Origin of the sequence: Mycobacterium scrofulaceum (assembly GCF_002086735.1) — a bacterium.
Lineage (GTDB): Bacteria > Actinomycetota > Actinomycetes > Mycobacteriales > Mycobacteriaceae > Mycobacterium > Mycobacterium scrofulaceum.
The window spans coordinates 1-52,487 of sequence record NZ_MVIJ01000041.1 but is presented as its reverse complement, the minus strand read 5'-3'; the positions used below and the strand labels follow the sequence as shown (position 1 = coordinate 52,487).

62 protein-coding genes are annotated in these 52,487 nt (G+C 68.7%); 23 read left to right on the top strand and 39 right to left on the bottom strand.

What is annotated here, in order from left to right; genetic code table 11:
• A partial coding sequence (locus BST44_RS22180; RefSeq protein WP_142274637.1) for a cutinase family protein occupies positions 1 to 180 on the top strand: 180 nt, incomplete at its 5' end.
• Here BST44_RS22180 and truA read toward each other — a convergent pair.
• The 8 genes from truA to infA form a co-directional block, all read right to left on the bottom strand.
• Positions 177 to 1,085 carry a tRNA pseudouridine(38-40) synthase TruA gene (gene truA / locus BST44_RS22175; RefSeq protein WP_142274636.1) on the bottom strand — a complete coding sequence of 303 codons (909 nt, stop codon included), beginning with the start codon at positions 1,083 to 1,085 and terminating at the stop codon, positions 177 to 179. The genes BST44_RS22180 and truA overlap by 4 nt on opposite strands.
• Positions 1,015 to 1,638: a 50S ribosomal protein L17 gene (gene rplQ / locus BST44_RS22170; protein WP_083179233.1), complete on the bottom strand. Its 624-nt coding sequence runs from the start codon at positions 1,636 to 1,638 to the stop codon at positions 1,015 to 1,017. Before rplQ ends, truA begins: the two co-directional genes overlap by 71 nt.
• 77 nt (positions 1,639 to 1,715) lie before the next feature.
• Positions 1,716 to 2,759, bottom strand: coding sequence for a DNA-directed RNA polymerase subunit alpha (locus tag BST44_RS22165; RefSeq protein ID WP_067950710.1), 1,044 nt, complete (start codon positions 2,757 to 2,759; stop codon positions 1,716 to 1,718).
• Between the two features lie 75 nt (positions 2,760 to 2,834).
• Positions 2,835 to 3,440: a 30S ribosomal protein S4 gene (rpsD, locus tag BST44_RS22160; protein ID WP_083179232.1), complete on the bottom strand. Its 606-nt coding sequence runs from the start codon at positions 3,438 to 3,440 to the stop codon at positions 2,835 to 2,837.
• A 10-nt stretch (positions 3,441 to 3,450) separates the two neighbouring features.
• Positions 3,451 to 3,867 carry a 30S ribosomal protein S11 gene (gene rpsK, locus BST44_RS22155; RefSeq protein ID WP_007167901.1) on the bottom strand — a complete coding sequence of 139 codons (417 nt, stop codon included), beginning with the start codon at positions 3,865 to 3,867 and terminating at the stop codon, positions 3,451 to 3,453.
• Positions 3,868 to 3,873: 6 nt separating this feature from the next.
• A complete protein-coding gene (gene rpsM, locus BST44_RS22150; RefSeq protein WP_007167900.1) occupies positions 3,874 to 4,248 on the bottom strand; it encodes a 30S ribosomal protein S13 in 375 nt (124 codons plus the stop codon).
• A gap of 208 nt (positions 4,249 to 4,456) precedes the next feature.
• On the bottom strand, positions 4,457 to 4,570 hold the full coding sequence (rpmJ, locus tag BST44_RS22145; protein ID WP_003879483.1) for a 50S ribosomal protein L36: 114 nt from the start codon (positions 4,568 to 4,570) through the stop codon (positions 4,457 to 4,459).
• A gap of 42 nt (positions 4,571 to 4,612) precedes the next feature.
• Complete coding sequence (gene infA / locus BST44_RS22140; RefSeq protein WP_003418601.1) at positions 4,613 to 4,834, bottom strand: translation initiation factor IF-1; 222 nt, start codon at positions 4,832 to 4,834, stop codon at positions 4,613 to 4,615.
• A 260-nt stretch (positions 4,835 to 5,094) separates the two neighbouring features.
• Here infA and BST44_RS22135 point away from each other — a divergent pair, with 260 nt between their 5' ends.
• From BST44_RS22135 to BST44_RS22090, 10 genes are all read left to right on the top strand, one after another.
• Positions 5,095 to 6,780 carry an NAD(P)/FAD-dependent oxidoreductase gene (locus BST44_RS22135; RefSeq protein ID WP_083179230.1) on the top strand — a complete coding sequence of 562 codons (1,686 nt, stop codon included), beginning with the start codon at positions 5,095 to 5,097 and terminating at the stop codon, positions 6,778 to 6,780.
• Positions 6,777 to 8,252 carry an ATP-binding protein gene (locus BST44_RS22130; protein ID WP_083179229.1) on the top strand — a complete coding sequence of 492 codons (1,476 nt, stop codon included), beginning with the start codon at positions 6,777 to 6,779 and terminating at the stop codon, positions 8,250 to 8,252. The genes BST44_RS22135 and BST44_RS22130 overlap by 4 nt, the downstream gene beginning before the upstream one ends.
• 29 nt (positions 8,253 to 8,281) lie before the next feature.
• Positions 8,282 to 9,124, top strand: coding sequence for an LLM class F420-dependent oxidoreductase (locus tag BST44_RS22125; protein WP_083179228.1), 843 nt, complete (start codon positions 8,282 to 8,284; stop codon positions 9,122 to 9,124).
• 22 nt (positions 9,125 to 9,146) lie between these two features.
• A complete protein-coding gene (locus BST44_RS22120; protein ID WP_083179227.1) occupies positions 9,147 to 10,013 on the top strand; it encodes an LLM class F420-dependent oxidoreductase in 867 nt (288 codons plus the stop codon).
• 26 nt (positions 10,014 to 10,039) lie between these two features.
• Positions 10,040 to 11,035: a dTDP-glucose 4,6-dehydratase gene (rfbB, locus tag BST44_RS22115; protein WP_083179226.1), complete on the top strand. Its 996-nt coding sequence runs from the start codon at positions 10,040 to 10,042 to the stop codon at positions 11,033 to 11,035.
• Position 11,036: 1 nt separating this feature from the next.
• Entirely contained in the window at positions 11,037 to 11,645 is a 609-nt protein-coding gene (gene rfbC / locus BST44_RS22110) for a dTDP-4-dehydrorhamnose 3,5-epimerase (protein ID WP_083179236.1), read from the top strand.
• A gap of 231 nt (positions 11,646 to 11,876) precedes the next feature.
• Entirely contained in the window at positions 11,877 to 13,061 is a 1,185-nt protein-coding gene (locus BST44_RS22105) for an acyltransferase family protein (RefSeq protein WP_083179225.1), read from the top strand.
• 85 nt (positions 13,062 to 13,146) lie between these two features.
• Complete coding sequence (locus BST44_RS22100; protein ID WP_083179224.1) at positions 13,147 to 14,274, top strand: acyltransferase family protein; 1,128 nt, start codon at positions 13,147 to 13,149, stop codon at positions 14,272 to 14,274.
• Between the two features lie 101 nt (positions 14,275 to 14,375).
• The gene (locus tag BST44_RS22095) at positions 14,376 to 15,467 is read left to right on the top strand and encodes an acyltransferase family protein (protein WP_083179223.1); all 1,092 of its coding nucleotides are present in this window, start codon (positions 14,376 to 14,378) and stop codon (positions 15,465 to 15,467) included.
• Complete coding sequence (locus BST44_RS22090; RefSeq protein ID WP_083179222.1) at positions 15,464 to 16,567, top strand: acyltransferase family protein; 1,104 nt, start codon at positions 15,464 to 15,466, stop codon at positions 16,565 to 16,567. Before BST44_RS22095 ends, BST44_RS22090 begins: the two co-directional genes overlap by 4 nt.
• Here the strand turns inward: BST44_RS22090 and BST44_RS22085 are convergent.
• The 6 genes from BST44_RS22085 to BST44_RS22060 are packed head-to-tail and all read right to left on the bottom strand — an operon-like array spanning position 16,524 to position 20,951.
• Complete coding sequence (locus BST44_RS22085) at positions 16,524 to 16,916, bottom strand: hypothetical protein (protein ID WP_083179221.1); 393 nt, start codon at positions 16,914 to 16,916, stop codon at positions 16,524 to 16,526. The two genes, BST44_RS22090 and BST44_RS22085, sit on opposite strands and share 44 nt — an antisense overlap.
• Positions 16,913 to 17,827 carry a metallophosphoesterase family protein gene (locus BST44_RS22080; protein ID WP_083179220.1) on the bottom strand — a complete coding sequence of 305 codons (915 nt, stop codon included), beginning with the start codon at positions 17,825 to 17,827 and terminating at the stop codon, positions 16,913 to 16,915. Before BST44_RS22080 ends, BST44_RS22085 begins: the two co-directional genes overlap by 4 nt.
• Positions 17,824 to 18,210: a cupredoxin domain-containing protein gene (locus BST44_RS22075; protein WP_142274635.1), complete on the bottom strand. Its 387-nt coding sequence runs from the start codon at positions 18,208 to 18,210 to the stop codon at positions 17,824 to 17,826. Before BST44_RS22075 ends, BST44_RS22080 begins: the two co-directional genes overlap by 4 nt.
• Positions 18,211 to 18,240: 30 nt before the next feature.
• Complete coding sequence (locus BST44_RS22070) at positions 18,241 to 18,942, bottom strand: Rieske (2Fe-2S) protein (RefSeq protein ID WP_083179218.1); 702 nt, start codon at positions 18,940 to 18,942, stop codon at positions 18,241 to 18,243.
• Positions 18,939 to 19,490, bottom strand: coding sequence for an RNA polymerase sigma factor (locus tag BST44_RS22065; RefSeq protein ID WP_083179217.1), 552 nt, complete (start codon positions 19,488 to 19,490; stop codon positions 18,939 to 18,941). Before BST44_RS22065 ends, BST44_RS22070 begins: the two co-directional genes overlap by 4 nt.
• Positions 19,491 to 19,535: 45 nt before the next feature.
• A complete protein-coding gene (locus BST44_RS22060; RefSeq protein WP_083179216.1) occupies positions 19,536 to 20,951 on the bottom strand; it encodes an NAD(P)-binding protein in 1,416 nt (471 codons plus the stop codon).
• Between the two features lie 119 nt (positions 20,952 to 21,070).
• Between BST44_RS22060 and BST44_RS22055 the strand changes: the two genes are divergently transcribed.
• From BST44_RS22055 to mmsB, 3 genes are read left to right on the top strand one after another with little or no spacing between them, the layout of a single operon-like run.
• On the top strand, positions 21,071 to 22,591 hold the full coding sequence (locus BST44_RS22055) for a CoA-acylating methylmalonate-semialdehyde dehydrogenase (RefSeq protein WP_083179215.1): 1,521 nt from the start codon (positions 21,071 to 21,073) through the stop codon (positions 22,589 to 22,591).
• Between the two features lie 4 nt (positions 22,592 to 22,595).
• Positions 22,596 to 23,756: an acyl-CoA dehydrogenase family protein gene (locus tag BST44_RS22050; protein ID WP_083179214.1), complete on the top strand. Its 1,161-nt coding sequence runs from the start codon at positions 22,596 to 22,598 to the stop codon at positions 23,754 to 23,756.
• 12 nt (positions 23,757 to 23,768) lie between these two features.
• Entirely contained in the window at positions 23,769 to 24,653 is an 885-nt protein-coding gene (gene mmsB, locus BST44_RS22045) for a 3-hydroxyisobutyrate dehydrogenase (RefSeq protein WP_083179213.1), read from the top strand.
• Between the two features lie 3 nt (positions 24,654 to 24,656).
• Here the strand turns inward: mmsB and BST44_RS22040 are convergent, their stop codons facing one another.
• The 6 genes from BST44_RS22040 to secY all read right to left on the bottom strand — a co-directional run bounded on the left by BST44_RS22040 (position 24,657) and on the right by secY (position 29,314).
• Complete coding sequence (locus tag BST44_RS22040; RefSeq protein ID WP_083179212.1) at positions 24,657 to 25,163, bottom strand: MarR family transcriptional regulator; 507 nt, start codon at positions 25,161 to 25,163, stop codon at positions 24,657 to 24,659.
• A gap of 39 nt (positions 25,164 to 25,202) precedes the next feature.
• The gene (locus BST44_RS22035; protein ID WP_142274639.1) at positions 25,203 to 25,919 is read right to left on the bottom strand and encodes an anti-sigma factor family protein; all 717 of its coding nucleotides are present in this window, start codon (positions 25,917 to 25,919) and stop codon (positions 25,203 to 25,205) included.
• A 38-nt stretch (positions 25,920 to 25,957) separates the two neighbouring features.
• Positions 25,958 to 26,491 (bottom strand): sigma-70 family RNA polymerase sigma factor, encoded by a 534-nt coding sequence (locus BST44_RS22030; RefSeq protein ID WP_083179210.1) that lies wholly within the window; start codon positions 26,489 to 26,491, stop codon positions 25,958 to 25,960.
• A gap of 149 nt (positions 26,492 to 26,640) precedes the next feature.
• Complete coding sequence (gene map, locus BST44_RS22025; protein ID WP_083179209.1) at positions 26,641 to 27,444, bottom strand: type I methionyl aminopeptidase; 804 nt, start codon at positions 27,442 to 27,444, stop codon at positions 26,641 to 26,643.
• A gap of 2 nt (positions 27,445 to 27,446) precedes the next feature.
• Positions 27,447 to 27,992 carry an adenylate kinase gene (locus tag BST44_RS22020; protein WP_083179208.1) on the bottom strand — a complete coding sequence of 182 codons (546 nt, stop codon included), beginning with the start codon at positions 27,990 to 27,992 and terminating at the stop codon, positions 27,447 to 27,449.
• Positions 27,989 to 29,314, bottom strand: coding sequence for a preprotein translocase subunit SecY (gene secY / locus BST44_RS22015; RefSeq protein ID WP_083174664.1), 1,326 nt, complete (start codon positions 29,312 to 29,314; stop codon positions 27,989 to 27,991). The genes BST44_RS22020 and secY overlap by 4 nt, the downstream gene beginning before the upstream one ends.
• Before the next feature lie 243 nt (positions 29,315 to 29,557).
• Between secY and BST44_RS22010 the strand changes: the two genes are divergently transcribed.
• On the top strand, positions 29,558 to 30,463 hold the full coding sequence (locus BST44_RS22010) for a class I SAM-dependent methyltransferase (protein ID WP_083179207.1): 906 nt from the start codon (positions 29,558 to 29,560) through the stop codon (positions 30,461 to 30,463).
• Here BST44_RS22010 and BST44_RS22005 read toward each other — a convergent pair.
• The 4 genes from BST44_RS22005 to BST44_RS21990 all read right to left on the bottom strand — a co-directional run bounded on the left by BST44_RS22005 (position 30,460) and on the right by BST44_RS21990 (position 34,261).
• Positions 30,460 to 30,762, bottom strand: a complete 303-nt coding sequence (locus BST44_RS22005) for a PPE family protein, SVP subgroup (protein WP_142274634.1) — start codon at positions 30,760 to 30,762, stop codon at positions 30,460 to 30,462. The two genes, BST44_RS22010 and BST44_RS22005, sit on opposite strands and share 4 nt — an antisense overlap.
• 10 nt (positions 30,763 to 30,772) lie before the next feature.
• A complete protein-coding gene (locus tag BST44_RS31355; protein ID WP_083179205.1) occupies positions 30,773 to 32,035 on the bottom strand; it encodes a PPE family protein in 1,263 nt (420 codons plus the stop codon).
• A gap of 192 nt (positions 32,036 to 32,227) precedes the next feature.
• Complete coding sequence (locus BST44_RS21995) at positions 32,228 to 32,893, bottom strand: GNAT family N-acetyltransferase (RefSeq protein ID WP_007167867.1); 666 nt, start codon at positions 32,891 to 32,893, stop codon at positions 32,228 to 32,230.
• A gap of 9 nt (positions 32,894 to 32,902) precedes the next feature.
• The gene (locus tag BST44_RS21990; RefSeq protein ID WP_083179235.1) at positions 32,903 to 34,261 is read right to left on the bottom strand and encodes a xylulokinase; all 1,359 of its coding nucleotides are present in this window, start codon (positions 34,259 to 34,261) and stop codon (positions 32,903 to 32,905) included.
• A 30-nt stretch (positions 34,262 to 34,291) separates the two neighbouring features.
• Here BST44_RS21990 and BST44_RS21985 point away from each other — a divergent pair, with 30 nt between their 5' ends.
• The 6 genes from BST44_RS21985 (at position 34,292) to BST44_RS21960 (ending at position 39,863) form a co-directional block, all read left to right on the top strand.
• Entirely contained in the window at positions 34,292 to 35,272 is a 981-nt protein-coding gene (locus BST44_RS21985; RefSeq protein ID WP_083179234.1) for an NAD(P)-dependent oxidoreductase, read from the top strand.
• Positions 35,269 to 35,922 (top strand): L-fuculose-phosphate aldolase, encoded by a 654-nt coding sequence (locus BST44_RS21980; RefSeq protein ID WP_083179204.1) that lies wholly within the window; start codon positions 35,269 to 35,271, stop codon positions 35,920 to 35,922. Before BST44_RS21985 ends, BST44_RS21980 begins: the two co-directional genes overlap by 4 nt.
• Positions 35,922 to 36,839 carry an MBL fold metallo-hydrolase gene (locus BST44_RS21975; protein WP_083179203.1) on the top strand — a complete coding sequence of 306 codons (918 nt, stop codon included), beginning with the start codon at positions 35,922 to 35,924 and terminating at the stop codon, positions 36,837 to 36,839. The genes BST44_RS21980 and BST44_RS21975 overlap by 1 nt, the downstream gene beginning before the upstream one ends.
• 211 nt (positions 36,840 to 37,050) lie before the next feature.
• Positions 37,051 to 38,001 carry a class I SAM-dependent methyltransferase gene (locus BST44_RS21970; RefSeq protein WP_083179202.1) on the top strand — a complete coding sequence of 317 codons (951 nt, stop codon included), beginning with the start codon at positions 37,051 to 37,053 and terminating at the stop codon, positions 37,999 to 38,001.
• Positions 38,002 to 38,011: 10 nt separating this feature from the next.
• Positions 38,012 to 38,926 (top strand): class I SAM-dependent methyltransferase, encoded by a 915-nt coding sequence (locus tag BST44_RS21965; protein ID WP_083179201.1) that lies wholly within the window; start codon positions 38,012 to 38,014, stop codon positions 38,924 to 38,926.
• A 22-nt stretch (positions 38,927 to 38,948) separates the two neighbouring features.
• Positions 38,949 to 39,863, top strand: coding sequence for a class I SAM-dependent methyltransferase (locus BST44_RS21960; RefSeq protein WP_083179200.1), 915 nt, complete (start codon positions 38,949 to 38,951; stop codon positions 39,861 to 39,863).
• Here BST44_RS21960 and sppA read toward each other — a convergent pair whose 3' ends face one another.
• A complete protein-coding gene (sppA, locus tag BST44_RS21955; protein WP_083179199.1) occupies positions 39,864 to 41,636 on the bottom strand; it encodes a signal peptide peptidase SppA in 1,773 nt (590 codons plus the stop codon).
• A 39-nt stretch (positions 41,637 to 41,675) separates the two neighbouring features.
• Between sppA and BST44_RS21950 the strand changes: the two genes are divergently transcribed.
• Positions 41,676 to 42,602: an LLM class flavin-dependent oxidoreductase gene (locus BST44_RS21950; protein WP_083179198.1), complete on the top strand. Its 927-nt coding sequence runs from the start codon at positions 41,676 to 41,678 to the stop codon at positions 42,600 to 42,602.
• On the opposite strand, the gene BST44_RS21945 is transcribed toward BST44_RS21950, so the two are convergent.
• The 3 genes from BST44_RS21945 to BST44_RS21935 are packed head-to-tail and all read right to left on the bottom strand — an operon-like array spanning position 42,599 to position 46,663.
• Entirely contained in the window at positions 42,599 to 44,239 is a 1,641-nt protein-coding gene (locus BST44_RS21945) for a GMC family oxidoreductase (RefSeq protein ID WP_083179197.1), read from the bottom strand. The two genes, BST44_RS21950 and BST44_RS21945, sit on opposite strands and share 4 nt — an antisense overlap.
• Positions 44,236 to 45,168, bottom strand: a complete 933-nt coding sequence (locus BST44_RS21940; protein ID WP_083179196.1) for an alpha/beta hydrolase fold domain-containing protein — start codon at positions 45,166 to 45,168, stop codon at positions 44,236 to 44,238. Before BST44_RS21940 ends, BST44_RS21945 begins: the two co-directional genes overlap by 4 nt.
• A 22-nt stretch (positions 45,169 to 45,190) precedes the next feature.
• The gene (locus tag BST44_RS21935; RefSeq protein ID WP_167380242.1) at positions 45,191 to 46,663 is read right to left on the bottom strand and encodes a flavin-containing monooxygenase; all 1,473 of its coding nucleotides are present in this window, start codon (positions 46,661 to 46,663) and stop codon (positions 45,191 to 45,193) included.
• Between the two features lie 86 nt (positions 46,664 to 46,749).
• On the opposite strand from BST44_RS21935, the gene BST44_RS21930 reads away from it, so the two are divergent.
• Positions 46,750 to 47,349, top strand: coding sequence for a TetR/AcrR family transcriptional regulator (locus tag BST44_RS21930; protein ID WP_158086671.1), 600 nt, complete (start codon positions 46,750 to 46,752; stop codon positions 47,347 to 47,349).
• On the opposite strand, the gene rplO is transcribed toward BST44_RS21930, so the two are convergent.
• The 11 genes from rplO to BST44_RS21875 all read right to left on the bottom strand — a co-directional run bounded on the left by rplO (position 47,346) and on the right by BST44_RS21875 (position 52,309).
• The gene (gene rplO, locus BST44_RS21925; protein ID WP_083179193.1) at positions 47,346 to 47,789 is read right to left on the bottom strand and encodes a 50S ribosomal protein L15; all 444 of its coding nucleotides are present in this window, start codon (positions 47,787 to 47,789) and stop codon (positions 47,346 to 47,348) included. The genes BST44_RS21930 and rplO overlap by 4 nt on opposite strands.
• Positions 47,786 to 47,968, bottom strand: coding sequence for a 50S ribosomal protein L30 (rpmD, locus tag BST44_RS21920; RefSeq protein WP_007167856.1), 183 nt, complete (start codon positions 47,966 to 47,968; stop codon positions 47,786 to 47,788). Before rpmD ends, rplO begins: the two co-directional genes overlap by 4 nt.
• The gene (rpsE, locus tag BST44_RS21915; RefSeq protein ID WP_007167855.1) at positions 47,965 to 48,645 is read right to left on the bottom strand and encodes a 30S ribosomal protein S5; all 681 of its coding nucleotides are present in this window, start codon (positions 48,643 to 48,645) and stop codon (positions 47,965 to 47,967) included. Before rpsE ends, rpmD begins: the two co-directional genes overlap by 4 nt.
• Before the next feature lie 31 nt (positions 48,646 to 48,676).
• On the bottom strand, positions 48,677 to 49,045 hold the full coding sequence (rplR, locus tag BST44_RS21910; RefSeq protein ID WP_083174752.1) for a 50S ribosomal protein L18: 369 nt from the start codon (positions 49,043 to 49,045) through the stop codon (positions 48,677 to 48,679).
• A 41-nt stretch (positions 49,046 to 49,086) separates the two neighbouring features.
• Positions 49,087 to 49,626: a 50S ribosomal protein L6 gene (rplF, locus tag BST44_RS21905; protein ID WP_083179192.1), complete on the bottom strand. Its 540-nt coding sequence runs from the start codon at positions 49,624 to 49,626 to the stop codon at positions 49,087 to 49,089.
• A 10-nt stretch (positions 49,627 to 49,636) separates the two neighbouring features.
• A complete protein-coding gene (gene rpsH / locus BST44_RS21900) occupies positions 49,637 to 50,035 on the bottom strand; it encodes a 30S ribosomal protein S8 (RefSeq protein WP_055401845.1) in 399 nt (132 codons plus the stop codon).
• 85 nt (positions 50,036 to 50,120) lie between these two features.
• A complete protein-coding gene (locus BST44_RS21895) occupies positions 50,121 to 50,306 on the bottom strand; it encodes a type Z 30S ribosomal protein S14 (RefSeq protein ID WP_007167851.1) in 186 nt (61 codons plus the stop codon).
• Between the two features lie 4 nt (positions 50,307 to 50,310).
• Positions 50,311 to 50,883 (bottom strand): 50S ribosomal protein L5, encoded by a 573-nt coding sequence (rplE, locus tag BST44_RS21890; RefSeq protein WP_083179191.1) that lies wholly within the window; start codon positions 50,881 to 50,883, stop codon positions 50,311 to 50,313.
• A 1-nt stretch (position 50,884) separates the two neighbouring features.
• Positions 50,885 to 51,202, bottom strand: a complete 318-nt coding sequence (rplX, locus tag BST44_RS21885; protein ID WP_065441087.1) for a 50S ribosomal protein L24 — start codon at positions 51,200 to 51,202, stop codon at positions 50,885 to 50,887.
• Positions 51,203 to 51,571: a 50S ribosomal protein L14 gene (gene rplN, locus BST44_RS21880; protein ID WP_003403649.1), complete on the bottom strand. Its 369-nt coding sequence runs from the start codon at positions 51,569 to 51,571 to the stop codon at positions 51,203 to 51,205.
• A 201-nt stretch (positions 51,572 to 51,772) separates the two neighbouring features.
• Entirely contained in the window at positions 51,773 to 52,309 is a 537-nt protein-coding gene (locus BST44_RS21875) for a DinB family protein (protein WP_083179190.1), read from the bottom strand.
• Positions 52,310 to 52,487 lie beyond the last annotated feature (178 nt).

The following is a 52,487-nucleotide window of genomic DNA, read 5'->3' as shown; positions in this document are numbered from 1 at the left end:
TTCCCGAACAGGGCGGGCGGGTTGATGAGCGCCCTGACCCCCGAATTCGACGGCAAGACCATCGACCTGTGCAACACCGGCGACCCGATCTGCTCGGGCGGCACCCGCTGGGCGTCGCACCTGGGCTACGTGCCCACCTTGACCAACCAGGCCGCGCGTTTCGTCGCGGCCAAGGTTTAGCGGCTGCGCAGGTCCCGGGTGACCAGGTTGCGCGCCTCCAGCTGGTCATCGGGCGGATAGTCGACGCCCACCAGCGTCAGCCCGTGCGGCGGCGCGGCCGCGAAGTCGCTGGAACGGCTTGTGGCCGTGAGCAATCCACGGCACCAGGACACCGGGCGGCGATGCTCGCCCACGGCGAGCAGCGCCCCGACCAGCGAGCGCACCATCGACCAGCAGAACGCGTCGGCGGTGACGTGCGCGGTGATCAGTTCGCCGTCGCGCGACCACTGAAGGCGCTGCAGGTCGCGGATGGTGGTGGCGTTGGGCCGATGACGGCAGAACCCGGCAAAGTCGTGCAGCCCCACTAGGTCTCGCGACGCGGCGGCCATCGCGTCGACGTCCAGCGGGCGCGGCCAGGCGGTGACGTAGCGGGCCCGCTGCGGCTCCACGCCGTAGGGCGCCGTCGACAGCAGGTAGGTGTAATGACGCCGCAGCGCCGAGAACCGCGCGTCGAAACCCGCCGGGGCGCGGGCGACGCGGAGCACCCGGACATCGGAGGGCAGGAACCGTCCGAGCCGGCGCACCAGCGGGAGGAACTCCGGCTCGCCCACCCGCGGCGCCCGCGGGTAGGCGTTGGGCAGCGCGTCGGGCGGCACGTCGACGTGGGCCACCTGCCCGGTGGCGTGCACGCCCGTGTCGGTGCGGCCGGCGGCGCGCAGCCGCATCGGCGCGCGGAACAGGGTGGTCAGCGCCTCGTCGAGAACGCCGGCGACGGTGCGCTGGCCGGCCTGAGTTGCCCAGCCGGCGAATTCCGTTCCGTCGTAGGCGATGTCCAGCCGCAGACGGACGGCCTCGCTAACTCTCGTCAGCCTCGTCAGCCTCGGCGGCCTTCTCGGCCTCGGCCCGCGCGGCGACGGCCTCGTCATGCTTTTCCTCGGCGGCAGCCTCGGCCTCCGTGACCTCGGTCTCCTCGGCCTCGGGCCCGGTCACGTCGTCGGCCGTCGGGCCGACGGCCTCCTCGGGCTCGACCGCCGCCTGCGGCGCCGCCGCCGCGGCCACCGGCGCGTCAGACTTCTTGGAAGCCTTGACGCGACGCGCCCGGTCGGCCTCGGAGGTCACCGTCTTCTCCCGCACCAGCTCGATGACCGCCATCGGGGCGTTGTCGCCCTTGCGCGGCTCGACCTTGATGATGCGGGTGTACCCGCCGTTGCGGTCGGCGAAGAACGGCCCGATCTCCGCGAACAGGGCGTGCACCACGTCCTTGTCGCGGATCTTCTTCATCACCTCTCGACGGTTGTGCAGCGAGCCCTTTTTCGCATGCGTGATCAGCTTTTCCGCATACGGCCGCAGGGCGCGCGCCTTGGGCTCGGTCGTCTTGATCCGGCCGTGCTCGAACAGCGAGGTGGCCAGGTTGGCCAGCAGGGCCTTCTGGTGCGAAGACGACCCGCCGAGGCGGGGGCCCTTGGTGGGCTTGGGCATTGCACTATCTCCTCATTGGGGGCCGGCCCCCGTATCAGGTAGGGCCGGGACGGAATTCTGTTATCGGTGTCCGGCCGTTACAGCTGTTCGGTTTCCGCGTAGTCCTGGTCGTCGTAGGCGCCCTCGGTGGACCACGTGCCGGTGGCCACGTCGTAGCCCGCGACCTGCGACGGGTCGAAGCTCGGCGGGCTGTCCTTGAGCGACAGGCCCAGCTGGTGCAGCTTGACCTTGACCTCGTCGATGGACTTCTGACCGAAGTTGCGGATGTCGAGCAGGTCGGACTCGGTGCGGCTCACCAGCTCGCCGACGGTGTGCACGCCCTCGCGCTTGAGGCAGTTGTACGACCGCACCGTCAGGTCCAGGTCGTCGATCGGCAGCGCGAACGAGGCGATGTGGTCGGCCTCGGCCGGCGACGGGCCGATCTCGATGCCCTCGGCCTCGACGTTGAGTTCGCGTGCCAGCCCGAACAATTCGACCAGGGTCTTACCGGCCGACGCCAGCGCGTCGCGCGGCGTGATCGAGCTCTTGGTCTCGACGTCCAGGATCAGCTTGTCGAAGTCGGTGCGCTGCTCGACACGGGTCGCGTCGACCTTGTAGGTCACCTTGAGCACCGGCGAATAGATGGAATCCACCGGGATGCGGCCGATTTCGGCGCCGGAGGCCCGGTTCTGCACCGCCGGGACGTAACCGCGGCCCCGCTCGACGACGAGCTCGACCTCGAGCTTGCCCTTGTCGTTCAGCGTCGCGATGTGCATCTCGGGGTTGTGCACCGTGACGCCGGCGGGCGGCACGATGTCACCCGCGGTGACCGCGCCCGGGCCCTGCTTGCGCAGGTACATGGTGACCGGCTCGTCCTCCTCCGAGGAAACCACCAGGCCCTTGAGGTTCAGGATGATCGCGGTGACGTCTTCCTTCACCCCGGCGACGGTGGTGAACTCGTGCAGCACGCCGTCGATGCGGATGCTGGTGACGGCCGCGCCGGGGATCGACGACAGCAGCGTCCGGCGCAGCGAATTGCCCAGGGTGTAACCGAATCCCGGTTCCAGGGGCTCGATGACGAACTGGGAGCGGCTGTCGGTGAGGACTTCCTCCGACAGGGTGGGTCGCTGAGAGATCAGCATGGTGTTTCTTCTTCTCCTTCTCGGCACCCGCTATTTGATGCCGTTAAGACCTGCGCCGACATGGCGCAGGGGCTCTTACTTCGAGTAGAACTCGACGATCAGCTGCTCGGCGAGCGGCACGTCGATCTGTGCCCGCTCCGGCAGCTGGTGGATCAGGATGCGCTGACGCTCCCCCACCACCTGCAGCCAGCTCGGGATCGGCCGGTCGCCCGCCGTCTCCCGCGCGATCTGGAACGGCACGGTGTTCAGCGAGCCGTCCCGCACGTCGATGATGTCGTACTGCGACACCCGGTAGCTGGGCACGTTGACGTGCACGCCGTTGACGCTGAAGTGGCCGTGGCTCACCAGCTGGCGGGCCATCCGGCGGGTGCGGGCGAGCCCGGCGCGGTAGACGACGTTGTCCAGCCGGCTCTCCAGGATGCGCAGCAGTTCCTCACCGGTCTTGCCGGGCTGGCGGGTTGCCTCTTCGTAGTAGCGGCGGAACTGCTTCTCCATGACGCCGTAGGTGAACCGGGCCTTCTGCTTCTCCTGCAGCTGCTGCAGGTATTCGCTTTCCTTGATCCGCGCGCGACCGTGCTGGCCGGGCGGGTAGGGGCGCTTCTCGAAGGCCTGGTCGCCACCGATCAGGTCGGTGCGCAGCCGCCGCGACTTGCGGGTGATGGGTCCGGTGTAACGAGCCATGATTCTTTCCCTAGACCCTTCTGCGCTTGGGCGGACGGCAGCCGTTGTGCGGCTGGGGGGTGACGTCGGAGATCGCGCCGACCTCGAGGCCCGCGGCCTGCAGCGAGCGGATCGCCGTCTCCCGGCCCGAGCCCGGGCCCTTGACGAACACGTCGACCTTCTTCACCCCGTGCTCCTGCGCCTTGCGCGCGGCGTTCTCGGCGGCGAGCTGCGCGGCGAACGGGGTCGACTTGCGCGAGCCCTTGAAGCCGACGTGACCCGAGGACGCCCAGGCGATGACGTTGCCCTGCGGGTCGGTGATGCTCACGATCGTGTTGTTGAACGTGCTCTTGATGTGCGCGGCGCCGTGCGGGATGTTCTTCTTTTCCCGCTTGCGGGTCTTCTGCCCCTTCTTGGGTGCAGAGGCTGCCTTCTTGGCTGGTGGCATGGGCGATTACCTGGCCTTCTTCTTGCCGGCGATGGTGCGCTTCGGTCCCTTGCGGGTGCGCGCATTGGTCTTGGTCCGCTGGCCGCGCACCGGCAGGCCGCGGCGGTGCCGCAGGCCCTGGTAGCAGCCGATCTCGATCTTGCGACGAATGTCGGCCTGCACCTCGCGGCGCAGGTCACCCTCCACCTTGAGGTTCGCTTCGATGTAGTCGCGCAAGTGGGTCAGCTGGTCGTCGGTCAGGTCCCTGGTGCGCAGGTCCTTGTCGATCCCCGTAGCTGCCAGGATCTCGTTCGACCGGGTCCGGCCGACGCCGAAGATGTAGGTCAGCGCGATCTCCATCCGCTTGTCGCGCGGCAGATCGACGCCTACTAGTCGAGCCATAGGTGGCGTTTCCTCTTTTTCTAAGCGGAGGTCTGATCCCAGCCCGTTCCCGCCCTCGAGGCGGGGTCCGGCCTCCGTCCGGACGTGGGTGAGCGGCGTATTCGCTCAGTGGTACTGGGAGGTCTGCATTCAGTTGTGTTGCATGCGCTTGAGCTGATTACACGGCGGCGACCCGCTTCGCCCGGCTGCGCCGGGCTTGCGATCGCCGCTAGCCCTGGCGCTGCTTGTGCCGCGGATCGGAGCAGATCACCATGACCCGCCCATGCCGACGGATCACCCTGCACTTGTCACAGATTGGCTTGACGCTCGGGTTCACCTTCACGGCTGTTCGATCCTGTTCTTTCTCGTGGTCTGTTTCGGGCTGTTACTTGTACCGGTACACGATGCGGCCCCGGGACAGGTCGTAGGGAGAGAGCTCCACCACCACCCGGTCCTCGGGCAGGATGCGGATGTAGTGCTGCCGCATCTTGCCGCTGATGTGGGCGAGCACCTTGTGGCCGTTCTCCAGCTCAATGCGGAACATCGCATTGGGCAGGGGCTCGACCACGCGGCCCTCGACCTCTATGGCACCGTCCTTCTTGGCCATACTTTTCAGCAATCCTCGTCTTTGGTTTCGTATCCTGTGTGCGCCCATATCGGCGCAGCATTCGCCCGACTAGAAACGTGAGCCAAGGGCAGGAAATTCCAAGGAATTCCTAAGACAGGGCACGCAAAAAGTCGGCGCGGATGACGCACCGTTGTCCCACGATACCTGGTCAGGCGCCCGACCCAAAATCGCCGGCAGCGAAATTCACCGGGCCCGCTCGACCTGCCGCGCGGGTCCTGACGAGGGCATACTTAACCCCGATGACGAGCCCCGCGAGCCCCGCAACCCCCGAAGGTCAGCCTCGCAAGCCCGTGCTGCTGACCGTCGACGACGATCCCTCCGTCTCGCGCGCGGTCGCCCGGGATCTGCGCCGCCAGTACGGCGACCGGCACCGGATCGTGCGCGCGGATTCGGGTCCCGACGCGCTGGACACCCTCAAGGAGCTCAAGCTGCGCGGCGAGACGGTCGCGGTGCTCATCGCCGACTACCGGATGCCGCAGATGAGCGGCATCGAATTCCTCGAGCGGGCGATGGACCTCTACCCGGCGGCGCGCCGCGTGCTGCTGACCGCCTACGCCGACACCCACGCCGCCATCGACGCGATCAACGTCGTCGACCTGGACCACTACCTGCTCAAGCCGTGGGATCCGCCGCAGGAGAAGTTCTACCCCGTCATCGACGGGCTGCTGGACGCCTGGCGGGCGGCGCCCGAACACCCGATCCCGCACACCAAGGTGATCGGGCACCGCTGGTCGGAGCGGTCCTGGCAGGTGCGCGACTTCCTGGCCCGCAACGGGCTGCACTACTCGTGGTTCCGCGCCGACGACCCCGACGGGCAGCGGTTGCTCAAGGCCGCCGGCGAGGACGGCCTGCGGCTGCCGGTCGTCGTCACCGAACGCGGCGACACCCTCGTCGAACCCACCGACGCACAGCTGGCCGACACCCTGGGCCTGACCACCACCCCGTCGCAGGAGTTCTACGACCTGATCGTCATCGGCGGCGGACCGGCGGGGCTGGCCGCCGCCGTGTACGGCGCCTCCGAGGGCCTGCGCACGGTGCTCATCGAGCGCACCGCGACGGGTGGGCAGGCCGGCCAGAGCTCGCGGATCGAGAACTACCTGGGCTTTCCCGACGGGGTGTCCGGCGGCCAGCTGGCCGACCGGGCACGGCGGCAGGCCGAGAAGTTCGGTGCCGAACTCATCACCGCCCGCACCGCCACCGCGCTGGAGGTCAACGGCCCCAAGCGGACCGTGCGGTTCGCCGACGGCGGCTCCATCGACGCGCACGCCGTCATCCTGGCCACCGGGGTCGCCTACCGCCAGCTGCCGGCGGAGGGCTGCGGCGAGCTGACCGGCCGCGGCGTCTACTACGGCGCCGCCGTCTCCATCGCCTCGGAGTGCGCCGGTGAGGAGGTCTACGTCGTCGGCGGCGCCAACTCCGCCGGCCAGGCCGCGATGTACCTGTCGCGTGAGGCCAAGTCGGTGACCATCGTGGTGCGGGCCCCGTCGCTGGACGCCTCGATGTCCTACTACCTGATCCAGCAGATCCGGCAGCGGCCCAACATCACCGTGCGCACCTGCACCGAGGTGCGCCGCGCCGTCGGGAACGACCACCTGGAGCGGCTGACCCTGGTCGACAACCAGACCGGCGAGATCGAGGACGTCACCTGCGCCCGGATGTTCATCTTCATCGGCGCGGCGCCGCGCACCGAGTGGCTGGACGGGGTGCTCGCCCGCGACGACCGCGGCTTCGTCCTCACCGGGCCGGACCTGCGCAACGTGTGCGGCTGGACGCTGGACCGCCCGCCCCACCACCTCGAAACCAGCGTGCCGGGCGTGTTCGCCACCGGCGACGTGCGCGCCGAGTCCGCCAAGCGCGTCGCGGCCGCCGTCGGCGAGGGGTCGATGGCCGTCATGCTGGTGCACCGCTACCTCGCCGAATCATGACCGCCAAGGTGCCGTGCCGGCCGGACGAGCTGCGCACCCTGTTCCTGTTCGAGGCGCTCACCGACGAGCAGCTGGCGATGTTGTGCGCCAACGGGCAGATCGAGACCTACGCACCCGGCCCGATCTGCGTCGAGGGCGAGCCGGCGACCTGCCTGTACGTCCTGATCGAGGGTGAGCTGGCGATGTCGAAGCTCTCGGGCGGCCAGGAGATCGAGACCAACCGGACGTCGCAGCGCGGGGTGTATTGCGGCGCCTGGCGCGCGTTCACCGGGCAGCTGCAGCAGCAGAGCTACGACGCGACGGTGTACGTCACCAGGCCGTCACGCTTTTTCGTGCTCGACGCGCCCGCGTTCGCCGACTTCATGAAGGACCAGTTCCCGATGGCCGTCCACCTGCTCGACGGGATGGCGGTCGGCCAGGAGCGCACCCGCCGGATCATCGACAACCGCGAGAAGCTGCTCGCGCTGGGCCAGTTGTCCGCCGGGCTGACACATCAGCTGAACAACCCCGCCGCGGCCACCGTCCGCGCGGCGTCCGAGCTGAGGCAGCGGGTCGCCGGCATGCGCCAGAAACTGGCGATGCTCGCCGACGGCACCGTCCCGCCGGACGCGCTGCGGGCGCTGGTGCGGCTGCAGGAGGAGGTGGCGGCCCAGGTCGCCAAGTCGGCTTCGGCCAGCCTGACCGCGATCGAGACGGCCGATCTGGAAGACGCCGTCGGCGACTGGCTCGAGGACCACGGCATCGACGGCGGGTGGGACATCGCGCCGACCTTCGTCGAGGGGGGCATCGACACCGATTGGCTGGAGCGGATCGCCGCGGCGACCGAGGAGCTCGGCGCGTCGACGTCCCTGGAGAAGGCCATCCGCTGGCTGACCTACACCGTCGAGAGCGAGCTGCTGCTGAACCAGATCTTGGAGGCCAGCAAGCGGATCTCCGCGCTGGTCGCCGACGCCAAGCAGTATTCCCAAATGGACCGCGCGCCTTTCCAGGTGGCCGACGTGCACGAGCTGCTGCACAGCACGCTCACCATGTTCGCCGACCGGCTGGGCAGGGACACCGCCGTCGCGGTGGTCAAGGAATTCGACCGATCGCTTCCCCGAATACCTTGCTACCCAGGCGATCTCAATCAGGTGTGGACCAATATCATCGACAACGCCATCGCGGCGATGCGCGATGAGGGCGGCACGCTGACCATCCGCACCTGCCGGGAAGGCGAGAACATGGTGCGCGTCGAGATCCGTGACACCGGGCCGGGGGTGCCCGAGGAGGTGCGCGAGCGCATCTTCGAACCGTTCTTCACCACGAAGCCGTTCGGCGAGGGCACCGGGCTCGGGCTGGACCTGGCGTTCAACATCGTCGTCAAGAAGCACCGCGGGGACCTGCGGGTCGAATCGGCGCCCGGCGACACCAGGTTCATCGTGCTGCTGCCCCTCGAAAGCCCGCCGGCCGCGGACGTCGACCTTCCGGAATAGCCGCGCCGCCCGCTGGGTTGGGAACAACCATGACCGATGCAGCCAGCAAGCCCAGCCTCGGCCGGTTCGGAGTGTTCGGACGCGGCGTCACACCCGAACAAGCCAAAGACATCGAATCGCTGGGCTACGGGGCCGTGTGGGTGGGCGGTTCGCCGCCGGCCGAGCTGGCCTGGGTGGAACCCATCCTCGAGGCGACGACCAGCCTGCAGCTGGCCACCGGCATCGTCAACATCTGGACGGCGGCGGCCGAGCCGGTGGCGGAGTCGTTCCGCCGGATCGAGGCCGCCTACCCCGGCCGCTTCCTGTTGGGCATCGGCGTCGGCCACCCCGAGGCGCACACCGAATACCGCAAGCCCTACGACGCGCTGGTGGAGTATCTGCAGCGGCTCGACGACTTCGGCGTGCCCGCCAACCGTCGGGTGGTGGCCGCGCTGGGCCCGCGCGTGCTCAAGCTGTCCGCCGAACGCGCCGCCGGGGCGCACCCGTACCTCACCACCCCCGAGCACACCGCGCGGGCCCGCGAGCTGATCGGTCCGTCGGCCTTCCTGGCGCCGGAACACAAGGCGGTGCTGACCACCGACCCCGAGAAGGCCCGCGCGGTGGGCCGCAGGGCGCTCGACATCTATTTCCAGCTCGCCAACTACCGCAACAACTGGAAGCGGCTCGGCTTCTCCGACGAGGAGGTCACCAAGCCGGGTAGCGACCGCCTGGTCGACGCGCTGGTGGCCTACGGCACGCCCGACGCGATCGCGGCTCGGCTGAAGGAGCACCTCGACGCGGGGGCCGACCACGTGCCCGTGCAGGTCCTGACGAAGGATGAAAACCTGGTTCCGGCGCTGGCCGAACTGGCGGGGCCGCTCGGACTGAGCTAGCAGACGTTAGGGAGGGACACGGATGACCGAGCCGGTGGCACTCAAACCGGACCTGGGCCGGTTCGGCGTATGGCTGGGGTCGAGGTCCATCACGCCCGGACTGGCGCGGCGGATCGAATCGCTCGGCTACGGCGCCGTCTGGATCGGCGGATCGCCCGACGCCGACCTGGCCTGGGTGGAGCCCGCCCTGGCCGAGACCTCGTCCCTGCAGCTGGCCACCGGGATCGTCAACATCTGGACCGCGCCGGCCCCGGCCGTCGCCGAGTCCTTCAAGCGCATCGAAAAGGCCTACCCGGGAAGGTTCTTGCTGGGGATCGGCGTCGGGCACCCGGAGCACACCCAGCAATACGCCAAGCCCTACGACGCCCTCGTGGCCTACCTCGACGACCTCGATGCGGCGATGGTGCCGACCAGCCGGCGGGTGCTGGCGGCGCTCGGGCAGCGCGTGCTGCGGCTGGCGGCGCAACGCTCCGCCGGCGCCCACCCCTACCTGACGACGCCGGAGCACACCGCCAAAGCGCGCGAGCTCGTCGGACGCTCGGTGTTCCTCGCCCCCGAACACAAGGTGGTGCTCACCACCGACTCGAACGAGGCCCGCGCGATCGGCCGGCAGACCGTCGATTTCTACCTGGGCCTGAGCAACTACGTGAACAACTGGCTGCGACTGGGCTTCACCGAGGCCGACGTCCGCAAGCCGGGCACCGACCGGCTGATCGACGCGGTGGTCGCGCACGGCACGCCGGAGGCCATCGCGCAACGACTCCGCGAACACTGCGACGCCGGGGCCGATCACGTGGCCATCCAGGTGCTGGGCGCCGGTGACGACGACGCGCTCGTCTCGGTGCTCAGTGAACTGGCCGGACCGCTGGGGCTGACTCGCGCAAGCTGACCGACTCGCTCGGTTAGGGTTTGACCATGCGGCTATTGGTCACCGGCGGCGCTGGTTTCATCGGCGCGAATTTCGTGCACAGCACCGTCCGTGAGCACCCCGAGGATTCCGTGACGGTGCTCGACGCGATGACCTACGCCGGGCGGCGCGAGTCGCTGGCCGGCGTCGAGGACGCCATCCGGCTGGTGGTCGGCGACATCTGCGACGCCGACCTGGTGTCCCGGCTGGTCGCCGAGTCCGACGCGGTGGTGCACTTCGCCGCGGAGAGCCACGTCGACAACGCCCTGGACGACCCGGCGCCGTTCCTGCACACCAACGTGGTCGGGACGTTCACCATCCTGGAAGCGGTGCGGCGCCACGGTGCGCGACTGCACCACATCTCGACCGACGAGGTCTACGGCGACCTGGAGCTCGACGACCCCCACCGGTTCACGGAGTCCACGCCCTACAACCCGTCGAGCCCCTACTCGGCCACCAAGGCCGGCGCCGACATGCTGGTCCGGTCCTGGGTGCGGTCCTATGGCGTGCGCGCGACGATCTCGAACTGTTCCAACAATTACGGGCCATACCAGCACGTCGAGAAGTTCATCCCACGCCAGATCACCAACGTGCTCACCGGGCGACGGCCCAAGCTGTACGGCAGCGGCGCCAACGTCCGCGACTGGATCCACGTCGACGACCACAACAGCGCCGTGCGGCGCATCCTGGAAAAGGGCGAGATCGGCCGCACCTACCTGATCAGCTCGGAAGGCGAGCGCAACAACCTCAGCGTGCTGCGGACGCTGCTGAAGATGATGGGCCGCGAACCCGACGACTTCGACCACGTGACCGACCGCGTCGGCCACGACCTGCGTTATGCCATCGACCCTTCGACGCTCTACGACGAACTCTGTTGGGCGCCAAAGCATACCGACTTCGAGGAGGGCCTCAGCGCCACCATCGACTGGTATCGTGCCAACGAATCATGGTGGCGCCCTTTGAAGGACGCCGCGGAAGCCCGTTACGAAGAGCGTGGTCAGTGAGATGAAGGTACGCGAACTCGCCATCCCCGGCGCCTGGGAGATCACCCCCACCATTCACGGCGACTCCCGGGGCCTGTTCTTCGAATGGCTGACCGATCGTGGCTTCACCGAGTTCGCCGGTCACCGGTTGGATGTCCGGCAAGCGAACTGTTCGGTTTCCTCCGCCGGTGTTTTACGCGGCTTGCACTTCGCGCAGCTGCCGCCGAGCCAGGCCAAATACGTGACCTGTGTGCGCGGCTCGGTGTTCGATGTGGTGGTCGACATCCGCGAGGGTTCGCCGACGTTCGGCCAATGGGACTCGGTGCTGCTCGACGACAAGGACCGCAGGACGATCTACCTGTCCGAAGGCCTGGCGCACGGCTTCCTTGCCCTGCAGGACGATTCGACGGTGATGTATCTGTGCTCGGCCGAATACAACCCGCAGCGTGAGCGCACGATCTGCGCGACCGATCCGGCGATCGGGGTCGACTGGCCACTGGTGAACGGCGCCCCGCCGAGCCTGTCCGACCGCGACGCAGCGGCGCCCGGCTTCGAAGAAGTGCGCGCCGCCGGCCTTTTGCCGAGCTGGCAGGAAACGCAGGCGTTTATCGCTGGAATGCGTAACCGATAAGCGCGTGACCACACAATTTAACGAAATGCGAGGATCGTTATCCCGCAACGCACTTGGCGACTCAGCAGGTGCGAGATTGTATTCATCAGCGGACCCGCTGCTTACGCGGATATGGGCGGTCCGCTTATTTGCCATTGCGCGATACCTCAGATACCGTGAACCAGCCCTTTTCGGTGCTTGGTCACGATACGATGACGCCGATAGGCCCTGTGCGGACTACGGGGGAGGCGGATGAAACTCGGGCAGGTCTTCGATCCGCGAAATAATGCGCTGAATGCCTGGCGGTTGGTGCTGGCCGGCGAGGTGATCTTTTGGCATACCTTCCCGATCAGGGGCCACCTGCCGAACAGCCGGGCCGTTCTCCAGCTTCTGCTTTGCGTAGGCGTGGACGGGTTTTTTGCCATCTCAGGCTTCCTCATCACAGCGAGCTGGCTCAGCAATCCTCGGCTCCGTGAATATCTGGCGGCTCGGGCGCTGCGCATCCTGCCCGGGTTCTACGTCTGCCTGCTGGTGACCGCGTTCGTCATCGCCCCACTCAGCGTGGCGATCCGGGGTGGCTCGTTCACCAAACTCATCACCTCGGGCGCATCGCTGGACTTCGTGTTGAAGAACAGCGCCGTGGCGCTGGTCAAGTTCGATATCGGCGGCACACCCACCGGGATTCCCAGCGCGGGCGTCTGGAACGCTTCTTTGTGGTCGCTGATCTGGGAAGTGATGTGCTACCTCATCGTGGCCTTCATCGGCGTCGTCGGACTCGCCAACCACCGGTGGGTCTCCGTCGTTTTCCTGGTGGCGGCGACGGGCGGCGCGATGACGCTGCCGGGGATCAAATTCCCCGACGTCATGACCCAACACGAGGGCGACGTCCGCACCGCCCTGTTCTTCTTGGCGTGCCGGGCCGCGATCATGTTCGCGGCCGGGGCGTTCCTGTATCAGTGGCGCGATCTGATTCCGGCCCGCTGGTCACTCGTCGCGCTGAGCGCCGTCGTCGTCGTGGCCGCCGGCTTCCTGCCGGACTACCGGGTGGTCGGCGCCCTCCCGCTGGCCTATGCCGTGGTCGTCTCGGGGGCACTGATCCGCAACAAGCACCTCAAACTGCGTACCGATCTGTCCTATGGCATGTACATCTACGCGTACCCGACCCAGCAACTGCTGCTCGTGTGCGGGCTCATCACCCTGAACCCGCTGCTGTTCACCGGGGTCACCGCCGCCGCGACGCTGCCGCTGGCCGCGGCGAGCTGGTTCCTGATCGAAAAGCCGGCGCGGCGGCTCAAACGGCGGTTCAGAAGTAAACTGCCCGCCCCACAAGACCAAGACCAAGACCAAGAAGAGAACCGCGAACAAACGGTGATGGTGCGACCCGCTCGCGAGGTCGCCGAACCCGCGCTCCCCCCGGAGCTACCGGGCACCGCCTAGCCGCAACGGCCAACCGCCCACGCCGCCGGCCGCCGGCCGATACGATGGCGCGGACAGTTCGGTGGGGGACGACGGTCGGAGACGGATGAAGCTGGGACAGGTATTCGATCCGCGCAGTAACGCCCTCAACGCGTTGCGGTTGGCGCTGGCGGCCGAAGTGATGCTGTTCCACTCCTGGCCCATCACCGGTCATCCGCCGCCTGCGGCGATCAACCAGCTCTTCTTCTCGGTGGGGGTCGACGGCTTCTTCGCAATCTCCGGATTCCTGATCACTCGGAGTTGGCTCACCGACCCGCGGGTGCGCGACTACCTCACCGCGCGGGCCCTGCGCATCCTGCCCGGGTTCTACGTCTGCCTGGTGGTGACGGCGTTCGTCTTCGCGCCGCTCAGCCTGCTCATCCAGGGCGGGTCGGCCCTGAAGCTGCTGGGTTCCACCGCGCCGATCCAGTACGTCCTGAAAAACAGCGCAGTGGCCTACCTTCAACCGGACATCGCCGGCACACTGCGGGGCATTCCCGGTGGACCGACCTGGAACGCGTCGCTGTGGTCCCTGGTCTGGGAACTGCTGTGCTACCTCGCCGTAGCGCTCATCGGCGTCGTCGGACTGGCCAACCGCAGGTGGGTTTCTCCCGTGCTGCTGGTGGTGGCCGTCTGCGCGGCATTGGCGTTCCCACCGCTGACGTTCCCCGGTACCTGGACCATCCCCCAGTTGGCGGCGCGGTCGGCCATCATGTTCGCCGCCGGTGCGGTGATGTATCAGTGGCGCGAGGTGATTCCCGCCCGGTGGTCACTCGTCGCGGTGAGCGCGGTCATCGTCTTTGCGGCCGGGTTCCTGCCCGACTACCGCGTTGTCGCGGCGCTTCCCCTTGCGTATGTCGTCATCGTGTCGGGCGCCCTGCTGCACCACAAGCGGCTGCGGTTGCGCACGGACGTGTCCTACGGCGTGTACATCTACGCGTACCCCACCCAGCAGATCCTGGCCGTCTGCGGGCTCGCGTTCTTGCATCCGGTCGTGTTTTTCGGCCTCAGCGCCCTTGCCACGCTGCCGCTGGCCGCCCTCAGCTGGATCGTCATCGAGAAGCCGTCGATGTCCCTGAAGCGCCGGCTCAAGCAGAAGTGGGGCGCACCCGCGCCCGCAGGCCCCGGCGGCGAACAACCCCGCGACCTCGTCGGCGACCGGCCCGCCGCTGAGGCTCCGGGTAGCGCCGCCTAGGCCGCCGGGTCACACGGGTCGAATCGCCGAAACTCGCACACGCGTGGCGGCGTGACATAGGATGCCGCGGACGGCTCCGGGGGCGATGTGGGCGGAGGCCAATGACCCTCGGGCACGTGTTCGATCCGCGGAAGAACGCCCTCAACGCGCTGCGGCTGGCGCTGGCGGCCGAGGTGATGCTATGGCATTGCTGGCCCTCCACCGCCCGCATACCGCCCGCCCCGGTTCTCCAGGTCTTTTTCTCGGCAGGGGTCGACGGCTTCTTCGCGATCTCGGGCTTCCTCATCACCAGGAGTTGGCTGGCCGACCCGCGCGTGCGTGACTACCTCGCCGCTCGCGCCCTGCGCATCTTACCCGGCTACTACGTCTGTTTGCTGGTGACGGCATTCGTCTTCGCGCCGCTCAGCGTGCTGATCCAGGGCGGCTCGGCGTGGCCGCTGCTGCGCTCCACCGCCCCCCTCGGGTACGTCCTGAAAAACGTCGGCGTCGCCTATTTGCAACGGGACGTCGGCGGGACACCACGTGGGATCCCGCACTCCGGCGTCTGGAACGCCTCGATGTGGTCACTCATCTGGGAAGTGCTGTGCTACCTCGCCGTCGCCGGCATCGGGCTGGCCGGTCTGGCCAACCGCCGGTGGCCCCCCGCCGCGATATTAGCCCTGGGGGTGGTGGCGGCCACGCAGCTGCCGCCGCTGACCTTCCCCGGCGTGTGGACCGTGCCGCAACTCGCCACCCGATCGGCCATCACGTTCGCGGCCGGCTCGCTGCTGTATCAATGGCGCGACGTGATTCCGGCCCGCTGGTCGTTGGTCGGGGTTAGCGTGGTCATCGTCTTCGCGGCCGGCCTGCTGCCGGATTACCGGGTCGTCGCGGCCCTTCCGCTGGCGTATGCCGTCATCGTGCCGGGCGCCCTGCTGCAAAACAAGCGGCTGCGGTTGCGAACGGACCTGTCCTACGGCCTGTACATCTACGCGTTCCCCACGCAGCAGATGCTGGCCGTCTGTGGCCTCGCGGGCCTCAATCCATTCGTGTTCTTCGTCCTAAGCGCCGTGGGTACGCTGCCGGTGGCCGCGCTGAGCTGGTTCGTGGTCGAGAAGCCCTCGCTGTCCCTCAAGAGCCGGCTCAAGCAGAAATGGACCGCGACTTCGAATGAATGTGATCGCTCTCCCGCATCGACAGAGGCTAGGACATGAACCTCGAACAGGCTTTCGACACTCGGCAGAATGCGCTCAACGCCTGGCGGCTGATACTGGCGACCACGGTGATCGTCGGTCACTCGTTCATCCTCACGGGTCACCCATGGATTGGCGCGCATTACCTCGCCGACGGCGGGGTCGACGGCTTCTTCGCCGTCTCGGGGTTCCTCATCACCGCGAGCTGGCTTCGCCACCCGCACCTGCGCGACTATTCCGCGGCCCGAGTCCTGCGCATCCTCCCTGGCTACTACGTCTGCCTGGTCGTCACCGCGTTCGTCATCGCGCCGATCGGCGTGGCGATACAGGGCGGCGCGGCGCTCAAGCTCCTGCTCTCCACCGCGCCGGTCGAGTACGTCGCCATGAACAGCGCGGTGGTCCTGCTCAAGGCCGACGTCGGCGGGACGCCCCAAGGGGTCCCCTATCCGGGGAGCTGGGACAGTTCGCTGTGGACGTTGGCTTTCGAGCTGGCGTGTTATGCCGTGGTCGCCGCTATCGGCATGGCCGGGCTTGCCCACCGCCGGTGGGTCTCTCCGGTGATATTGGCGGTGGCGGTCGTCGGCGAGGCGCTATCGCCGCCCGTCGCGCCGGACCAGCCGTGGGCGGGCCAGTTCGCCGCGGTGACCGCGCGCTTCGCCGTCATGTTCGCGGCGGGGGCGTTGCTCTACCAGTGGCGTGACAAGATACCTGCCCGCTGGTGGCTCGTCGCGGTGAGCGCCGCCGTCGTCACGTTGGGCGGCACCCTGCTTCCGCATTACCGGCTGCTGGGTGGGATTCCCCTCGCGTACGCCATCATCGCCTCCGGTGCACTACTGAGGCACAAACGTCTGAGGCTGCGTACTGACCTGTCGTATGGCGTTTACATCTACGCCTTCCCGATCCAGCAGTTGCTGGTGATCTCTTGGCCAGGCCGCCCGAATCCGGTTGTGCACGCGATCGTGGCGACGATCGCCACGCTCCCGGTAGCCGCGCTGAGCTGGTTCCTGGTCGAGAAGCCCGCCATGTCGCTGAAGTCTCGGCTGTTGAGCAAGTGGGCGACCGCCGAGGCGGTCGATCTCATGGTTGATGAGCCGACCGACGAGCTTCCCGAGCCCGCCTGACCGCCCAATCCCCCGCCCACAACAGCACCGTCAGCAGTTCCGCGCCCACACTGATCGCGGGGTAGGGCGCCGGATCCCAGCCCCGCTCGGAAAACCCCAGTAGACCAACGGTTCTCGACGAGGCGAACCCCACCAGCGAGCCGCCCGCGACGGCGGCGCCGGCCCAGCGCAGCCATTCGGGGCCGCCGAAAAGGATCAGCAGGGCAAGGGCGAACGACGCGCTGGCCTGCACAAGGAAAGCAGATCCGATGTCCGGGATGTGCCGGTAGCCATGGACATACAGGTAGGCGTGGGCGGCGCCGGTGACCACCAGCGACGCGGCCATGCCGATGCGGAGCAGAACAGTCATTGCAGCGCGCGCTCTTTCAACGCCAGAGCGGTTTCGCCCGGGGTGTAGCTCACCTCGCGGATGCCGAGCGCGTCGCGGAGCTTGCCGGCGGGCAGGGTGACCGGCTTGGGCGCCGGCCCGTCGCCGGGCCGCGGCAGCGGGTATGCGGTCGTCGTCCCGCTGTAGAACGTCACCTTGCCCTCCGTCTTGGAAAACAATTGGTGCACATGCCCGTTGAGGCAGGTGACCGACGAGAACCGGCGCAGGTAGGACAGCGCCTGGGCGGCGTCGTCGGTGCCCCAGCCCCAGTTGGGGTACATCGCGAAGAGCGGGATGTGGCTGAACACGATGATCGGGGTGTCGCTCGGCAGCCGCGCGACGTCCTTTCGGACGAAGTCGAGCTGGTCGGCGCCCAGGTGCCCGAGCTTGCGCAGGTTCAGCGTGTTGACCAGTGCGATCACGTGCACGCCCGCGATGTCGAAGCTGTACCAGCCGTCACCGACGGAGCCCACGCCGAAGGCGTTCCGGTACTTCTGCCCCGTGTCGTCGACCGAGTCGTGTTCCCCCGGAACGGTGAACACCTGCGGCGTTTTTAGGGCGCCCATCATCTGCTTGACCTGATCGAACTGCCCGGGGGTGGACAGGTGGGTGAGGTCGCCGGTGTGGACGACGAAATCCGGTGTGTAGCCGAGGTTGTTGACCTGCTCGATCGCGTGGCCGAACGTGCCGGTGACGTCCGGGTTGGGCGCCCCGGTGAAGCCGATATGGCTGTCGCTGATCTGCGCGAACCGCAGCGTGGGCCGGGCGTGCGAGCGCTCGGCCGCCGCCGCGACATGCGAAATGACCTCGCCCCCAACGACGGAGAACCCGACCGCCGCCCCGAACCACGCCGTGTGCCGCACCAACTGGCGGCGGCTCATGTTGGGGTTCATCGCGTCACCACCACGGTCCCGTGCATCATCGGGTGGATCGAGCAGACGTAGTCGAACGTCCCGGCGTCGGTGAAGGTGTGGCTGAACGTGGCCCCGGTCCCCATCCCGGGCGAATGGAACGAACCGTCGCTCGCGGCCACGGTGTGCGGTTCCTCGTCGCGGTTGGTCCAGGTGACGGTGGTGCCGACCGCGACCATCAGCGTGGCGGGCGCGAAGGCGAAGCCGTCGATGTTGACCTGATTGCCGCTCACCGGAGCCGCGGGCGCCGTCACCGAGCCCACGGGCGTGCCGCTACCGGAGTCGGCGGCGGGCCGCGAAGCCGAGCACCCCGCCAGGAGGACCGCGGCCGCCAGCGCGACCGTCGAAAGCTTTCTCAGCGTCATGCCCAGGAATAGGGCGGCGCGTTACACCGCTCAGGCGGGCTGGTCGGGGCGCGCGGGCGCGAACACCTCGATGACGCCGTCGACCTCGCGAACCAGCAACGGCGGCAACGGTTTCGGGGCGATCGGCAACTGATGGGTGAGCACCTGCCCGCTCGGCGCGAACGACGTCGAGTGGCAGGGGCAACGCAGCGTGTCGTCGGGCGCGTCGAACCACAGCCGGCATCCTTGGTGGGTGCACACCCCGGAGACGGCCCGTGGCTTGCCGTCCACGCGGCGGACGAACCCGCTGACCGAACCGAGATCGAACGGGTGCATGGCCCCATCCGGCACGTCCGAGCTGGCCGCCACCCGCTGCCACGTCCCCACATTCGGAGTCAGCGGCGCATCGTCGGCGGCGGGGCGGCCACCGGATCGACCGGCGATCACGGCCCGGTCGATGGACACCGCGGTGACCGCCGCGGCCGCGGCGGCCGACGTGCCGACGAGGACGTGGCGGCGGGTGCTGCCGTGCTTGGGCGCCGCTTGCGGCGGCGAGTCGGACATCTGCTCGGCGATGCGCCGATGCAGATCGTCGAGGAATTCCTGCCGCGGGGCCTCGCCCCGGCGCCCGGCCGCCCGCAGCTCGATCGCCGTGCGCAGCTGCGCCGCCTCGAAGTCGTCGGGGGCGAACGCCCGGGGCCGACGTCCCCGCAGCACGTCGTCGACGTAGCGGCGCAGCCCTCGCGCGTTCATGGCGGTCCCCCATCGTTGACCTGTGCCGCCAGCCGCAGGGCGCGATGCTGGAGCACCTTGGCGTTGGCGACGCTGACCCCGAGCTTGGCGGCGGAGTCCTTGATCGAATGGCCTTGCAGGAAGCGCAGTTCCAGGATGTGACGATACCGGTCGGGCAGGCCGTCGAGGACCCGGGCGACACGCTGCGGCGCGGTGCTGATCGCCTCCTCGCTATCCGGTGGTTGTTCGATGTCGTCGATCGAGGTTATCTCCCGGCCCAGGGTCTCCCGCCAGTGCGCGGCCAGCACCGTCCGCGCGGTGGCCCGCAGGTAGGCGCGCACCTCGCCGGCGCTGGCGGTCAGCCGCAGCGGTCGCAGCGCGGCGAGGAACACCTCGGCGGTGAGGTCCTCGGCGTCGGCCCGGTTGCCGACCCGGGCGTACAGCGTGCGGTAGACCCAGGACGCGTTGTCGGAGTAGACGGCCTCCCAGTCGGGATAGCCGTCGCCTAAGCCACCGTCGGGCACCGCGCGCAGCGGACGCGGGCCGACGTGTTCGTTTGGTGCCGCCACGTGCCTCCTCCACCCGACGAATATCGGGTCGGGTTACACCGGGTATCACGGCGTGGCGAGCGAGGTTTGTTCACCGAGCAGCGCGTCGAGTTTGGTGGCGGTGGCCGAGAACACCGACTTGGCGATGCCCAGTATGCGATCGCGCACCCGGGGCTTCGCCGACGCCGGCGGCAGCAGGTGGCCGATCAGGTGGCCGAACAGGTCCAGCCGCGCCGCCGACATCCAGGCGGTCAGGTCCGGGTCGTCTAGCCAGCGCAGCTGGTTGGCGTAGTCGGCCTGCGCCAGCCGCAGCCAGTCCAGGTCGGTGTCGGGGTGCGGCAACGGCACGCACAGCTCGTTGCGCGCCGGGTCGTCGCGGTACGCTGCCTCGACATGGGCGATCAGCGCGGCGCTGAAGATCTGCTGGCATCCGCGTACGCTTTGCAGCGTGATCCGGCCCGCATCGAAAATCGGTGTCGCGGGCCGCTTTTCGGCGCCGTCGGCGGTGCAGTCGATGTACAGCGCGTCGCCGTCGCGCGCCGCCGTTCCGCCGTCGAGGACCATCCGGTCCTCCTCGACCCGCAGCAGGTGGCCCATCCGCACCACGTCGCCGATCCGTCGTAGCTGTTCGAGTTCGGCGCGGGTGACGGTCGCGCAGCGATACATGGTCGGCCGGACCGCCGGATCGATCCGCAGCAGGCCGCCGGATTCCTCGAGCCGGGCGAACAGGTCGTCGACCGACGTGGCGTCACTGATCGCGCGCAACTGCGCGATGAAGCTGATCTTGATCCGCTCGGCGAACAACGACCCGGGCTGCATCCTCGCGCGATCCAACAGCCAGGAGTCGCGGGGCATGATCCAGGTCAGCCGGTCGGGCGCGATGCCCTGGCCCAGCAGCCACAGGCAGGTGTCGATGCCGGTCTTGCCGGCCCCGACGACGACGTAGCGCTGGTGCGCGCGGAGCTTCGGCAGGTCGTTTGGCGGCACGCAGGTGACGCCGGGGGCGACCGGGTAGGGCGGCGGGCGCATCGCGGGCACCGTCACCCGCATGTAGGTGGCGTCGACGATGCGGCGCGCCACGTCGACGGCGTAGTCGGCGCCGGCGAGCGTCGTGAAGCGGCCGTCTCCGCGGTATTCGCTCATCGGGAAGTAGGTGACGCGACCGCTGGCCAGCAACTGCCGTCGCAGCACCTGGTCGTAGTAGGCGCACACCTCGCCGGCGGTGGCCAACTCGTAAAGGCCTTGGTTCCAGCCGATTTCGTCGATGGAATCAGTGCCGAGGCGCAGCGAGTTGACGCCGTAGAACGCCGAGGGCTGATGCAGCCGCACGAACGGGTAGGCCATCGTCCAGTGTCCGCCCGGCTGGTGGTTGCGGTCGACCAGCACCACGCGGGCTTCCGTCTCGGTCACCAGCGTGTCGACGAACGCCATGCCCATGGCGCCCGCGCCGACCACCAGGTAGTCGGCCTCGATGGTGCGCATACGCCTGGAGGCTAGCGCGCTCAGCCGATGTCGGCCCACCCCGTCCTTGCGGCGCCTGGCCGCGGTTACTAGGATATCCAAGTATCCGCCTCTCACGCGCGTAGGAACCCGAGGACACCATGACCACACAGATCCCCCACTTCATCGACGGGCAGCGCACCGCCGGTCGGTCCACCCGCACCGCCGACGTCTTCAACCCCAGCACCGGCGAGGTGCAGTCGCGGGTGCCCATGGCGGGCAAGGCCGACGTCGACGCCGCGGTGGCCTCGGCCGTTACGGCCCAAAAGGATTGGGCCGCATGGAATCCGCAGCGCCGCGCGCGGGTATTGATGCGATTCGTCGACCTGGTCAACGACCACATGGACGAGCTCGCCGAGCTGCTGTCCCTCGAACACGGCAAGACGCTGGCCGACGCGCGCGGCGACGTCCAGCGCGGCATCGAGGTCATCGAGTTCGCCATCGGGATTCCCCACCTGCTCAAAGGCGAGTACACCGAGGGCGCCGGGCCGGGCATCGACGTCTACTCGCTGCGCCAGCCGCTCGGGGTGGTCGCGGGCATCACGCCGTTCAACTTCCCGGCGATGATCCCGCTGTGGAAGGCCGGGCCGGCCCTGGCGTGCGGGAACGCGTTCATCCTCAAGCCCAGTGAGCGCGACCCTTCGGTACCGGTGCGGCTGGCCGAGCTGTTCGGAGAGGCGGGCCTGCCACCCGGCGTCTTCCAGGTGGTGCACGGCGACAAGGAGGCCGTCGACGCGATCCTGCACCACCCCGACATCCAGGCGGTCGGCTTCGTCGGGAGCTCCGACATCGCGCAGTACATCTACTCGACGGCCGCGGCCACCGGCAAGCGGTCGCAGTGCTTCGGCGGCGCGAAGAACCACATGGTCGTGATGCCCGACGCCGACCTCGACCAGGCCGTCGACGCGCTGATCGGCGCCGGGTACGGCAGCGCCGGCGAACGGTGCATGGCGATCAGTGTCGCCGTTCCGGTCGGCGAGCAGACCGCGAACCGGTTGCGCGCCAGGCTCATCGACCGGATCAACAACCTGCGGGTGGGACACAGCCTCGACCCGAAGGCCGACTACGGCCCGCTGGTCACCGAGGCCGCGCTGGCGCGGGTGCGCGACTACATCGGCCAGGGCGTGGCGGCGGGCGCCGAACTGGTTATCGACGGCCGTGAGCGGGCCAGCGACGATCTGACTTTCGGCGACGCCAACCTCGAGGGCGGATTCTTCATCGGCCCAACGCTGTTCGACCACGTCACCCCGGACATGTCGATCTACACCGACGAGATCTTCGGTCCGGTGCTGTGCATCGTGCGCGCCCATGACTACGAAGAGGCGCTGCGGTTGCCGTCGGAGCACGAGTACGGCAACGGCGTGGCGGTGTTCACCCGCGACGGCGACGCCGCCCGCGACTTCGTCTCGCGCGTGCAGGTGGGCATGGTCGGCGTGAACGTCCCGATCCCCGTCCCGGTGGCCTACCACACCTTCGGCGGCTGGAAGCGCTCCGGGTTCGGCGACCTCAACCAGCACGGCCCGGCGTCGATCCAGTTCTACACCAAGGTCAAGACCGTCACGTCGCGGTGGCCCTCCGGCATCAAGGACGGCGCCGAATTCGTCATCCCGACAATGGATTAGGTACATGTTCACCCTCAACGACGACGAACGCGTCATCACCGAGACGGCGGCCGCGTTCGCCGCCAAGCGCCTCGCCCCGCACGCGCTGGAATGGGATGCCGCCAAGCACTTCCCGACCGACGTGCTGCGGGAGTCCGCCGAGCTGGGCATGGCGGCGATCTATTGCCGCGAGGACGTCGGCGGCAGCGGGCTGCGCCGGCTCGACGGGGTCCGCATCTTCGAGCAGTTGGCCATCGCCGACCCGACCACGGCGGCGTTCCTGTCCATCCACAACATGTGCGCGTGGATGATCGACAGGTTCGGCACCGCCGAACAGCGCAAGGCCTGGGTGCCGCGGCTGGCGGCGATGGACGCCATCGCCAGCTACTGCCTCACCGAGCCGGGTGCGGGGTCGGACGCCAGCGCGCTGAGCACCCGTGCCGTGCGGGAGGGTGGCGACTACGTGCTCGACGGCGTCAAGCAGTTCATCTCCGGCGCGGGCGCCTCGGACGTCTACGTGGTGATGGCCCGGACCGGTGGCGACGGGCCGCGCGGCATCTCGGCCTTCGTCGTCGAAAAGGGCGCCGCCGGGCTGAGTTTCGGGGCCCTGGAGGAGAAGATGGGCTGGCACGCCCAGCCCACCGCGCAGGTGATCCTCGACGGCGTGCGGGTGCCGGCCGACGCGATGCTGGGCGGCGCCGAGGGTGAGGGCGCCGGCTTCGGCATCGCGATGAACGGCCTCAACGGCGGCCGGCTCAACATCGCGGCGTGCTCGCTGGGCGGCGCCCAGTCCGCGTTCGACAAGGCCGGCGCGTACGTCCGGGACCGGGCCGCTTTCGGCAAGGCCCTGCTCGACGAGCCCACCATCCGGTTCACCCTGGCCGACATGGCCACCGGGCTGGAGACGTCGCGAATGATGTTGTGGCGGGCCGCGGATGCGCTGGACAACGACGACCCGGACAAGGTCGAGCTGTGCGCGATGGCCAAGCGCTACGTCACCGACACCTGCTTCGAGGTGGCCGACAAGGCCTTGCAACTGCACGGCGGCTACGGCTATCTGCGTGAGTATGGTCTCGAAAAGATCGTTCGCGATCTGCGGGTGCACCGAATCCTGGAGGGGACCAACGAAATCATGCGGGTCGTCATCGGGCGCGCCGAGGCTACGCGGATGCGCGCGGGCGCGTAGAAAGGTCTTCAGATGACCGAGCACCTGACGGTGGCCTTCCTGGGCCTGGGCCATATGGGCGGCCCCATGGCGACGAACCTTGTCGCGGCCAAGCATGCCGTGCGCGGATTCGATCCCGTTCCGGCCGCGTTGTCCGCGGCGGTCGAGACCGGCGTCACCGGATTCGACAGCGCCGCCGACGCGGTGGCCGGCGCCGACGTGGTGATCACCATGCTGCCCAACGGCGAGCTGGTGAAGCGCTGCTACGCCGACGTCCTGCCGGCCGCCACGCCGGGCGCGCTGTTCATCGACAGCTCGACGATCTCGGTCAGCGACGCCCGCGAGGTGCACGCGCTGGCCAGTGGGCACGGCATGGCGCAGGTGGACGCGCCGGTATCGGGCGGGGTCAAGGGCGCCGTCGCCGGCACGCTCGCGTTCATGGTGGGCGGCGACGGCGACGCCCTGCAGCGCGCCCGGCCTGTGCTGGAACCCATGGCGGGCAAGGTCATTCACTGCGGCGCGGCCGGGGCCGGGCAGGCCGCCAAGGTGTGCAACAACATGGTGCTGGCCGTGCAGCAGATCGCGATCGGCGAGGCGTTCGTGCTGGCCGAAAAGCTCGGGCTTTCGGCGCAATCCCTCTTCGACGTCATCACCGGCGCGACCGGGAACTGCTGGGCGGTGCACACCAACTGCCCGGTGCCGGGCCCGGTGCCGACGTCGCCGGCCAACAACGACTTCAAGCCCGGTTTCGCGACCGCGCTGATGAACAAGGACCTGGGCCTGGCCATGGACGCGGTGGCCTCCACCGGTTCGGCGGCGCCGCTGGGCCGCCACGCCGCGGAGATCTACGCCGAGTTCGCCGAGGCCCACGGCGCCCTGGACTTCAGCGCGGTCATCCAGATGCTGCGGGAAGGCTAAGCCTCAGAAATCGCCCGCGTCGCGGCGCAGCGTCTCGATCGAGGAAACCAGTGCACCCGCTTCCGCCTCCGACATCCCGATGTCGGCGAACACCTGCTCGTTGAGCGTGACCGTGGCGTCCTCTACCGTCGAGCGGCCCAGGTCGGTGATCTGCACCAGTGTGGTGCGCCCATCGGTGGGGTGCGGCACCCGCTGCACCAGTCCGTCGGCCTCCAGCCGCCGGATCGCGTGGGTCACGCTGGTGACGTGGACCTGCAGCCGGTCGGATGCCTTGGTGATCGGCAGCGCGCCCGCCCGGCTGAACGCCAGCAGCCTCAGCAACTCATATCGGGAGAAACTCAGGTCATAGGGGCGCAGCGCCGTCTCGACGCGGGCCAGCAGGATCTGATGCGCGCGCATCACCGATGTCACCGCGACCATGCCCTGCGCCACGTCGGACCAGCCGGAACGCTCCCAGTTGGCGCGCGCCGCCGCGATCGGGTCCCGCTTGCGCGGTCGTGAGGCAGCCACGCCCCTTCATACCGCACCCGGGAGCCGACGGCGAAACCCCTACATCGAGTGCTGCAGCAGAACCTGGCCGCTCTCGGCGGCGACCACCTGCACGGCGGCGATCTGGTCGACGGGTGTCGAGATGCTGCCCGCGGGCGTCGCGGTGTGGCCGGGCTCGGCGACCCAGGTCGCCAGCCGGGTCTGGCTGCCGTCGCGGCCCACCACCACCATCGCCAGCGTGTCGTGGTGCGCGTTGAGCGGGGCCAGGCACACACACCGCAGGTTGATGGAGGTCCCCCAGTGCTGGCTGGACAGCTGCACCGTCGACGTCAGCAGCGTGGTGCCCACCTGTGCCATCGGCGCCGCGGACGCGGTCACCTGCTGCGAGGACGACGAATACCCCTGCACCCCGACGAACACCCCGATCGCCAGCACCACGGCCGCGGCCGACGACGCCACCCACGTGACGATCCGCGTGCGGCGTCGGCGCCAGCTCACCTTCGCCAGCAACGACGTCAGCAGCTCTGGTGAGAGCTCCGGCGTCACCGATCGGGGACCGGCGTCATTGATCGCGGCCACCTCGTCCGGGCCGAGCTGCGAGAGCAGGGCCGGCACGCCACTCAGGTCGGCGACCGCCTCGCGGCAGGCCGGGCAGTGCGCCAGGTGCGCCTCGAATTCGCGCCGCTCCGCGGCCGACAACGAGCCCAGCACGTATGCGGCGTCCCACATCACGTATGGATCATCCGGGGGGCCGAGGCCCCGTAGCGGCGTCTTCATCTCATCCATTTCTCTGACCCTTCAAGCATTCGGAGGCCCTAGCGGGTGACCCCGAGTTCCTGCAGAGTGAGCCGCAACGCCCGCACGGCGTAGTGTAACCGCGACTTCACCGTCCCCTCGGCGATCCCGAGGTCCGCAGCAATCTGTGCGGTGGTCCATCCGCGGTAGTAGGACCGTTCGATCACGGCCCGATGCTCGGTGGACAGTTGCACCATCGCGTCGGCTATCAGCAGCTTGTCCAGCGCCGCATTGACCTCGTCCGGCGTCGACCGTTCGGGCGCGCCCGCCTCGTCCGTCGAACCGACGACGTTGCGGAACCGCGCGCTGCGCCGGTCGTCGATGATCATGTTGCGGGCGACCGTGAACAGCCACGCCCGCGCCGAGCGCTCCGTGTCCCCGACGACCTCGGGGTGCTGCCAGGCCCGTAGCAACGTCTCCTGCACGACGTCCTCGGACTGGCTCGCGTCCCCGGTCAGCCGGAGCGCGTACCGCCACAACACCGCTGCGTGCTCGTCGTAGAGCGCCTTCATCAGAGCGGCTTCAGCAGCCGCGTTGCCAGCCACACGCGCCACTCGATCACCTCCGATTACTGAAACGAGGCGAACCGCGGCTCGGTTCAATTCGCCGCGACCCGCCTCGCCCGGCTGCGCCGCGCTCGCGATCGCGGCCGTTCAATCGCCGCGACCCGCCTCGCCCGGCTGCGCCGCGCTCGCGATCGCGGCTAGTTCAGCAGTGTCAGGATGCGCGGCCCCGCGTCGGTGACCGCCACGGTGTGTTCCCAGTGTGCCGCGCGGGACCCGTCGGAGGTGGTCACGGTCCATTCGTCGTCGAGCACCACGGTCTTGCCCGTTCCCAGGGTCAGCATCGGTTCGATGGCCAGCACCGACCCGGGCGCCAGCAGGGGGCCACGGCCGGGCGAGCCCTCGTTCGGCAGGAACGGGTCCATGTGCATGTGCCGCCCGATGCCGTGGCCGCCGTAGCCCTCCACGATTCCGAACGCCCGCCCGTGCCGTTCCCCGGCCGCGCGCGTGCCCGTTTCGATGGCGTGCGAGACGTCGGTCAGCCGGTTGCCGGGGACCATCGCCGCGATCCCGGCCTCCAGCGATTCCCTGGTGGCGTCGCAGAGCGCCTGATCGGCGGCGTCGAGGGTCCCGACGCCGAACGTGATCGCGGCGTCGCCGTGCCAGCCGTCCAGCACCGCGCCGCAGTCGATGGACACCAGGTCACCCGGCGCCAGGATCTCTCCGGCCGACGGGATCCCGTGCACCACCCGCTCGTTCACCGAGGCGCAGATCGACGCGGGATAACCGTGATAGCCGAGGAACGACGGGATCGCGCCGGCCTCCCGGATCACCGACTCGGCGATCTGGTCGAGGCCCAGGGTCGACACCCCGGGGACCGCGGCCGCCCGCACCGCCTGCAGCGCGGCCGCGACCACCGCCCCCGCCGCGGCCATCGCGTCGACTTCGCCGGGGGTGCGCTGCGGCACGACTTTGCGACTTCGCAGCCGCGCCAGCGGGCTCACGGTTACTTGCCCAGCGCTCGTAGCGCGCGGGCGAACACCTCGTCCATGGTGCCGATGGCGTCGACCGTCTTGAGTTCGTCGCGGTAGTACTCCAGCAGCGGCGCGGTCTCGTCGCGGTAGACCTTCATCCGGTTCAGGATGACGTCGTCGGTGTCGTCGGCGCGGCCACGTGACTTCAGCCGTTGCAGCAACTCCTCCTGCGAGACGCGGAACTCCAGCACGGCGTCGATGTCGGTGCCGCGGCGTTCGAGCATTGCGTGCAGCGCCTTGGCCTGCTCGGTGGACCGCGGGAACCCGTCCAGGATGAAGCCGTTGGCCGCATCGGCTTCGCTCAGCCGGTCGTCGACGAGCTGGTTGGTCAGCTCGGAGGGCACCAGGTCGCCGGCGTCCAGGTAGCGCTTGGCCTCCAGGCCGAGTTTGGTGCCGTTCTCGATGTTGCTGCGGAACAGCTCTCCGGTGGAGATGTGCGGGATCCCGAGCTTTTCCGAGAGCTTCTGGGCCTGCGTTCCCTTACCCGCCCCCGGCGGCCCCAGCAAAACGACTCTCACTTGAGGAACCCTTCATAGTTGCGCTGCATGAGCTGGCTCTCGATCTGCTTGACCGTATCCAAGCCGACGCCAATCATGATCAAAACCGCGGTACCGCCGAACGGCAAATTCTGAACCGCTCCGCCATTGCCGATTTGCAGGAACAAATTCGGCAGCACCGAAATGGCGCCGAGGTAGATCGAGCCCGGCAGGGTAATCCGGCTCAGCACATAACGCAGGTAGTCGGCGGTGGGCTTGCCCGGCCGGATGCCGGGGATGAACCCGCCGAACTTCTTCATCTCGTCGGCACGCTCGTCGGGGTTGAACGTGATCGACACGTAGAAGTACGTGAAGAAGATGATCAGCCCGAAGTAGATGCTGATGTAGATCGGGTCGCTGGGGTCGGACAGGTAACTGCCGACGAACTTGTCCCACCAGCTGTTGCCCACCCCGCCGCTGCCGCTGCGGATCAGCTGCGTGATCAGGTGCGGGATGTAGATGAGCGACGACGCGAAGATGACCGGGATGACGCCGGCCTGGTTGACCTTCAGCGGCAGGTACGTCGACGTTCCGCCGTACATGCGCCGGCCCACCATGCGCTTGGCGTACTGCACCGGGATGCGGCGCTGCCCCTGCTCGACGAACACCACGCCGACGATGATGGCCAGGGCGGCGACGCAGACGGCGGCGAAGATGGCCCCGCCGCGGCTGTCCAGGATGGTCTTTCCCTCGGACGGGATGCGGGCCGCGATGCCGACGAAGATCAGCAACGACATGCCGTTGCCGATGCCCCGCTCGGTGATCAGCTCACCCATCCACATCACCAGCGCCGCGCCGGCCGTCATCACCATCACGATGACCACGAGCGTGAAGATGCTCTGGTCGGCGATGATGTCCAGCGAGCAGCCCTGCAGCAGTCCGCCGTTGGCCGCCAGCGCCACGATGCTGGTCGCCTGCAGGACCGCCAGCGCGATGGCGAGGTACCGGGTGTACTGCGTCATCTTGGCCTGACCGGACTGGCCCTCCTTGCGCAGTTCCTCGAACCGCGGGATGACCACGGTGAGCAGCTGCACGATGATGCTGGCGGTGATGTAGGGCATCACCCCGACCGCGAACACCGTCAGTTTCAGCAGGGCGCCGCCGGAGAACAGGTTGATCAGCGAATAGATCTGCCCCGCGGCGCCGCCGCTGGCCTCCTTGATGCATTGCTGGACGTTCGGGAAATTGACGCCGGGGGACGGCAGAGCGGCGCCCAGCCGATAGAGGACGACGATGCCCAGCGTGAAGAGGATCTTCCGTCTCAGGTCGACTGTCCGCAGCGATGAGATGAAAGCCGAAAGCACTCTTCCTCCTGCGCAGCCCGGGGGGTCTCTTGCATCACGCGCCCAACACCCGCAGGCCAGGACGTACGGCCGACCCAATCTAAGCGCGTCAAACCGTGTACGAGACTAACAGCTGATCTGGGCAAGTCCGTCCACGGCCGTCGGCCCCAGCCCATTTGAGGCCCATGAAAGCACAGGAAGCCGCAAGCCGTGGAGCGTAAAGTGCTCTTGACTCGTTGCATTTGCTAAATAAATGGGAGCACCATGACACGCACGGACCAAGACAGCTGGGACCTGGCCTCCAGCGTCGGCGCCACGGCCACGATGGTCGCCGCGGCGCGCGCGCTGGCCAGCGGGGGCGCGGACCCGATCATCGACGACCCGTTCGCGGCGCCGCTGGTGCGCGCCGTGGGGCTGGACTTCTTCCGCCGCCTGGTCGACGGCGAACTCGATCCCGCGGACGCCCAGGACGGCGAACGGGACCTGCAGCTCGAGACCGATTCGATCGCGGTGCGCACCCGCTTCTTCGACGACTTCTTCCTCAATGCCGCCCGCGACGGCATCCGCCAGTCGGTGATCCTCGCCGCCGGCCTGGACGCCCGCGCTTACCGGTTGAGCTGGCCGCCCGGCAGCGTCGTCTACGAGGTCGACCAGCCCAAGGTGGTCGACTTCAAGACCGCCGCCATGGCGGGACTCGGGGCCGCGCCCACCGCGGACCGGCGGACGGTCAGCGTCGACCTGCGCGACGATTGGCCGGAAGCATTGCGGCGCAGCGGCTTTGACCCCGGCCAGCCGACGTCGTGGAGCGCCGAGGGCCTGTTGATGTACCTGCCGCCGCAGGCCCAGGACCGGCTTTTCGACAACATCACCGAACTGAGCGCGCCCGGCAGCAAGCTGGCCACCGAGTTCCACGGCGATGCCGGGCGGACGATGACCGACCGCGCAAAGCAGTTCAACCAGCGATGGGCCAACCTGGGTTGCGACATCGACCTGTCCGGACTGTTCTTCGACGGCGAGCGCAGCAACGTCGTGGACTACCTGACCGGCCGGGGCTGGCAGGTGACCACCCGGGAACGGCGGGAATACTTCGCCGACTACGGCCTGGTCTTCCCGGACGACGAGACGTCCCAGCTGCGCAACATCGTCGCCGTCACCGCGACGCTGGGCTAGGCGTCCTCGCCGCGTTCTTCACGATCCGTCGCCAGAGCGTCGGGGCGGTGCCCCGTCATCATCGACATCAGCCCGCGCTCGAACCCGCGCGCCGAGGGCACGGCAAAGCTTGGGCCGGTGTCGACGCCGTCAACCGAAGTCGGCTCGACCGCAGGATCCCGCAACCAGTTGCGCGGAACCGACAACAACCCGAGCGCGTCCGCCGCGCCCAACCCGGCGGACGCGACGCGAACACTGGAGAAGTCGTGCAACGATCCCGGCACCGGGGCGTTCGCCCCGCTCGCTCTCGCACCGCCCATCTCGCTGCTCTCAGTGGGCCGCGGCCAAGTCCGTGGCGAGTTCACCGCCGGACATGCTGCGGGCCCACTCCGCCAGCGCCTCCGCGTTGAGTTGAGGTTGGATTCCCGCGTTCCCCGCCAGTCCGGGGCTGCTCGCCGCGGGCGCCGCCGCCAACGGGGTCGACGAGGTGGGCGTGACGGGGGTGACGACGGTTGGGCCCGTGGTGAAAAATGTCTGACTGCCGGAGGAAAGGTTCAGGTCGGTGACGAGGCCGGCGGCGTTTTCGGTCACGTAGCCGCCGACAGTGCCGGGGGTGCCGGTGACAGAGCCGCCGGGGACGGACAGGTGGCCCCCCACTCCCGCGCCGGTGTATTGAAAAGTGCCACTGAGGATGCTGCCCGAGGTGTTCAGCGGAAGGGCATCGTGGCCCGCCTGGAGGGTGCCCACGGTGCCGTCGCTCAGCACGTACGTGGCGGTCCCGCTGGGGATGTACACGGTGGTCGGGTTGGCGGCACTGGTGCCGCTCACGAAGTCGACAGGGTAGCCGTTGCTGACGGTCACGCTCACGCCTGTGTGGACGGTGGCGCCGCCGGGTGCGATGTTGGCGCTGCTGCCGGGCGGCAGGGGCGGGTCGACCCCACCGGTGGTCGCCGCCGCGTGCTGGGTGGTGTTGGTCGAGGCCATCTGAACCAAAGACTGGGTGCGAGCGCTGGTGGCGTTGCCGGTCGCCTGGGTCAGCGCGCGGGCCTGATCGGCCTGCCCGGAGGAGTTGGTGGTGCGAGGCGGCGCGGTGAACGGGGCCAGTGCGCCCGCGGCCGAGGAGGCGGCCGCATAGCCGTACATCGCGGTGGCGTCTTGTGTCCACATCTCCGCGTACTGCCCCTCGGTCGCCATGATCGCCGGCGTGTTCTGCCCGAAGAAGTTGGTCGCGACCAATGCCATCAACTGCGCGCGGTTGGCCGCGATCACCGGCGGCGGCACCGTCATCGCGAACGCCGGCTCGTAAGCCGCCGCCGCGGCATAGGCCTGGCCGGCGGTCTGCGCGGCCTGGGCGGCACCCGCCTGCAACCAGGCCACGTACGGGGTCACCGCGGCCGCCATCAGCATCGACGAAGGGCCTGACCACACCAGTCCGCTCAGCCCCGCCGCCGCCGACGAATAGCCGCCGGCGGCGGATTCCAGGCCGGCGGCCACCGCGTCCCATCCGGTTGCGGCGGCCAGCATCGGCCCGGAGCCGGGACCGGCATACATCAGAGCGGAATTGACCTCCGGCGGTAGTAACGCAAAGTCCATGGAATCCTCGTTTTCCAGGTCAACGGACGCGTTCGCTCTCGGCCAGAGGGTACTGAGTATTCAACACACGAGTAACGCAAATTTCGTGAATGAATCGTTACAGTCAGCTTGAGATTTGCTGTGAAGCGCGGCGGTGCGGTTCGGAACGCGGCCGCGGTGAATCGGTGCCGCTGACCACCGGCCTTTTCCGGCTCAGGCGGGCCTGGCGGCGGGCGCGCGCACCACCATCGGCACGGCGGGGAAGCACCAGGCCATCTCGGTGCGCGACTTGCGCAGCGCGGCCGTGCCGTAGCCCTTCTTGCGGTGTTCGGGGTGAATCCAGATCCGCACGTTCACCTCGCCGCCCAGCAGCTCGCCGAACACCATGCCGACCTTCTCGCCCGAGTCGACGGCCACGAACCAGGCGGCCTCCTCGTCGTCGAGGCGCCCCAGCGCCGCGCCGATCTCGTCGTCGAGGTTGCCGGCCGGCCCGCCGGAGCCGTCGCCGGCGGCACCCATGTCCTCGGTGCGGGCGGCGAAGATGTCGCGGTCCCGCTCGGCGGAGAAGGGCCGCAGCTCCAGGGTCTCCCCCGAACTGGCCGGGCGCTCGCCCAGGGTGAAGCTGAGCTGCTTGTTGAGGTCCTCGAGTTCGGCGAGAATCTTGCGGCGCGAGTCGATGGTGAGCTGATCGAACGACATCCCCATCACGGCCTCGGCGGCCACGTGGGAGGTGTCGAGCAGGCGGACGATCGCCTCGACCGCGGCCGCCTTGTTCTCGGATTCCACTACGACATCGGCGATTTCGTGCCGCCGTTCGAGGGCCTTCAACAGGGCATCGGCGATCTCGCGACGGGCGGCTTTGCGGTCGTGGTCGGTCATTGCACCAGCCTAGAACGCCGCCGGGGGTAGCGCGCTACATCGGCGGGTTCCCAATTCGAGGAACCGTTGGTAGCGATCGTCGATCGCGGCGGCCCAGGCGGGGTCGGGTTCGACGACGCGTGCGGTGCGGACCCAGCGGGCGGCGTCGGCGATCGCGGTTTCCAGGCCGGCCGCCATGCGCGCGAGGAAGGCCGCGCCGAGCGCCGCGCCCTCGGGCACCCCGGACACCTCCACCGGCCGCCCGGTGGCGTCGGCGATGGCCTGCATCCACGGCCCGACCCGCGTGCCGCCCCCGGTGGCCACGACGCGCGCCACCGGTGCCCCGCTCAGCTCGATGAGCTGGCGGACGACGAAGCCGGACGCCTCGTAGGCGGCCCGGCGCAGCGCGGCAGCGTCGTGGGTCAGGTCCAGGGCGTCGAGCACGGCCCGGCGCCCCGGGTCGTGGAACGGGGTGCGCTCGCCACGGATGTAGGGCGACCACACCGGCACGCCCCCGGGCCGCGCGGCCGCGGGGTCGCCGGGTGCGACCACCCGGTCCACCCAGCCGAGGAACAGCCCTCCAGCGTTGCTGGCCCCGCCGATCTGGCTCTTGCCCGCGGCCGTGTGCGGGATGGTCCACAGGCCGGGCACCTGCCGGGCCTCGGGGATGGTCGTCCACACGATCAACGTGGTGCCGCACAGCACCAGCACGTCGCCGTCGCCGTCGGCGCCGGCCACCATCTGTTCGCACAGCGCGTCGATCGCGCCGATTCCCAGCGCGGCGCCACCGCCGCGCACCTGCCCCGCGGCGGCCCCCATGCTTTCCACCCGCGGCATCTGGTCGGGCCGGGCGCCGCGTTCGGCGCACGCCTCGGCGTTCCAGCCCGTCCCGTCGAACAGCGGGTACGCGGTGGCGGCGGTGGCGAAGTCGATCACCGCCTCGCCCGCCAGCGCGTGGTTGGCGACCGCCGGCGCCGGCCAGTAGCCGGCCGCGCCCGGCGCCCGCTCCGCGGTCCAGCGCAGGAACTCGGCGGCCTCGCCGAGCGCCGGCAGCGGCTGGGCCTGCTGTTGTGGCGCGCGGCCCCGTTCGTCGCCGTACAGCAGGCCCGGCGTCATCGGCTCGCCCGCGGCGTCGACGGCGGTCAGGGACGGCACCATCGCCGAGACGGCCACCGCTTTCGCGTCTGGACGATCCAGCTGGTTCAGGGCCGCCACCGGCCCGCGGCGCCAGGCCTCGCCGGCGTCGTGCTCGAGCCGGTTCGGCGCCGGCACAAGCAACTGGTGCGGGATACGCGCCCGTGCGGTCACCCGGCCGTCGGCGTCCGCGGCCACCGCCTTGACCGCGGTGCTCCCGACGTCGATGCCGATTGTGACGTCATCACGTGACACGGGCGTCACCGTACGCCAGCATTGGGGTTCGTGACGTCAAGACCGCGCGCCTTGGTGACCGCCCCCCTGCGGGGGCCGGGATTCGCCAAGCTCCGGGAACTGGTCGACGTCGTCTACGACCCGTGGATCGAGCAGACTCCGCTGCGGATCTACAGCGCCGAACAACTGGCCGAGCGCATCTCGGCGGAGTCCGCCGATCTCGTTGTGGTGGAAAGCGACTCGGTGGCCGGGCCGGTGCTCGATCTCGGCCTACGGGCGATCGCCTCGACCCGCGGCGACCCCAACAACGTCGACATCGCGGGGGCCACCGCGGCGGGTATCCCGGTGCTAAACACCCCGGGCCGCAACGCCGACGCGGTCGCCGAGATGACGGTGGCGCTGCTGCTGGCCGCCACCCGCCTGCTGCTGCCCGCCGACGCGGATGTCCGCGGCGGCAACATCTTTCGCGACGGCAGCATCCCCTATCAGCGGTTCCGCGGCTGGGAGATCGCCGGTCGCACCGCCGGGCTGGTTGGCCTCGGCGCGGTCGGCCGCGCCACCCGCTGGCGGCTGTCCGGGCTGGGCCTGCGCGTCATCGCGCACGACCCCTACAACGACGAGGCCGAGCACGGCCTCGAGGAACTGCTGGGCGAGGCGGACGTCGTCTCGCTGCACGCACCCGTCACCGACGACACTGCCGGCATGATCGGCGCCGAGCAGTTCGCCGCCATGCGCGACGGCGTGGTCTTCCTCAACACCGCCCGCGCGCAGCTGCACGACACCGACGCGCTCGTCGGCGCGCTGCGCGACGGCAAGGTGGCCGCCGCCGGCCTGGACCACTTCGTCGGCGAATGGCTGCCCACCGACCACCCCCTGGTCGGCATGCCCAACGTCGTCTTGACGCCCCACATCGGCGGCGCCACGTGGAACACTGAGGCACGGCAGGCGCAGATGGTGGCCGACGACCTGGAGGCGTTGCTGGCCGGCAACGCGCCCGCCCACATCGTCAACCCGGAGGTGCTGGGCCCATGAAGTTCGTCGACGACGCCGAGACCGCCGTGTTGAACGCCGCCAAGGACATGCTGCGCCGCGGCCTGGTCGAGGGGACCGCGGGCAACATCTCCGCGCGGCGCTCCGACGGCAACATCGTGATCACGCCGTCGTCGGTGGACTATCGCGACATGCAGCTCGACGACCTGGTGCTGGTGGACCCGCAGGGCGCGGTGCTGCACGCCGCCGACGGCCGCTCGCCGTCCTCGGAGCTGCAGCTGCACCTGGCCTGCTATCGCGCCTTCGACGACATCGGCAGCGTCATCCACAGCCATCCGGTGTGGGCGACTATGTTCGCCATTGCGCACCAACCGATTCCGGCCTGCATCGACGAGTTCGCGGTGTACTGCGGCGGCGACGTCCGGTGCACCGACTACGCCGCGTCCGGCACGCCCGACGTCGGCGCCAACGCCGTCAAGGCGCTCGACGGCCGCGGCGCCGCGCTGATCGCCAACCACGGCATGGTGGCCGTCGGGCCAAGACCGGACAAGGCGCTGCACATCACCGCCCTTGTGGAGCGCACTGCCCAAATCGCCTGGGGGGCAAGGGCTCTCGGCGGACCGGTACCCATCCCCGAGGACGTGAACCGCAACTTCGCCAGCGTCTACGGCTACCTGCGCGCCAACGCCTGATGCGTCCGGTCAGGTTCGGCCACGCGCGCGTGACGCGGGTGCTCGAGCTTCAATTCGACCTCGGCACAAGGCTTTTCCCGCACACGCCGCCGGCCGGCTGGCGCGACAATGCCGACCTGCTGGTGCCCGACTTCTTCGACCCGTCGACCGACCAGTGGCACATCGCGATCCAGAGCTGGGTCATCGAGGTCGACGGGCTGACCGTCGTGGTGGACACCGGCGTCGGCAACGACCGCAACCGCCCCCACATGCCGCCCCTGGACCACCTGAACACCGGGTTCCCGGCCGCGTTGCGGTCCGCGGGCGTCGACCCCGACGCCGTGGACGTGGTGGTCAACACCCACATCCACTCCGACCACGTGGGGTGGAACACCACCCTCGCCGGCGGCTCGTGGGTGCCGACGTTCCCCAACGCCCGCTATCTGGTGCCGGCCGCCGACTACCGCCATTTCGCGCCGAATGGGCCCGCAGCGCGGCGCACGCCACGCAGCGACGAGGAGGCGGCGCAGCAGCGGGGCGATCAGTTGGTCTTCGCCGACAGCGTTGCGCCCATCGATGCGGCGGGGCAGCTCGTCCAGTGGTCGGACGACCACCGGATCAGCGCGTCGCTGCGGCTGCGCCCCGCGCCCGGGCACACCCCGGGTTCCTCGGTGCTGTGGCTGGACGCGGGTCGGCCGGCCGTCTTCGTCGGCGACCTCACCCACAGCCCGCTGCAACTCCGCCGGCCCGCCGACGCCTGCGCTTTCGACGTCGACGCGCCCGCCGCCGCGGTGACCCGCCGCCGGATATTCACCGAGGCCGTCGAGGCGAACGCCGCGGTGATCCCGGCGCACTACCCCGGTTGCGGCGGCGCCACGATCCGCGCCGTCACGGACAGGTTCGACGTCGACCGCTGGCTGGACATCGATCCGGTGTGAGGCATGGCGGCCAACCGATCGCGAGGAACGCGTTCGCGCCGTCGAGGACCTCGAAGGGCTCTGGCGGCACGCCGGACACCAGCGCCTGCATTGCGGCACCATCCGGTCAGCCATCAGTCAAGGTTGCCGCGAAACGCGGGAGGCGTACAGTGGGAGAAGCTTGTTAAATCGGCTAAATATTAGCTTAACTACTTCTAAAACAGGGGCAAACATGACTTCCACCAGGTACGAGGGCGACACCTGGGACCTGGCGTCCAGCGTCGGGGTCACCGCGACGATGGTCGCCGCCGCCCGCGCCGTGGCCACCCGCGCCGACCGCCCGCTGATCAACGACCCGTTCGCCGAGCCGCTGGTCCGCGCCGTCGGCGTCGACCTCCTCACCAAGCTGGCGACCGGCGAAGTCAACCCGGACGAGCTGAACGACGCGCACGACGGCGCGACCGGGTCCACCGGCGCCATGTCCCGCATGGCCGACAACATGGCGGTGCGCACCAAGTTCTTCGACGAGTTCTTCCTCAACGCGACGCGAGCGGGAGTCAAACAGGCGGTGATCCTGGCCTCGGGATTGGACGCCCGCGCCTACCGGCTGGCATGGCCGGCCGGGACCGTGGTCTACGAGGTCGACCAGCCGCAGGTCATCGACTTCAAGTCGCGCACCCTGGCCGCGCTCGACGCCGCCCCGACCGCCGAGCGGCGCGTCGCCGCCGTCGACCTGCGCGACGACTGGCCCGCCGCGCTGCGGGCCGCCGGCTTCGACCCGGCCCAGCCGACCGCGTGGAGCGCCGAGGGTCTGCTCGGCTACCTGCCGCCGGAGGCGCAGGACCGCCTGCTGGACACCATTACCGAACTCAGCGCGCCGGGCAGCCAGGTGGCCGTCGAAAGCGCGCCCAACCCCGAGCCCGGGGACGAGGACAGGTTGAAGGAACGCATGCGGCACATTTCGGAGCGCTGGCGTGCCCACGGTTTCGACCTGGACATGGCGGGGCTCGTCTACTTCGGGGACCGCAACGAGGCGGCGCCCTACCTGCGCGAGCGCGGTTGGGCGCTGGACGGCGTGACCATCCGGGAGTTGTTCTCGGCCAACGGGCTTCCGCCGCTGGAGGACGACGACATGCGCATGGGTGAAATGCTGTACGTGAGCGGCACGCTGAACCGGAAATAGGAGCCATTGCATGACCGTGGAATCGGGACGTACGGAAGGCGACAGCTGGGGACCTGGGCACAGCGTGGGAGCGACGGCCACCATGGTCGCGGCATCGCGCGCGGTGGCGTCGCAGGGGCCCGACGCGCTCCTCGACGATCCGCTCGCCGACCCGCTGGTGCGCGCGGTCGGCCTGGAGCCGTTCATCCGCATCGTGGACGGACAGGTCGATTTCGAGGATGACCCGCTGTTCAACCGCAAGGCCCGGGCCGAGCAGATCACCGTTCGCACCCGGTTTTTCGACGACTTCTTCACCGACGCGACCAAACACGGTGTGCGGCAGGCGGTGATCCTGGCTTCGGGCCTGGACACCCGCGCCTACCGGCTGCGGTGGCCCGCGGGCACCGTCGTCTACGAGATCGACCAGCCGCAGGTCATCGCGTTCAAGACCGAGACGCTGGCCGGGCTCGGCGCCGTCCCGACCGCCGAGCGCCGCGCGATCGCCATCGACCTGCGCGAGGACTGGCCGGCGGCGTTGCGGGAAGGCGGGTTCGACGTGGCGCAGCCGACCGCCTGGAGCGCCGAGGGTCTGCTGCCCTACCTGCCGCCGGAGGCGCAGGACCGGCTCTTCGACAACATCACTTCGCTCAGCGCGCCGGGTAGCCGGCTGGCCACCGAGCACGTGCCCGACCCGAACGCGTTCTCCGACGAGCGGCTGCAGCGCATCAGCGAACGCTGGCAGCGGTTCGGTTTCAACCTCAACGCGGCCGACCTGTTCTACCGGGGCGAGCGCAACGTCGTCGTGGACTATCTGACCGGCCAGGGCTGGCGGGTGGCGGCCCACCCGGCCCGGGAGTTGTACGCGCAGAACGGCTTCGAATTTCCCGAAGACGAGATGTCGGCCACCTTCGGCGAGTTGAGCTACGTCGCCGCGACGCTGGCCTAGCGGGTTGGCTAGGGTTTCGGCTATGTCACGCGCTCACGACGACGAGTGGGATCTGGCGTCCAGTGTGGGCGCGACCGCGACCATGGTGGCCGCCGGGCGCGCCATGGCGACCAAGGATCCCCGCGGCCTGATCCACGACCCGTTCGCCGAACCGCTGGTGCGCGCGGTCGGCGTGGACTTCTTCACCAAGATGATGGACGGCGACCTCGACCTCGACGCGATCGAGAACGCCTCGCTGGTCCGCGTACAGGCGATGGTCGACGGAATGGCGGTGCGCACCAAGTATTTCGACGACTACTTCGTCGACGCCACCGGCGGCGGGATCCGGCAGGTGGTGATCCTCGCGTCCGGCTTGGACTCGCGCGCCTACCGCCTGCCGTGGCCCGACGGCACGGTGGTCTACGAGATCGACCAGCCCCGCGTGATCGACTTCAAGACCAGCACGTTGACGGGCATCGGTGCCGAGCCGACGGCGGCGCGGCGCACGGTGCCGATCGACCTGCGCGCCGATTGGCCGGCCGCCCTGAGAGCGGCCGGGTTCGATCCGGCGGCGCCGACCGCGTGGCTGGCCGAGGGCCTGCTCATCTACCTGCCACCGGAGGCCCAGGACCGGCTGTTCGACAACATCACCGCGCTCAGCGCGCACGGCAGCACGATCGCCACCGAGTTCGTGCCCGGCATCGTCGATTTCGACGCCGACAAGGTGCGGGAGATGTCCGGCTCCTTCCGCGAGCACGGTGTGGACATCGACATGGCGTCGCTGGTCTATGCCGGCGAGCGCAACCACGTCCTGGACTACCTGCGGTCCAAGAAATGGGAAGTCCACGGCACCACCCGAACCGAACTCTTCCGCCGCCAGGGCATCGAAGCGCCCGCCCCGGAGAACGACGACCCGCTCGGCGAGATCATCTTCATCAGCGGCGGGCTCACCGGCTAGCTAGAACCGCCACTGCCCCGGCCACAGCACGCTGGCGCCGCTCATCGTCCGCTCGAAGTTGTCCAGGATGCCGGTGACGGTGCGGCCGAAAAGGGCGCCCAGCGCATCCGGCAGGGACGCGGCGGCCGGTTGCGACGAGGCCCGGGGCCGCACCATGTCCAGCAGCGAGGAACCCGGATAGCCGACGATGCGGACATCGCTGTCCTCGTCCAGGCCGGCCAGCACCTTGGCCCGGCGCACCGCGGCGCGGAAGCCGCCGAGCTCGTCCACCAGGCCGCGGTCCAGGGCGTCGGCGCCCGTCCAGATCCGCCCCTGCGCAACGCGATCGGCGGCTTCCATGGTCAGGTTGCGCGCCTCGGCGACCCGCTGCACGAAGTCCGCGTAGAACAGGTCCGCCTCGGCCTCCCGGTGGGCCTGCTGCTCCGGCGTGAACGGGGCGTCGATCGACCACGCGTCGGCATTCGCGTTGGTGCGCACGGTATCCGAGCCGACCCCCAGCCGCTCCAGCAGATCGCGGATCACCAGTTTGCCGGTGATCACGCCGATCGAACCGGTGATCGTCGCCGGATTCGCGACGATCGCGTCCGCCCCCATCGAGACGTAGTAACCGCCGGACGCGGCGACCGCGCCCATCGAGGCCACCACCGGCTTGCCGCGTTTGCGGGCCCTGGTCACCTCGCGCCAGATGCTCTCCGACGCCGTGATCGTGCCGCCGGGGCTGTTGACCCGCAGCACGATTGCCGACACCGAGTCGTCGGCGGCCGCCTCCCGCAGCGCCGCGCCGATGGTGTCGCCGCCGGCCGTGGCGGCGCCGAACGGCAGGAACTGCGGCCCGCCGCGACCGTCGACGATCGTGCCGTCGAGCGTGATCAGGGCCAGGGCCGGCTTGGGTGTGCGGCCGGGAACCGACGGCCTGGGCGGGGACAGCCGGGCGCGGCCCGCCGCGGCGTAGCGCGCCAGGTACAGTCGCGGCGGGGCGGTGTCCTCCGAAACATCCTTGACGCCAACCATTTCCGCGATCCGGTCGTAGGCTTCGTCGCGGAATCCGATCCGGTCGAGCAGGCCGGCGGCCACGGCGTCGTCACGCAACAGCGGGGCCCGGTCGGCGAGCGCGTCGAGCGCGCCGGGGTCGAGCTTGCGCGATTGCGCAATCGCCCGCCACGCCTGCTCCTGCAGGCTCTCCAGCATCCGGGTGACCGCCTCGCGGTGCGCCGTGGTGAAGCCGTGCTCGGTGAAACGGTTTGCCCACGACTTGTATTCGCCCCGCGCGACGAATTGCGGCTCGATGCCCGCCTTGTCGAACGCGTCGCGCAGGAAGGTGGCGTTGCTGGCGAAGCCGATCAGCCCGACGCTGCCCGACGGCTGCATCCAGACCTCACGAAACGCCGAGGCCAGGTAGTAGGACAGTGTGCCCGGGTAGGTCTCGGCCCAGGCCAGCGACGGCTTGGCGGCGCTGAACGCGGCGATGGCCTCGCGCAGCTCCTGCACGGCCGCGGGCGGCGACGCCGCGAGCTGCACGCGGGCGATCAGCCCGGCGACCCGCGAGTCCTCGGCCGCGCGGTGGATGGCGGCGACCGCGTCGCGCAGCGCCATCGGCCTGCCGCCGGTGAAGATCGCCAACGGGTCGAACCCGGTCGTCTCCGGCGGCGCCGAACGCAGGTCCAGCTCGAGCACACACCCGTTGGGTACGCCGTGGTGGCGGGCGGTGTCGACGCGTTCGGCCAGTGCGCGGACGTCGTCGACACCGGGAATCGAGGGCAGGAAGGCGAACATGTTCGCAGCGTACCGACACCGCCGCCGTACGGTGGTGGGGTGAGGTTCTCCATCGCCATCCCCCAATTCGACTACGACCGCTTCGACGGCGACGGGCTGCGCGACTATCTGGTCCGGGCCGAGCAGCTCGGGTTCGAGGGCGGCTGGGTCCTCGAGCAGATCATCGGGGACGCACCGCTGCTGGCGCCGCTGGAACTGCTGGCCTACTGCGCGGCCTGCACCGAGCGGCTGCGCCTGGGGGTCGCCGTCCTGGTGACGTCGCTGCACGATCCGCTGCAGCTGGCGTCGTCCGTCACCGCCGTCGACCGGCTCAGCCACGGCCGGCTCGACGTCGGCGTGGGGACGGGCGGCGGCTTCCGCAGGTTCGCGGCGTTCGGCATCGAAAAGGACACGTACATCTCGTATTTCACCGAGGGCCTCAAGCTGATGAAGGCCGCCTGGTCCGACGACCCGCGGGTCACGTTCCACGGCCGGTTCCGCGACGTCGACGACGTGCCGATCGCGCCCAAGCCCGTGCAGCGGCCGCACCCGCCCATCTGGTTCGGCGGGCTGGCCCCCAAGGCCCTGGCCCGGGCGGTGCGCCTCGGCGACTCGTTTTTGGGCGCCGGTTCGTCGACCACCGAGGCGTTCGCCGGTGCCGTCACCGTGGTGCGTCGCGAACTTGACGAACAGCGAAAGGATCCGGCGCACTTCACCATCGGCAAGCGCGTCTACCTGATGGTCGACGACGACGCGGCGCGCGCCCGCGAGCGCGTGCTCGCGGGGCTGCGCCGGATCTACGGCAAGATGCCGGGAGTCGACGACGTTCCGGTGTCGGGCACACCCGACGACGTCGCGCGCGGGCTACGCGAGGTGATCGACGCCGGCGCCGGGTATTTGCTACTCAATCCCGTCGGCGTCGACGTGCCGGAAAACCGCGAGCAGATGGAACGCCTTGCCGCGGAGGTCATTCCGCAGCTGGGCTAGGCCTGGTGCTCGGCTCGCAGGATCGCCGCGGCACGCTCACCGATGATGACGCAGGGCGCCTGCGTGTTACCGGTGGTCACACGGGGCATGATGGAGCCGTCTGCGACACGAAGACCGTATATCCCATACACTTTCAGTGCGCCGTCGACGACCGACATGGCGTCTTGGCCCATTTTCGCCGATCCGCTCTGGTGCCAGTAGCTTGATGCGGCATCACGAATGAACCGCTCGAGTTCGGCACCCTTGAGGTTGCCCGGCATGACTTCACGTTTGGTGAACGCCCGCAGCTCAGCCGAGTTGGCCACGGCACGGCACAGTTCCACGCACGCGATGGCCGCCCTGACGTCGTCGGGGTGCGACAATATGTTGGCGTGGATCTCGACCGGGTCGAGTGGGCCCGGGCCGGTCAGGCATATCTCGCCGCGGCTTTTCGGTTGCACCAGGCCGCCGAACAGATTCCAGCCGGCCTCGGGCGGGCAGAACCTGGCCGTGTTCTCGGCGCTGGACGACTTAGGGAACTCCGCTTGACATGTCTGCAGGTCGGGAGCTTCCAGGCTCGGGTCGCTGGTCCAAAAATACGTCGCTTCGACGCCGTTATTGCGTGGCGGCAGGGGCTGTCGGTACTCCCAGACGCAGTCGAACCCGACGTGGTCTTGCAAATTTTGGCCCACGCCGGGCAGGTGCTGCACGATGGGGATGCCATGTCGCCGCAGTTGGGTCTCGTCGCCGATACCGGATTGCATCAGCACTTTGGGGGTGTTGATCGCGCCGAGCGATAGCACCACCTCGCTTGCGGCGCCGACGCGGCGCACGCTGCCGTAGTGGGTGAATTCCACACCGGTCGCCTTCTGACCGTCGAAGATCAGCCGGGTCACCAACGCCGCGGTGAGCACGGTCAGGTTCGGCCGGTCCAGATAGGGATAGACATAGGACCGGAAGACGGATTGGCGGTAACCGTCGCGGAGACGAAGGTCCGCGATCGCCGCACCGCCACGCCCCTCCATCATCCGGCCGTTCTGGTTCTCGAACGACGGGATTCCTACGGATTGCGCGCCTTCGAGCATGGCGTGCGCTATCGGGCTGGGATCGGGCGCGGGTTGCACGAAGACGGGCCCGCCGGTGCCCCGGTAGTCAGGATCGGGGACACCGTGCCAGTCCTCGACGGCGCGGTAGAGCTCGAGCACCGAATCATAGTTCCATGCCGGGTCGCCGGCTTGGGCGGCGAAGAAGTCCCAGTCGTTCTTATGTCCGTGCGCCCAAATCATCACGTTGATGCTTGACCCGCCCCCGACGACCTTTCCCATCGACATCGGAATGGATCGACCGTTGAGCTCCGTGCTGGGCTGCGAGAAGAAGTTCCAGTCCCGTTCGCTACCGAGGTTGAGCGGCCATTGATCGGCCCTCATGACGGCCGGTGCGGTGTCCTCGCCACCGGCTTCCAGCAGTAACACGCTGACGGCGGGGTTCTCGGCGAGCCGGCGCGCCACTACCGATCCCGACGAACCCGATCCGCAGACGATGAAGTCGTAGTGCGGCTTGAGCTGTGCGGCCAGTTTCTGTTGGTTGCGGCGCACTCGCTTGGCGAATTCGGGCCCGTGCCCGTTAGCTTCGGTGAAATGGTCTGTGACGTCCGTCATTTCGCTGCCTCCCGCACTGTCGCGAGGCTGAGGTGGGACCGGAGCCACGCGCCGATCTCTGAGATCGCAGCGTCTACCTCAGGGACTCGGCCGGCGGCGACGATGAAGGAATGCTGAGCGTCCGCGACGGCTCGCGCCAACACGTCGTTGCCGGCCACCTGGGCACGACGGGCGAATTCCGCGGCCTCCCCGGCAAGGAGCTCGTCCGTGCCCCAGAACACTGCAATCGGTGGCAGCCCCGATAGGTCGGCGGCGAGCAGGTTCACCCGAGGGTCTTCCCAGCCCACCGCGGTTCCGTCCAGCCAGGCTGACCGGAAGAACTCCAGCAATGGGCGTGAAAGCAGCCGATCCCGATCGGCATTGCCGGTGATCGTCTGGTTTGTCAGCGTCAAGTCCACCCACGGGGAAATCGACACGATCGCCGCCGGCAGTGCGGCGCCTTCGTCGCGTAGCCGCAGGGCCAGGCTGGTCGCGAGGTTGCCGCCCACCGAGTGACCAACGCTGGCAACGCGTTCGGGCCGAAACCCTTGTTGCAGGAGCCAGTCATAAGCCCTGCGAACGTCATCAAGCTGGGCGGGAAACTTGTGCTCCGGCGAACGGCGATAGTCGACCACGAGCGATCGCACTCCGGCCGCGGAGGCGACGTGCGCCGCGGCCTTGCGATCGGAATGCATTGAGGCGACGACGCTGCCACCCAGATGGCTGTGCAGCAGCACGGCCTCCGGATCGCTATCGGCAGGGATGCACCAGAGCGCGTCCACGCCGCCTGCGCTCACCTCTTGGTAGCTGACGCGCTCCGGTTCTTTGGTCGCAACGTGCATCGTCTCGATGATGTCCCGCACCGTCGCCAGGTCGAGATCGGGATTGGAGGACCGTGCGCTCAGCACGCCCAAGAATTCTGCGAATTGTTCTGCCTGCTTGCTTGCCATCAAGGTGCCTTTCTCGGAGTTGTCAGCTGGTCGTGTAGGCGTCGAGGTCGAAACGCTTGGTTTGGTTGCGGAAGTGAAAGGTGAAATCGGGCCACAGGGTGGTGTTGTTGCCGTGCGCATCGAGGTACCAGCTGGCGCAGCCCCCGCTGTTCCACACCGACGCGGCGAGCATGCGTTGAAGCTTGTCGTTGTAGGCATCTTGGACTTCGCGTCGCACCTCAAAGGTCTTGAGGCCGCGGGCTTTCATGGTGCCGATGGCGTCGACGATGTAATTGAGTTGGGATTCGATCATGTACACCATCGAAGTGTGGCCAAGCGCGGTGTTGGGGCCGAGCATGAAGAACATGTTGGGAAAGCCGGCGATGGTGGTGCCTTTGTAAGCCTGCCGCCCCTTGTCCGCGTAGGTTTGGGCCAACGTGTGGCCCTCGGTGTCGCGGATGTTGTCGAACATGGGTGAGTCGGTGACGTGAAAGCCCGTAGCCAGGATGATGGCGTCGGTTGCTCGTGCAACCCCATCAGCGGTGATGATGCGGTGGCCGTCGATCTCCCGGATACCTTCGGTGACCAGCTCCACGTGATCGCGGCCGAGGGTCGGATACCAGTCGTTGGACAGCAGCATGCGCTTGCAGCCGAGCCGGAAATCGGGAATGACTTTGCGGCGCAGTTCGGGATTTTTGACTTCGGCGCGGATCTTGGCCCGCAAGGCCAGCTCTAGAGGAATCATCAGCCGCGGCACCTTCGCCAGGCCGATGATCAGGACCTCGCGGTTCACATAGATACCGGCCCGCATCAGGCGCGCGAGGCCGGGGACCCAGCCGAACGCCCGTTGCTCAGCGCGCCGGAAGGGGCGCTCGTGCCGTGACAGCAACCAAGGCGCGGTGCGCTGATAGACATCGATGTGGGCGGCGACGTCGGCGATCGCCGGCACGATTTGGACCGCCGAGGCGCCGGTGCCGATGACCGCGACCCGCTTGCCGCTCAGATCGGCGTCGTGATTCCAGCGCGCGGAGTGGAACAGCTCGCCGTCGAACCTGTTGATGCCCCGGATGTTGGGCGTCGACGGCTCGGCCAGCGCCCCGAATGCCGAGATCACCATGTCGGCGGTGAGCCGACCCTGGTCGGTCACCAGCTCCCATCTCCGCCGGCCGTCGTTCCAGGCCGCATCTTTGACCGCACACCCGAAGACGTGACGGTCGAGGACACCGGCGTCACGCGCGACACCGCGGAGGTAGTCCTGGATCTCGGCTCGACTTGGCAACCACCGCGTCCAGTTCGGGTTGGGCGCAAAGGAATACGAGTAGAGATGGGAGGGCACATCGCACGCCGCGCCGGGATAGGTGTTGTCGCGCCAGGTGCCGCCGACGTCGTCACCACGCTCGAGCACCAAGAAATCGTGGTGCCCCGCCTTGTCCAGTCGGATCGCGGCGCCCAATCCCGAGAAGCCGCTGCCGACGATGGCTATCGGCACATGTCGCGCAGCAGAATCACTGGTCATCAACACTCTCCGCCCAGAAGCGTAGAATAACGGTCGTTACGATAACGGACGCTATCCTATGATTAGGCCGACGTCAAGGAGGACTGGTGAGGTACCCACCGGATCAGAAGGCGCGCGCACGTAGCGCGCTGCTACAGGCTGGCTGTCGATCGTTGAAGACCAATGGCTTCAACGGCATCGGGGTGGACGGGTTGGCCGCCGCCGCCGGCGTGACGTCGGGCGCGTTCTACTCGAACTTTCGCGGCAAAGAAGCGATGCTCGAGGCCATCATCGATGCAGAGCTGGGCGAACCGTTCCTCTCGGACACCGATTCGATGACACGTGAAGACGGCCGAACGCGCCTCCTCAGCTTTCTTCGCGAGTACATCAGCGCAGATCACAGCCTGGACCCGGCCGGAGGATGCGTGATGCCCGCGCTGAGCGCCGACGTTGCGCGCGCCGAAGCTCCCGTCAAAGACACCTACGAACGCAAGATGAGGGCCACGGTGGACCGCGTTGCCGAATTGCTCGACGGAAGCCGGTCCGATAGACAACGCCGGGCGTGGAGCATCCTCGCGTTGATGGTGGGCTCGATCGTGATCTCCCGCGCTATCCCCGAAGACAGCGAATACCGAACCGCACCAACCGATTCGGCGCTCAGCACGGCAATCGAGCTGATCGAGGGTACGGACGAAGCCGCAGGCTAGGACAACTCGGTGACCGAGCCGCCCGCGGCGGTGATCTTCTCGCGGGCGCTGCCGCTGAACTTGTGCGCCGTCAGCTCCACCTTGACGGTCAGCTTGCCGTCACCGAGGACCTTGACCAGTGCGTTCTTGCGCACCGCGCCCTTGGCCACCAGGTCGTCGATGCCGATCGAACCGCCCTGCGGGAACAACCGGTTGATGTCGCCGACGTTGACGATCTCGTACTCGGTGCGGAACCGGTTCCGGAACCCCTTGAGTTTGGGCAGCCGCATGTGAATCGGCATCTGCCCGCCCTCGAAGGTGGCCGGCACATTCTTGCGGGCCTTGGTGCCCTTGGTGCCACGGCCGGCGGTCTTGCCCTTGGAGCCCTCACCGCGACCGACCCGGGTGCGGGCGGTCTTCGACCCGGGTGCTGGCTTGAGGTCGTGCAGTTTGATGGTCATTTGGCCTCCTCCACCACGACGAGGTGGTTGACCACCGCGATCAGGCCGCGGGTCTGTGGGTTGTCCTCACGGATCACCGAGTGGCGGATCCGTCGCAGGCCCAGCGTGCGCAGGGTTTCCCGCTGCTTCCACCGGGCCCCAATGGTGCTGCGCACCTGGGTGATTTTCAGCTGGCTCATTGCGGTGCCGTTCCCTCTCGCGCGGCACTGGCGGCCAGCGCGTCACTTTCCCGCCGCGCCTTCAGCATCCCGGCCGGGGCGACGTCCTCGATCGGCAGCCCGCGGCGCGCGGCAACTTCCTCGGGACGCTGCAGCAGCTTGAGCGCTGTGACGGTGGCGTGCACCACGTTGATCGCGTTGTCGCTGCCCAATGACTTGGCCAGGATGTCGTGCACCCCAGCGCATTCCAGCACCGCGCGCACCGCGCCGCCGGCGATCACACCGGTACCCGGGCTGGCCGGGCGCAGCAGCACCACGCCGGCGGCCGCCTCGCCCTGAACCGGGTGCGTGATGGTGCCGCCGATCAGCGGCACGCGGAAGAAGCCCTTGCGCGCCTCCTCCACGCCCTTGGCGATGGCGGCCGGGACTTCCTTGGCCTTGCCGTATCCGACGCCGACCATGCCGTTGCCGTCGCCGACGATGACCAACGCGGTGAAGCTGAAGCGCCTACCGCCCTTGACCACCTTGGAGACACGGTTGATGGCGACGACCCGCTCCAGGTAGTTGCTCTTGTCGCCGTCCCGGTCGCGGCCACCACGGCCGCCGCCGTCGCGCCGGCCGCGGCTGTCGCGGTTGTCGCCGCGCGAGTCGCGGTTGTCGCCGCGGGCCTCGGGGCCGCCGGCTGACTGTTCCGCCATTATGCGGTCCTTCCGGTCTTGTTCTCGGTCATCAGAAACTCAGTCCGTTCTCGCGCGCGGCATCGGCCAGCGCCGCGATCCGTCCGCCGTAGGTGTACCCGCCGCGGTCGAACACCGCGGTGTCGATGCCGGCGGCCTTGGCGCGCTCGGCGATCAATTGGCCCACCCGCACGCTGCGGGCCTTCTTGTCGCCCTGCAGGCCGCGCACGTCGTCCTCGATCGACGACGCGGCGGCCACCGTCGTGCCGTTCTCGTCGTTGACCAGCTGCACGTGGATGTGCCGCGCGGACCGGTTGACGACGAGCCGAGGCCGCTCCGGCGTGCCCGTGATCTTCTTGCGCAACCGGGCGTGCCGGCGCAGCCGGGAGACCCGGCGAGTCGCGGATACGCTCTGCCCCACCGGCTTCCGCGCGGCGGTGTCAGCTTGTTTTTGCGCCATGACTACTTACCTGTCTTTCCGACCTTGCGGCGGATCTGCTCGCCCTCGTAGCGCACGCCCTTGCCCTTGTACGGGTCGGGGCGGCGCAGGCGGCGGATGTTCGCCGAGATCTGGCCGACCTTTTGCTTGTCGATCCCGGAGATCGAGAACTTCGTCGGCGACTGGACCGCGAACGTGATGCCCTCGGGCGCCTCGATCACCACGGGATGGCTGTATCCCAACGCGAATTCGAGGTTGGCACCCTTGAGCTGCACGCGGTATCCGACGCCGAAGATCTCCATCTTCGTGGTGTAACCCTCCGTCACGCCGGTGACCAGGTTGGACACCAGCGTGCGCGACAGCCCATGCAGCGAACGGTTGCGCCGCTCGTCGTTGGGCCGGGCGACCACGATGGCGCCGTCCTCGTTGCGCTCCACCGTGATCGGTTCGGCGACGGTCAGATTCAGGCTGCCCTTGGGGCCCTTGACCGAGACGTTCTGACCCTCGATCGTGACGTCGACTCCGGCGGGAACCGGAACCGGCTGCTTACCAATGCGCGACATGTCTACTCCCTCACCACACGTACGCGAGGACTTCGCCGCCCACGCCCTGTCTGGCTGCCTGACGATCGGTCAGCAGGCCCGAGGAGGTCGAGATGATCGCCACGCCCAGGCCGCCGAGCACGCGCGGCAGGTTGGTGGATTTCGCGTACACCCGCAGACCGGGCTTGGACACCCGCCGCAATCCGGCGATGCTGCGCTCCCGGCTCGGCCCGTACTTGAGCTGGACGACCAGCGACTTGCCCACCCGGGCGTCTTCGGTCCGGTAGTCGGTGATGTAGCCCTCGGCCTTGAGGATCTGGGCGATGTTCGCCTTGATCTTGGAGTGAGGCAACGTCACCTCGTCGTGATACGCCGAATTGGCGTTGCGCAGACGTGTCAAGAAGTCTGCGATCGGGTCCGTCATCGTCATGACAGCGTTGGTACCTTCCTCGCGATGGTTCCCGGTCCGGGCCTGTCGCGCACCTGTTCTGGGTTGGTCTTCGGGGTTGGGGCTGTTACCAGCTGCTCTTTTGCACGCCGGGCAGCTCGCCCGCGTGCGCCATCTCGCGCAGGCAGATCCTGCACAGGCCGAACTTGCGGAAGACGGCGCGCGGGCGGCCGCACCTGTTGCAGCGGGTGTAGCCGCGCACCGCGAACTTCGGCTTGCGCGCGGCCTTGTTAACCAGTGCCTTCTTTGCCATCTGCTCAGTTCTCCTTGAAGGGAAAGCCGAGGGCCCGCAACAGCGCTCGTCCCTCGTCGTCGGTTGTCGCCGAGGTGACGACGTTGATGTCCATGCCGCGGACCCGGTCGATCTTGTCCACGTCGATCTCGTGGAACACCGACTGCTCGGCCAGCCCGAACGTGTAGTTGCCGACACCGTCGAACTGCTTGGGCGAAAGCCCGCGGAAGTCGCGGATACGCGGCAGCGCGATGGAGGTGAGCCGGTCCAGGAATTCCCACATCCGGTCGCCGCGCAGGGTGACCCGGGCGCCGATCGGCATACCCTCGCGCAGCTTGAACTGCGCGATGGACTTGCGCGCGCGACGGATTTCCGGTCGCTGCCCGGTGATCAGCGCCAGGTCGTTGACGGCGCCGTTGATCAACTTCGCGTCCCGCGCCGCGTCGCCGACACCCATGTTGACGACGACCTTGGTCACCGTCGGGATCTGCATCACGTTTCCGTAGCCGAACTGCTGCTGCAACGAATCACGAATTTCGTTGCGGTAGCGCTCTTTCAGACGCGGCTGAACCTTGACCTCTGCCTCTGATGTGGTCATTTCAGATGTCCTTGCCATTGCGCTTGGAGATGCGAACCCGCTTGCCGGTCTCCTCGTCGAGGCGGTAGCCGACGCGGGCGGGCTTACCGTCCGAGTCGACCACCATCACGTTGGAGACGTGGATCGGGGCTTCCTGGGTGACGATGCCACCCGACTGGGCACCGCGCTGGTTGCTCGAGATCGCGGTGTGCTTCTTGATCCGGTTGACGCCCTCGACCAGCACCCGGTTGCGTTCCGGGTAGGCCTGCAGGACTTTGCCCTTGGCGCCCTTGTCCTTGCCGGCGATGACCAAGACGGTGTCGCCTTTGCGGACCTTCATCTACAACACCTCCGGGGCAAGCGAGATGATCTTCATGAACCGCTTCTCCCGCAATTCGCGGCCGACCGGCCCGAAAATGCGGGTGCCGCGCGGGTCGTTGTCGGGCTTGATGATCACCGCGGCGTTCTCGTCGAACTTGATGTAGCTGCCGTCCGGGCGGCGGCGCTCCTTGACCGTGCGGACCACGACAGCCTTGACGACATCCCCACGCTTGACGTTGCCGCCGGGGATGGCGTCCTTGACGGTGGCGACGATGACGTCACCGATGCCGGCGTAGCGTCGCGACGAACCGCCGAGCACCCGGATGCACAAGATCTCCTTGGCGCCGGTGTTGTCGGCGACCTTCAGCCGCGATTCCTGCTGAATCACTCGATCTCCTGACCTGGTTGCGTGTGCACGGCAGGAAGGCAGGCCACAGCCCACCACATAACCTGACATGCGCGGTCTTTGTCACCGAAAGGCACGCGGGGCCGATTCGCACCGGCCGAGGTCTGCCCTAGGCAACCCCTAGAGTCTAGGGGACGACCAGCTCAGAGCCAAATTCGCGGCCGAGCCGGGGTCACGGCGCGCTCAACGAGCGGTTTCCCCGATTGTCCGGATATCGCCGAGGTGGTGCACGCCTTCGTGCATCGCCTGGCGGACCAGCCAGCGGGCGGTGCGCTCCTCGCCGGGCAGCCTGGTCGCGGTGCGGTCCCAATCGGGGTCGTCGACGCGCGCGATCTCGTCGCGAAACCCCGCCGCGGCGGCCGCGAGCTCGCCCAGGGTGGCGTCGATATCGCAGTCGTTGTACCGGAAGCGCCGGGGCCGCAGGTCGTTGAACATCGGCTCCAGGGCGGGGCGGTGCTCGGTGCGGACCCGGTAGAGCCGGATGGTGAAGCTGACATACACGTCTCGCAGGTGGCAGAGGTATTCGGCGACCGACCACACGTCGGGTCCCGACCGCACCCTTCGCGCCTCCGGCCCGATCGCGGACACCGCCGCCCGGACCGCGTCCGGCAGCCCGGCGATGACCCCGACCGCATCATCGATTTGCGTGTCCGGATACCTCATCCCACAGGCGACGCAGACGTGGTCCTCGCCGGCCAACGGGGGCAGCGACACAGGCATGGCGCAATCTTGCGCTAGAAGGGCGGCGGGTCGTGGTCGGGGTCGGCCGCGGGGTCGTGTCCGGGGTCGGCCGAGGCGGCCGAGGCGGCCCGGCGTGCTTCGCGGTTGTGTCGGCGTTCGGTGGCGATGCGGGTGGCGCGGTCGTGGGCGCGGGTGCGGCGGCGCCGGGGCATCATGG

What these genes read in the sequence shown, in the direction of transcription:
- truA (WP_142274636.1), bottom strand. Translation starts at nt 1,085, where the DNA reads ATGACGAGGCCGTCGCCGCGCGGGCCGAGGCCGAGAAGGCCGCCGAGG.
- rplQ (WP_083179233.1), bottom strand. Translation starts at nt 1,638, where the DNA reads ATGCCCAAGCCCACCAAGGGCCCCCGCCTCGGCGGGTCGTCTTCGCAC.
- BST44_RS22165 (WP_067950710.1), bottom strand. Translation starts at nt 2,759, where the DNA reads ATGCTGATCTCTCAGCGACCCACCCTGTCGGAGGAAGTCCTCACCGAC.
- rpsD (WP_083179232.1), bottom strand. Translation starts at nt 3,440, where the DNA reads ATGGCTCGTTACACCGGACCCATCACCCGCAAGTCGCGGCGGCTGCGC.
- rpsK (WP_007167901.1), bottom strand. Translation starts at nt 3,867, where the DNA reads ATGCCACCAGCCAAGAAGGCAGCCTCTGCACCCAAGAAGGGGCAGAAG.
- rpsM (WP_007167900.1), bottom strand. Translation starts at nt 4,248, where the DNA reads ATGGCTCGACTAGTAGGCGTCGATCTGCCGCGCGACAAGCGGATGGAG.
- infA (WP_003418601.1), bottom strand. Translation starts at nt 4,834, where the DNA reads ATGGCCAAGAAGGACGGTGCCATAGAGGTCGAGGGCCGCGTGGTCGAG.
- BST44_RS22135 (WP_083179230.1), top strand. Translation starts at nt 5,095, where the DNA reads ATGACGAGCCCCGCGAGCCCCGCAACCCCCGAAGGTCAGCCTCGCAAG.
- BST44_RS22130 (WP_083179229.1), top strand. Translation starts at nt 6,777, where the DNA reads ATGACCGCCAAGGTGCCGTGCCGGCCGGACGAGCTGCGCACCCTGTTC.
- BST44_RS22125 (WP_083179228.1), top strand. Translation starts at nt 8,282, where the DNA reads ATGACCGATGCAGCCAGCAAGCCCAGCCTCGGCCGGTTCGGAGTGTTC.
- BST44_RS22120 (WP_083179227.1), top strand. Translation starts at nt 9,147, where the DNA reads ATGACCGAGCCGGTGGCACTCAAACCGGACCTGGGCCGGTTCGGCGTA.
- rfbB (WP_083179226.1), top strand. Translation starts at nt 10,040, where the DNA reads ATGCGGCTATTGGTCACCGGCGGCGCTGGTTTCATCGGCGCGAATTTC.
- rfbC (WP_083179236.1), top strand. Translation starts at nt 11,037, where the DNA reads ATGAAGGTACGCGAACTCGCCATCCCCGGCGCCTGGGAGATCACCCCC.
- BST44_RS22105 (WP_083179225.1), top strand. Translation starts at nt 11,877, where the DNA reads ATGAAACTCGGGCAGGTCTTCGATCCGCGAAATAATGCGCTGAATGCC.
- BST44_RS22100 (WP_083179224.1), top strand. Translation starts at nt 13,147, where the DNA reads ATGAAGCTGGGACAGGTATTCGATCCGCGCAGTAACGCCCTCAACGCG.
- BST44_RS22095 (WP_083179223.1), top strand. Translation starts at nt 14,376, where the DNA reads ATGACCCTCGGGCACGTGTTCGATCCGCGGAAGAACGCCCTCAACGCG.
- BST44_RS22090 (WP_083179222.1), top strand. Translation starts at nt 15,464, where the DNA reads ATGAACCTCGAACAGGCTTTCGACACTCGGCAGAATGCGCTCAACGCC.
- BST44_RS22085 (WP_083179221.1), bottom strand. Translation starts at nt 16,916, where the DNA reads ATGACTGTTCTGCTCCGCATCGGCATGGCCGCGTCGCTGGTGGTCACC.
- BST44_RS22080 (WP_083179220.1), bottom strand. Translation starts at nt 17,827, where the DNA reads ATGAACCCCAACATGAGCCGCCGCCAGTTGGTGCGGCACACGGCGTGG.
- BST44_RS22075 (WP_142274635.1), bottom strand. Translation starts at nt 18,210, where the DNA reads ATGACGCTGAGAAAGCTTTCGACGGTCGCGCTGGCGGCCGCGGTCCTC.
- BST44_RS22070 (WP_083179218.1), bottom strand. Translation starts at nt 18,942, where the DNA reads ATGAACGCGCGAGGGCTGCGCCGCTACGTCGACGACGTGCTGCGGGGA.
- BST44_RS22060 (WP_083179216.1), bottom strand. Translation starts at nt 20,951, where the DNA reads ATGCGCACCATCGAGGCCGACTACCTGGTGGTCGGCGCGGGCGCCATG.
- BST44_RS22055 (WP_083179215.1), top strand. Translation starts at nt 21,071, where the DNA reads ATGACCACACAGATCCCCCACTTCATCGACGGGCAGCGCACCGCCGGT.
- BST44_RS22050 (WP_083179214.1), top strand. Translation starts at nt 22,596, where the DNA reads ATGTTCACCCTCAACGACGACGAACGCGTCATCACCGAGACGGCGGCC.
- mmsB (WP_083179213.1), top strand. Translation starts at nt 23,769, where the DNA reads ATGACCGAGCACCTGACGGTGGCCTTCCTGGGCCTGGGCCATATGGGC.
- BST44_RS22035 (WP_142274639.1), bottom strand. Translation starts at nt 25,919, where the DNA reads ATGAAGACGCCGCTACGGGGCCTCGGCCCCCCGGATGATCCATACGTG.
- BST44_RS22010 (WP_083179207.1), top strand. Translation starts at nt 29,558, where the DNA reads ATGACACGCACGGACCAAGACAGCTGGGACCTGGCCTCCAGCGTCGGC.
- BST44_RS22005 (WP_142274634.1), bottom strand. Translation starts at nt 30,762, where the DNA reads ATGGGCGGTGCGAGAGCGAGCGGGGCGAACGCCCCGGTGCCGGGATCG.
- BST44_RS31355 (WP_083179205.1), bottom strand. Translation starts at nt 32,035, where the DNA reads ATGGACTTTGCGTTACTACCGCCGGAGGTCAATTCCGCTCTGATGTAT.
- BST44_RS21995 (WP_007167867.1), bottom strand. Translation starts at nt 32,893, where the DNA reads ATGACCGACCACGACCGCAAAGCCGCCCGTCGCGAGATCGCCGATGCC.
- BST44_RS21980 (WP_083179204.1), top strand. Translation starts at nt 35,269, where the DNA reads ATGAAGTTCGTCGACGACGCCGAGACCGCCGTGTTGAACGCCGCCAAG.
- BST44_RS21975 (WP_083179203.1), top strand. Translation starts at nt 35,922, where the DNA reads ATGCGTCCGGTCAGGTTCGGCCACGCGCGCGTGACGCGGGTGCTCGAG.
- BST44_RS21970 (WP_083179202.1), top strand. Translation starts at nt 37,051, where the DNA reads ATGACTTCCACCAGGTACGAGGGCGACACCTGGGACCTGGCGTCCAGC.
- BST44_RS21965 (WP_083179201.1), top strand. Translation starts at nt 38,012, where the DNA reads ATGACCGTGGAATCGGGACGTACGGAAGGCGACAGCTGGGGACCTGGG.
- BST44_RS21960 (WP_083179200.1), top strand. Translation starts at nt 38,949, where the DNA reads ATGTCACGCGCTCACGACGACGAGTGGGATCTGGCGTCCAGTGTGGGC.
- sppA (WP_083179199.1), bottom strand. Translation starts at nt 41,636, where the DNA reads ATGTTCGCCTTCCTGCCCTCGATTCCCGGTGTCGACGACGTCCGCGCA.
- BST44_RS21945 (WP_083179197.1), bottom strand. Translation starts at nt 44,239, where the DNA reads ATGACGGACGTCACAGACCATTTCACCGAAGCTAACGGGCACGGGCCC.
- BST44_RS21940 (WP_083179196.1), bottom strand. Translation starts at nt 45,168, where the DNA reads ATGGCAAGCAAGCAGGCAGAACAATTCGCAGAATTCTTGGGCGTGCTG.
- BST44_RS21935 (WP_167380242.1), bottom strand. Translation starts at nt 46,663, where the DNA reads ATGACCAGTGATTCTGCTGCGCGACATGTGCCGATAGCCATCGTCGGC.
- rplO (WP_083179193.1), bottom strand. Translation starts at nt 47,789, where the DNA reads ATGACCATCAAACTGCACGACCTCAAGCCAGCACCCGGGTCGAAGACC.
- rpmD (WP_007167856.1), bottom strand. Translation starts at nt 47,968, where the DNA reads ATGAGCCAGCTGAAAATCACCCAGGTGCGCAGCACCATTGGGGCCCGG.
- rpsE (WP_007167855.1), bottom strand. Translation starts at nt 48,645, where the DNA reads ATGGCGGAACAGTCAGCCGGCGGCCCCGAGGCCCGCGGCGACAACCGC.
- rplF (WP_083179192.1), bottom strand. Translation starts at nt 49,626, where the DNA reads ATGTCGCGCATTGGTAAGCAGCCGGTTCCGGTTCCCGCCGGAGTCGAC.
- rpsH (WP_055401845.1), bottom strand. Translation starts at nt 50,035, where the DNA reads ATGACGATGACGGACCCGATCGCAGACTTCTTGACACGTCTGCGCAAC.
- BST44_RS21895 (WP_007167851.1), bottom strand. Translation starts at nt 50,306, where the DNA reads ATGGCAAAGAAGGCACTGGTTAACAAGGCCGCGCGCAAGCCGAAGTTC.
- rplE (WP_083179191.1), bottom strand. Translation starts at nt 50,883, where the DNA reads ATGACCACATCAGAGGCAGAGGTCAAGGTTCAGCCGCGTCTGAAAGAG.
- rplX (WP_065441087.1), bottom strand. Translation starts at nt 51,202, where the DNA reads ATGAAGGTCCGCAAAGGCGACACCGTCTTGGTCATCGCCGGCAAGGAC.
- BST44_RS21875 (WP_083179190.1), bottom strand. Translation starts at nt 52,309, where the DNA reads ATGCCTGTGTCGCTGCCCCCGTTGGCCGGCGAGGACCACGTCTGCGTC.